Origin of the sequence: Aurantimonas aggregata (genome assembly GCF_010500835.1) — a bacterium.
GTDB lineage: Bacteria > Pseudomonadota > Alphaproteobacteria > Rhizobiales > Rhizobiaceae > Aurantimonas > Aurantimonas aggregata.
Map to the genome: position 1 here is coordinate 1 of NZ_JAAAMJ010000023.1, position 43,846 is coordinate 43,846.

The following is a 43,846-nucleotide window of genomic DNA, read 5'->3' on the forward strand; positions in this document are numbered from 1 at the left end:
CAGAAAATGTCGAAATCGGCGCGAAGTGGAATGGGCATCGCCATGGCAAACCTCCGTTTGCCACCATGATTCAGATCAGAACGGGATTGGGAATCCCCTACGAGTCAAAACCCTCGCTCGTTGGTATCAGCCCGCCCAGCCAAGGGTGGCAAAATGGTAGGTGTATCGGGTGGTGTACAGCGTGGTGTATCGTGCGGTGTATCGTTGGGCGAAGGCGAGGACGGCTCGCCCAGGCGTTCTTCGTCTCGCGGTCCGGGGCCGCATCTCGTGCGCTGCGGCACGAGCTATCTCTTTCAGATCCGGTTGCCGATCGAGCTCGGCGGTGGTCGTGCCGCACCGCCGATCCGGATCGGCATCGGGGCCCGTCCGGCGGGCGGCGCGCGGCGGATGGCCGACATCCTCGCGGCAGCCGCTCGTACCGAGTTCTCGCGAATCAAGGCACGGCGCATGAGCGGCAACGACGACGCTGATAACGAGCCGCAGGAGGGCTTGGTGTTTCCGGGCGACGATCCGCGCGAAGTCGTGGCGGAGATCCGGGGCTACCTGAAGGGCGTGAAGCTTTTCGTCGACAGGGAACCTCCGGAGCCGTGGGCCGAGCAAGCCGCAGCCTTTGCGGGTCTGCGCGGTCTCGTCGGCATCGCCCGCGAGATCGAGAAGGGTCCGGACGGTAACCCGGTGATCGTCGAGAACGTCGACCTTTTGAAGGGCAAGTATGTTGATCAGTTCGCGGGCACCGCGATGACGCCAGTAGCAAGCGCGGCGCCGACCGTGCCCGCGCCCGCAGCAGCAGCGGAGCCTTCGCTTGCCAGCGTACCACCTGCTGCGGCGCCTGCTGTTTCCTCCAGCTACAGGGTCGAGGTCCTTTCGCGGACCGAGCCGCGGCAGTTCGATCAAGATGGAAAGGTGATCCCGGCCTTCCTGCTCGATCGCCGCATCGTGGTACGCCGCGCCTCCGAGATGCCGCCGTTCAGCGAGGTTTCTGACGAATATCTCGCTGCCCGGCTGTCGGCATCGCCGTCGAAACACCGAGACATCAGCACCGCGCGTTTCCGTCGCGACCTGTTCATCCAACTCATCGGTGACCATCCGGTCGACACCTACAACGCCGCCGATCTCCAAGCCTACATCCATCTCCTCAGCCACTGGCCCGCCGAGGAAGGCGATCGCAGGGGCGACTGGACCGCTCGCCAGATCATCGAGAACAATCGGGATCTGCATCTGAAGCCGATCGGTCTCTCCACCTTCCGCGATGGCTATGTCGGCACGATCGGGACGATGATGCGTCACAAGATGGCGACACTCGGCTATTCCGACCCGTTTGCGGGAGCGAAGATCCGCTATCCCGAAACCGCCACGCCTAAACGCAGCGCCGAACCGCTCGCGTCGGAAAAGATTTCCCGGCTGTTTCGCACGGGCGTCGAGGGCGGTCTTCTCGACGAGGCGATGCTGCCGCTTCTCGGCCACCTGACCGGGCGGCGGCTGGGGCTATTGATCCATCTTCAGGGCCGCGACATTCGCGAGAAGTTTCGCAATGTGTATGTCGCCGAAACCTCGGGCATCGTTTTCACGGGCGGGGTGTGGAAGCGCGTTCCCTACAAGACCGCTGCAAGCACGAGCTACTTCGTGCTGCACCCGTTCCTGAAGGAGATCGGCTTCGTCGATTGGGCGATGGAGCAAGAGGAGGATTTCCTGTTCCCCGAGATCATGCGCCTGGTGGATCCCTCCAAAAGCGCCTCCTCGTATATGCAACGCCTGTTTCGCAAGGCGGGTATCGAGAAGAAATCTGGAGAGGTATTTCATTCGCTGCGGGGTGGCAGCATCGATGAGATGCGCGACGAAAAGGTCGACGGCAAAATTCGTCGCATCCAGGTCGGCCACACCGTCGGAAGTGACGAGCACGAAGGGTATGGTCGGCGGTCGCTGAGTGAGAAAGCTTCCCGGCAGCTCAACCTGTTGCCGCTGAACCCCGAGATCGATTTCTCGATGTTCCACGGACTACAGTTCGACGTCATGGCGAAGCGCAAACGGACGCGAGGGCGGCGACCGAAAAGCTGAAGCTCCGAGAGTAGTCGGAACCTGACGGCTAGCCAGATGGCGGGCATTTCTCTGTGCTCAATGTTGGTTTCAGCTCCAGCCACGCGCCGGGCGTCACTTCGGTGCCCTGGTTAGGGGCCGACCTCAACGCGAGGGGAGGCCCTGACTCGTCGACTAGATGCTGCTCTTGGAAATGATTTCTGGCTTCGAGAGCCAAGACGCCGAAGCGTGCTTCCAAAGCTTCGTTTGGTTGAACTCACCGAAGACTGATCGCATGGGGCAAGCTTGAGTGGCCGCGATCAGCGCACTTCGGGGGGATTTCAAGTGTCCGGGCTTGCTCGGCGCGGTGAGGGAGCCCTTCATTAACCATATCGGCGCCGAGTTCCTGCCAGCGCCTTGCGATCGGTGGTTGAAGGGCTCAGTTTCCGTTTTGTGCTCGGGATCACCCTGAGCCGACACGAGACGGCCCCCGCTGGTGTTTGCCGCACCGAACGAGGGCCTGACCCGCAACCTGCTGAGAGGTCTTGGGCTATGACGAGCCATAATCACTTCGTCCCTTCGAGGAAAGCTTCGGAAACGGCGACTGCTGGGCTGATAGGATCGAGCGGACCCTGCCGCGTGATGTCGCGGCTGTCGCAGGCGCCCCGCGCTTAACGAGCGCCGGACGCCAGTCGCTTTCCGTTTCCAATCGAGATGATCACCAACCGCTGACGAACAGGATGGGGCGAATGCCTTGTTCGTGCCGACGGTTCCCGTCCGCCTGACGCGCCTGATCCATCAGAGCGCGGACGGATGCTGACGGCCGCCGCCAACGGTTTGTGCCGATCATCTCCCTGTCCAAGGGACTTTCCATGCTTCGTTCTTCGAAGGGTGTCGCCTCGGCTTTTGCCGAGCGTGCCCGCTATTCCTGCCGCATCCGGTTCTCCGATATCGAGACCGAACTCGACGCGCTGATCGAGAGAGCCGTTGCCGCCATCGTTGCCAGCACCCCGGCGCCGGACGCGATCCTCGGCGACTATGTCGGCCTCGCCTCGCTGATCCGCTCGGTCTCCTTCCACGAGGGCAAGCTGCTCGAACAGGCGATCATCGCCATCGGCCAGCACAACCCGGACCTCATCGTACTCTGGCAGTCGCTGCGGCTGCCGTTGACCCCGGCGGCGCTGGAGGCGATCGCCCTCAACCGCGGCGGCACGCTGAAGGGGCTGAGCTTCGACGCCGATGCCAAGACTCGGGCGAGCTACACGCCGGACCTCGTCGTGGTGAACCGCCGCTATCACAGCGCCACCATCCTCGACGTGAAGCGCTCGATCGCCTCCTATCTCGACACGCACCGCTTGGCCGAACTGAAGACCAAGATGTTGGCCGCGTCGTTGATCCTGCCCGACTGGCTCTACAAGGAGCACAAGCGGCTGATGATCGACACCGTCGGCATCGCCATCGTCGACGGGGCGAGTGCACCCAGCGACCAGGAGAACGGCATCTGGGCGATGACCGAGATCGACGATCTGCTGGAGATCGATGGCGCGGCAGAGGCGATGACGGAACTGCGCCGCCGCTTCGGCGAGAAGATCCGCGCGCTGCTTGCTGCCGAGGCTCATCGGCTGGTCGAGGCGAATGTCGATAAGGCCCAGCGCACGCGTCCAACTTGCCCTGAGAGGAGCGACTCGTTTCTCGGCGCCTTCGGCCAGCCCGCTCCGACGGCGTTCGCTCCGGAGGGCCATGAAGACGACGCCGAGGACGCCGCGCGCTCCAGCCCTGCGTCCGGCGGCGCCATTCCGGCCAGCCGCACCGGAAATAATTTCCGATCCGCCGCACCGCACATACCGCGGACGATCCGCGTCGGCTTCGCCAGAGCACGCCTCGACGGCTGACCTCGCCACGGCCTGATCCCCATCGATCCCCGGCCGCAGCGTCATCCAACCTCAGATCCAATCATCGCCGCAGCCGCCGAGAGCCGGCGCAGCGCACGGGAAAGCTACGTCCATGAACCAGACCACATCGACCTCGACACCGCAGATTGTCCCCCTATCGATGCGCCCGCCGATCCCGACGAAGCTCGCAGGCAGCACTGCCTTGACATCCGTCGTCGCCGTCGGTTCGATGCCGCCGATCCAGGCCATCCAGGCCATCGAGACGATTGCCCCAGCGACTCTGGCGGCGGACGCCATCGCGCCGACCCTCGTGCCGGAGGTCGCCACCTCGCCGGACGATCGCGAGGACACGGCCTTGCTGGTTGGCCTCAGCCTCTGGACCGCCCGCCAGCACGAGCGCTACCTCGCCCGGGCCCAGGCGGCGGACAATAGCGTCGCTCTGCACCGCTACCCGACCGTACTCGTCGACGCGCTGCGCCGTCACGCCGATGCCGGTGACCCCACCTGCCGTTTGGTCCTCGACTGGCTCCTCGCCAAGGGCATCGCCGAGACCGGAAGCACCGCGAGCGAGGGAGCCGTCTGATGGCTCTCCCCAAACGCCCGCGCACCAAGCTCCGACTGGACATCCAGCCGGCAGAGCCGGCACCCGCCATCGACGCCACCAGCGGCGAGCACAAGGTCGCCGAGAGCGTTGCTACCCTGCTGCTCATCGAGCAGGCCCTGCGACGGAACGACATGGATGTCGGACACCTCGTCGACCGCTTCGATCGTCCCGGATCGGTGGTGCTGCTGCTCGCCCGCGTCGAGGGCTTTGCCGCCGCGGCGCTGCGGGTGCTGGAGGCGGGATCGATCCTGCCCGGTCGCACGCAGACGCTGGACGTCGACTACGTGAAGCCCGGCGGCTATGCGCGTTTTGCCGACGATGAGGACATCCGCTGGCGCATCGTCACGATGATCGCCGGAGAGCATGACAGCAGGCCGGACGTCGAAGCCGACCCCCTCATTCGCATTCACATCACCCACGTCGCCCGCACGCCGTATCCGCTGCTGGTCATCGCCGAGGCGCCGCCGATCCCGTCACTGCTGGCGCTTGCCGCCGACGTGGTGCTCGACGGCGGCAGCCTCGACGCCGACATCATCGCGGAGACGGCAGCGCGCGTTGTCGGCCATGATCCCGATGCGGTCCGCTCGGTGCTTGCAGCCGCATTGTTCGACCCACGGCGGCTGTCGGTGGCCGATCTCTCGGTGGCAATCCGCCCCGGCGTGCCGGTCGACCGGATGATCGCCATGCTGACGCACCTGGCATCAGGTCCCGGGGAGGATGACGAAGGCGACGCGTCGGGTTCCTCCTCCACGCCGACATTGTCAGAGTTCCTGCTGCGATCGAAAGGCGACAGCGACTGGGACCGGCGCGTCGAGAGCCTGCCTGCCGACGCCAAGGGTCGCCACCATCGCAAGTCCGGCACCGGGTCTCAGCGACCGGGCAAGTCGGGCAATAAGGAAGCCGCCTCCAAAAGCGGGTCGGAGGTGATCCTGCCGGAGGCGTCGGGCGATCCCTTCCGGCTGAGTGTCGAGACACTGGCAGGCTTCGGTGAGGCGCGCGGCTGGGCGCTCGACCTCAAGGCCGATCTGGCGCTGTGGCGGGCGGGCAGCCTGCCATGGGACCAGATCAGCTCGCGGCTGCTGCTGTCGGGCCCGCCCGGCACGGGCAAGACCACCTATGCCAAGGCGCTCTGCAACAGCCTCGACCTGCCCCTTCACGTCTCGTCGGTGTCTACCTGGCTGGAGGCGAGCTATCTCGGCAACGTCATCGCGCGGATGAACGCCGCCTTCGCGGAAGCCCGGCAGAACGCCCCGTCGATCCTGTTCATCGACGAGTGCGATGGCATCGGCAAGCGACAGCCACAGGACCGGGACTTTGCCGACTACTGGAACGCCCTTGTCAATAAGCTGCTGGAACTGCTGGATGGCGCGGCGAAGGCGGAAGGGGTGATCATCGTCGGCGCGACGAACCGACCGGAGGCGATGGACGAGGCGCTCAAGCGCTCCGGCCGCTGGGAGAAGCAGATCGCCATCCCGATGCCCGACCGAGAGGCGCTCAAGGGGATCCTGGCGCATCACGTCGGACCCGAACTCGCTGGCCTTGTCGCGGCCGCACATCCCGACGCACCGATGCCGCACCAGCGGGAGCCGGTCGCCGCCGTGCTGACACAGCTTGCTCGGCAGGCGAACGGCCGCAGCGGCGCCGATATCGAGCGGCTGGTGCGCGAGGCGCGCGGCAAGGCCCGCCGCGAGGGTCGCGGCCTCACCCATGCCGACCTGACGGCGCGGCTTGCGAATGGTCGTCCGGCCCGGCCGCAGGACCTGCGCTATCGCATGGCCGTCCATGAGGCGGGCCACGCCGTGGTCCGCCGGGCGCTGAATGTCGGCAGCGAGCTCAGCCTGTCGATCGAGGCGGCCGAGGGCGGCTATGCGGAATCGATGCTCGACCTGAATGTCGTCCAGTCCGAGGCGTGGGTCATGGCGATCATCGCCGCCTACCTTGCCGGACGTGCCGCCGAGACGATGGTGTTCGGCAACGTCACTGTCGGCTCGGGCGGCGAACGCACGAGCGATCTCGCCAGTGCCACACGGCTCGCGCTGTCGCTGGAGATCGAGCTCGGCTTCGGAGAGCGACCGCTACTGCACCGTCCGATGCAGCATGCCGAACTCCTGCTGCTGCGCGACGACCCGCTGAGCCATGCCGTTCATGCCCGGCTGGAGGCGGCACTGGCTCTGGCCACCCGCACGCTCGAGGCCGACCGCGCCATGCTGCTGCTGTTGGCCGACGCGCTGTGCGCAGCGGGCAGCATGGATACGGCCGAGGTCGAAGCCGTCCTCGCAGCCGGTGACGGCGGTGCTTCAGCGGATGCCACGGCGGAGGCGAGGTCGGGAGCGAAGGCGAAGGGCGCGGCAACGGCGGTGCCAAAGGTGGACCGTCCGACAGCGTCTGCCGGACGCACGACGTCGAACTGTGCCCCCGCCGATCGCAGGCTCGCCAACGGGGCATCCCAGGCCAAGCCGCCCGAGCCGCCGAGCTGAGGTCGGCACCGACTGGCGTCGACCAACACGCATCCACCTGCCGAGACCCCATCCCACCACAACGCAGCCACCTGCGCCGCGAACGAAGGATCGTGCCCGCATGAGCATCATCATCCTGCCGAACGGCACCGCCTTGCATATGGACAAGGAACTGCACCTGCTGACCGAGCTTCAGCGTGATATTGCCCGCATCGACGACGGCTGGCACCCCAGCGAGAGGGATCTGGCTGACGCGCCGGTCCTCGAGCACTGGTCGCTCGGCATGCGCATGCAGCCCTGCTTGACGGGCGAAGTGTACGGCCACCCGAGGCTCCGCAGCGGCGGAAAGTCCGTTACCTCGCAGCTCCACGTGTTTGCGCCGCATCACGGTTACGCCCGCACCCTCAGCCGCTTCTACCGCCTCGGCCCTCCTGCAACCGACGGCTGAGGTCGGGTGCTGCGCCGACCGATCGGTAGCCTCGGCTACGCCGACCACGGTGGGCTGTCAGCCGAGACCGTCGCGAAGTACCGGACGGCGGCGTCATCTCAATGCGGTGGATCCCGGATGCGTTGTCCTCGCATCGTTGCGCTGCCATCCGAGCCATTGAGCCGCCGTAGGAACGGCCTCAGCGCCGCGATCCTGATCAACGTGCCGTAACCGATCGCACGTCCCCGGCAACGCAATCCAGGTCAGCTCAAATTGCGCATTCCTGTTGCGGAGCTCTGTATCCTCGTTGCGAGCCGCACGGCAGCGTTGCGAATGTCTGGACGTCCGATTCAGCGCTGCCGAGGCCGCCTGGGCCGTGGGCAGCCGAACGCGTTTCCCTTCGACTCAAAGTCCCTAAACGTCAGGGCGACCTGAGATGACGTGAGACAAGTTACGCATTGCCGATTCAAAGCTCTGGACCAGCGTTGCAAGGCTCCAGTTGCGCGTTGCGAACGTCTGGTTAGGCGTGTCGAAGGTGGGGGTTATCGTTGCGAAGCTCGACACGGGGGATTCGCGACCAAACGTCGTTTGCACGTGCCTATGCGGACACGCCGCGGCCAGTCTGTCTGACGCCGACCGCAAAACGTTTTTGAGCGGGCCAGTTGCGGCGGCCGCGCCAATGCATGGCGACGACTTTACTGGGCTGATCACCGACCCAGGACGACTTCCAGCGGCGGCGCACGGCTCGCACCTGCCTGACGTGGACCTCGCGTCAAGGGTGGCGGGCAGCTCACGAAGACCATCAGCTCCAGTTTAACTCGCCGCAAATAAATCTCCGGAAAGTAGAAACGGACCTCTATCATGCGATGCGCGAACTAAATCTCTCTATGGGACGGAATATGCCTGAGTTAATTCACTGTAAAAACAAGTATTGACGAATGAAAGCTCTGACGCCGCCAAATGCAACTCGCTGGATTATGACATAAGAACTGTGCTAATGGTTATGTGTTGCTGCCAATCACGGCTGCGCAACATCAGGAGAGACCATGACGACCAACGACGACATGCCGGAGAGCTTCCGTGGCGGCCAGGCGCCCGAGGAGAACCCCGTCCCCGCGAGCGTGCCCTTGCGCGCGGACGCGGACGACGCGGGCGACGCGGGCGCACAGGAGAAGAAGCCGCGGGGCAAGCCGAAGGCGGCCAAGACCGCCAAGGGCGGGAAGGCGGCGGAGACCGGAAAGGCGACTGTGGCGGCGAAGGCCGAGAGGGTGCGCAGGGAGCCGAAGGAGAAGAAGGAGAGCGGCCGGAGGCAGGCGAAGGAGAAGTTCGACATCACCTCGCTCCCGGTCGAGCGGCAGGCGAAGGTGATGAAGGGCATCGAGCGGGTGAACGTGCTCGGCCGCAAGACCACCGAGAACATGCTCGACCTCGGCGAGACGGTGAACGACCTCGCCGTGGAGGTCGACAACCCCAACCACTGGCGGGACATCATCGAGACCAGCACCAGCTACGACTACAAGACGGCCGAGAACTGGCTGAAGGTGCACAACAAGTTCGCGTCCCGTCGGGCCGAGATCCTCCGGTGCAGCGTGACGCCGACCGTCCTCATCGCCCTGCTCCCGGCGACCGACGAGCAGGTCGACACGGTGCTGGCATCCTTCGACGCGGGCAAGCGCCTCAAGGTGCGCGAGGTCAACGCCCTCGTCCGCGCCGGGTTGGAGAGCGTCGCCGCCTCGACTGCCCGCGGCGGGTCAAAGGGCCTGCGCAGCCTCGGCGCCGCCAGGCTGGGGCGCCAGCAGAAGACCGTCACGGCCGCGCTGAAGGCGATCCGGCAGATGGTCGCCTCGGCGCTCGAGGCCGCCGCAACGAAGCGGCTGGAGAAGGGCAAGCTCGTCAAGGACGTCCTGCCGGTCGCCCGAGTGGCCCACGCCGAGCTGACCGAGATGGTCTGCGACATCGACCCGCGTTCGCTGTCGGGCAGCGCGTCGCTGCGGCACCTGCCGGTGGAGGACGAAGCCTGGGCGGAAGTCCTCGAACTCCTCGACACCATGACGACCGCGGAGGACTGGCCGGAGGCGACCGGGCTGAAGGCGTGGCTCAGCGGCAAGGTCATGAGCTTGCTCGCCTTCGCGCTCGACGGCGTCGAGAGCGGCACGGCCGTCGACGAGGCGATGGTGGAGACCACCGAGACCGAAGCGGCGGCTGAGGGGGCTTCGACCGGTGCGGTCGAGGTTGCCGTGGCCACGGACGTCGTGACAACGGCCGACGGCGGGTCGACGGACACGCCGATGAAGGAGGGGCCGACGTCGGATGTCGCCGAGGGCTCGACCAACGTCACCCCCCTGGCGTCGGCCGACAAGACCGCGGTGCCGAAAACGGCAGCGCAGCCGAACCCGGCCGCAGGGAAGGCCGGGTCGGCGCCCGCGACGATCCACGCGTTCCGCGGCAAGCGGCCCGGCGCGATCATCCCGGGCTTTCTGGCAGCCGAGACGCCCGGCGGCGCACCCGGCAAGCCCGACAACGCGGTCTGATCTTCGTCATTCGACCATCGGGCCTCGCCGTCGCCGCACGGCGGGGCTCCGGACCCCTTCACCGATCCAACCTCGCAAGGCAGTCCTATGACCGATCTGACATCGACACCGTCCCGGAAGCCGAAGCCGCCGAAGCGCGCCAAGGTCGACAGCGTGGCGCCAACGCCGCGTTCAGTGCGGCTTCAGCGCCAGGCCGAGTACCAGCGGGCCTATCGCGCCGAGCAGAAGCGCAGGCGGATCCCTTCGCGCGACGACGCGGCCCGGGTTGCCTTCCACTGGTTCGTCACCCTCATGTCGGACAAGGGCGACGAGGTCGGGCTTGCCAATATCCATCGCGAGATCGTTCGGCGCCTGGTCGAGCTCGGCTTCGACGAGGGAGGCGCCGATCGTCGGGTCAGTGATCTGTTCGAGCGCTATGAGAATGGCTGGACCTTCCAGGCGAAGCCGCATTTGCGCTCGGCGCCCAAGTCGGACCCGCTGTCCTGACCGGGCACGACGGCCACTTCGAAACGGCATCAGCCGCCTGTGGTCCATCCACCCGGTTCACGCCGCCCAGCACGAGGTCAAGCTGTTTATGGATGGCAGTTGCCGAACAACCCCGGATGCCTAGAGGGGCAAACGCCCCCATAACTTCAGCAAACGCCGTTTGCCGTTGCAACGATCATTCAGACGCCGCAGCCGCCGTTCGCTCGGCATCGACCGGATCGCAGAAATCATTTCCAGGGGCTGCCTTCAGACCAGTCGGCGATCCGGGTGAGACCGGCATCGACGCCACCCACACCGGCTCGCACCGGAACGTCCCGACGAAGCCGCGCTCGCCGGCCTGACTGATCCGCAGCGTTCGGCTGGCCGGCACCCGCACGAGCCAGCCGAGCGCGAGCGAGCGGTCGAGGAGTGCAGCGCCGAGTTTGCCGGCCAGATGCGCGCGGCGCTCGCTCCAGTCGAGGCAGGTTCGGCAGAGCGGCCGCTTGCTGGCGTGGAGCGCGCCGACATCGATGCCGAAGTCCGAGAGGAAGCTGCGGCCGTCGTCGGAGACGATGCCGACGCCGTCCTCGATTTGGATGAGGCCTTGCCCCTGGAGCGCGTCGGCGATGGCGACGCCGAGCCGGCCCGCCAGATGATCGTAGCAGGAGCGCGCCAGCCGCATCGCCGCATCGCGAGGGCCGCGCACGCGGGATGATGTGGCACCGCTGGATAGCGCCATCAGCCCTTCCAGCGCCTCGGCGATTTGCGGCGATGCCAAGCGGAAGTATCGGTGCCGTCCCTGCCGCTCGACGGCGACAAGGCCGCCGTCCCGCAGCCTGGAGAGATGGCCGCTGGCCGTCTGCGGCGTCACGCCGGCATAAGCGGCCAGTTCCCCGGCGGTCAGCGCCTCGCCGCCCATCAGCGCCGACAGCATGTTGGCGCGGGCGGGATCGCCCATCAGGAAGGCGTTTGCGGCAATGCCGCTGCCGGTCGGTGGATCGATCATGAAAGGCAGGATAGGTGGCGCGGCGCGGCTTGTCAGGAGGCGACGCTTCGGTGAATACCGAAGCATCGGGACGGGTGACGTTATAGCTTCCGCCATCGTCGACCCTCCTCCTCAAGACCTGAAAGATTCCCCATGGCGGACCATCCCCCGCGCCTTGCCATCAGCCTCGTGATGCTGCTCGCCCTCGCCACGCTCTGGGGCGCGTCCTACACGTTCATCAAGGTGGGCGTCGCCACCATCCCGCCGATCACGCTCATCGCCGTGCGCACGCTGATCGCCGGCCTGTTGTTGCTGCTTATCCTGCGCATGCGCGGGCTTCGGCTGCCGACGGACTCCCGAAATATCCAGCGCTTCCTCGTTCAGGCTTGCCTCAACGCCGTGCTGCCTTTCACGCTGATCGCCTGGGGCGAGCAGTATGTCGATGCCGGGCTGGCCGTGATCCTCAGCTCCCTCAGCCCCGTCTTCGCCTTTCTGATCAATGCCCTGGTGACGCGCCAGGAGGCCGTAACGGGGCCGAAGATGTTCGGCGTCATGGTCGGCCTCCTCGGTATCGCCCTCATCATCGGCCCTTCCGCGCTCGCCGGCTTCGGTACGGCGCTGGCGGCGCAGTTGGCGATCGTCCTGGCGACCCTTGCCTATGGCGGCGCGGCGAACTTCGGGCGGACCTTCCGCGATCTCGATCCGATGATGCCGGCGGCGGGATCGCTGATCTGGGGCGCGGCGATCCTCATCCCGGTCAGCCTCGTCGTCGACCAGCCCTGGACGCTGGCGCCGTCGCAGGAGTCGATCCTCGCGCTGCTGGCCCTGTCGGTGTTCTCAACGGCGCTGGCCTTCGTCATCTACTTCACCCTGCTCCAGCGTCTCGGGTCGGTGGGCACCACGGCGCAGGCCTATCTGCGGGTGCCGATCGGCGTCGGCATCGGCATCGTCTTTCTCGGCGAGGTGCCGCAGCCGAGCGCCTGGCTCGGGCTCGTCTTCGTCGTGGTCAGCGTGGTTGCGATGACGCTGCCGGCGGGGCGGCGGTTGCGTTCGGCGTGATGCGGGCCAAAAACGGCTGCCCCATCAGCGGAAATGATTTCTAAGACAGAGGGAGGTCAGCTTCGCGCCCATCGCAGACGTTCAGGCAATATTTGCCCTCGCCTAACAGCGGACGTTGCGCCCGAGAGCCTGAAACGCAGGTGAACGTTTGCAAGTCGGTTGTGCGTCCATCTCCACTGCTAGAAGCAGCAGTATGGCTTGCCGAGGATATTCGAGCGCCATCTCTCAGAGCCTGAGCGAAAAGGAGTTGAGCGATATCAGCAGATGTGATTCCCATTCGTTGTCGAGACGATGAGGAATCGAGATAGCCTGGGATGATACCGCTCGACTTGAGCATAGCCGCAGGTACGTTCGCTACCCAATCGATTTGACGGTGAGGGAGTGGGCGCTGGTCGCGCCGCTGCTCCCGCCGGCCAAGCTCGGCGGCAGGCCGCGGACGACCTGTCTGAGAGAGGAGCTGAACGCCATCCTCTACATCGCGTCGAGTGGTTGCCAGTGGCGGATGCTTCCTGCCGATTTTCCGCCGGCCTCCACGGTTCGCGGCTATTGCTACGAGTGGCGTGACAGCGCTCTGCTTTCGACGATCAACGGCCTTCTGGTGATCGGTGCTCGTGAACTGGAAGAGCGCCAAGCCAGCCCGACCGCCGGGGTGATCAATAGCCAAAGTGTCAAACCACTGAAAGCGGCGGGGGATCGCGGTTATGATGCTGGCAAGCAAGTCAAAAGGCGCAAGCGCCACATCGTGACTGACACGTTGGGTCTGCTGCTGACGGGCGTCATCCATGCCGCCGACATTCAAGATCGCGACGGCGCCACGATCGTGCTGAAGTCCCTGCGTTATCGCTTTCCGTGGCTGCGCCACATCTTCGCCGATAGCGGCTATGCAGGCGAAAAGCTGCGGCGCTCGCTCCGCGGACACGGAAACTGGACACTCGAGATCATCAAGCGATCAGACACCGCCAAAGGCTTCGAGGTTCTGCCGCGCCGCTGGGTGGTCGAGAGGACCTTCGCCTGGCTCGGCCGATGCCGCCGTCTCGCCAAGGATTGGGAGCGATCAATCGAAAGCGACCGCCTGGCCCCTCGTGGCCAGCATACGCATGCTCACGAGGAGCATCGCAAGATACTGCATCTGCTCGTGAACTTTTGAATCAGGCTCTTAGGCCCCGACCGAGTGATTTTTCTAGTATCGCAGTAGGTCCCCTCATTGCGGCATCAGGTGTCGGAAGCGCTCATTGGCCGCAGGGCCGCATAGGAACGGCATCTGCCGCACCCCGTTCGACGGTCCGAGCGCCCGACCCCTGGGCGGAGGGGATCAATCGATGATGAACACCAGATCAGCCGCTTTCGCGACGGCGCCCGACGAGCGGATGAACCACGTGAAGGCACCGTTTGGATCCCCTCGTTCGCGAAGGGGCCGATCCGTATCGGCCGCCGGACGTCGACTTGCCGGACAGGTCGTCGTCATAACGGGCGCGAGCTCGGGTATCGGGTTGCTGGCGGCCAGGCAGGCGGCGGCGGAGGGAGCGTCGGTCGTCCTTGTGTCCAGGGACGCCGCTGTGCTCGATCGGATAGCCGCCGCGATCGGGAGCGACGGCGGCCGGGCTCTGGCGGTCAAGGCTGATGTTTCCGTGGAGAGCGACGTCGAGGCCGTGGTGGCGGCGTCGGTCGCGCGTTTCGGTCGGATCGACACGTGGGTGAACAATGCCGGAATCGCCGCCTATAGCACGCTCGTCGACCTGCCGATCGAGGTTCACCGCCGCCTGTTCGAGACCAACTACTGGGGCCTCGTGTACGGCTCGCTCGCGGCCGTCCGGCACTTCCGGAGCCGCCCCGGGGGTGGCCGGCTCATCAACATCGGATCGGTGAACTCTGATGTCGCGATCCCCTTCCTGAGCGCCTACTCCGCGACGAAGCACGCGGTAAAGGGTTTCAACGACGCGCTCCGGCGCGAACTGCTTACCTCCGACCGGGACGTGTCTGTAACGCTGATCAAGCCTTCGGGCATCGCGACGTCGTTTCCCCAGCACGCGAGGAATTTCCTCGACGCCGAGCCGCGGGTCGCGCCGCCGCTCTATGCGCCGGAGATCGTCGCCGACGCCATCGTCCACGCTGCCGCGCACGGCCCTCGCGAGATCGTCGTCGGCGCCGTCGGGCCGGCGCTTTCGATACCGCAGGCGTTGTTCCCGAGGCTCGTCGATCGGCTGCTGGCGATCACGGTGCCGCAGCTCTCGAAGTCCAGCCATCCGCGCACGCTCACCGATAACCTGGAGTCGCCGTCAGGCGGTGCGGAAACTCACTATCGGTATTTTCCGGGCTTGCCCGTAAGCCCTTACACGGCCGCCCAGAAGCATCCCGTGATGGCCGCCGCCATTGCGCTGGCCGTCGGAGCGGCGGCGTGGTGGATCGCAGCGGCTCGCAGTCGGCGGTAGCGTCCGCTGCCCCAGAGCCCAGCCGGCGAGGCATGCCGTGCCGGAGACGGCGATTCGCGGCTGCCACGCGCGTCCTCGATCGGTTGTTCGCGCCGGCCTCGTCGGTGCAGTTTCTGGCGAGCGGACTGATCCCGACGAGGCTGCCTAAGAGCAGCCGGGGTCTTATCAGCGGAGGTTCGGCGCGCTCCAACCAGTAGCCTCGTCGAGCCAAACCTTCTGGCTTCGCTTGTCGTAGATGCAGAGCATCTTGCCCTTGGTGCCTTTGAGGGCCCTCTGAGGAAAGACACCGGTGACCAGCGTCGCCACCTTGTTCAGCGTGTCGTCAAAGAGCACCAGCTCGGACACGTGAGCATGTTTCAGTCCGCTTGCCGCAGCGCATTTCTCGGCGACCGCCAGGTTGAGACTTGCCCAGGCATCGTCGGACGACGCATGCGCGGCAGTCGTCGCCAGCAGGAATGGAAGGGCGATTGGGATTAGGCGCATCGGTGAATTCCCTGTCGGCGGTTGGCGCAGCCCCCGCGTCGGCCACGAATTGCACTAAAGTCGTTTGAGCAAACAGCGTGTCGGTCGTATGGCGGAGTTGATGCGGTAGGAGCCACTGCCGACTAAAGGGCACTGGGCGCTTCCAGTCCTTGCTCCCGTTGCTACCTACTCCGGGGAGGAGAGGTGGCATGACGGTCAGGACAGGTGGTTGCAACTGCGGCGCGGTCCGCCTCGAGATACGCGGCGAGCCGATACGCGTCGGCCTTTGCCATTGCAGGGTCTGCCGCAAGGAGACGGGAGGCCCCTATCTAGCTTTCGTCGTCTTCGAGGATGCGGCTGTCACCGCCACTGGCGAGACCCGGAGCTGGGCCGACGACTTCGTACAGCGCCACTTCTGCTCGAGCTGCGGATCGAGGCTCTTCAGCGTCGAGGGCAACGGCGAGGTCGAGGTGCGACTAGGGTGCCTCGACGCCGCGCCCACGGATCTGGCGCCGACCTACGAGAACTGGGTGGTCCATCGGGAGAGCTGGCTTCCGGAGCTGCCGGGAGCCGGACAAAACGAGCGGGATCGAAACGCCTGAGGGAGATCTCGCACTCAATCCCGAGCGCGCGCGACATTGCCTTGTTCTGGGGGGGGGCGACCAAAGTGCTCGCCATAGCCGCACATCCGTCCCCTCGATGCAGTTCGTGGAAGAGCCGAACTGGGAGCCCGTCGTGTAGGCCCCTCTCTATATAGCCACATCGAAACCCTTCGCTCTCACCTGCCGAAGCGGGTCAGACTAACTCTTTGTCTTGGACCGCGGGTATTGCGCGACGAACCGAAATGTCGCCGCCCTCGGAACATTGCTCGGCCGAGTTACCTGGGGGCGACGACAGGCGAAAGACGTCGGCGCTATCCGCCGTCTCCCGCAACCCCTTGAACGAGGCGTGTCGGAGTTTTCGGTCGCCGGTCCAGCCGCGATATTCGATCTCGGCGACCAGCTCGGGGCGCGCGATGACGAGCTTGCGTTCCCTCGGCGCGTAGGGCGGGCGTTCGGTTTTCATCGCATCTAGCTGTTGCTTCAGCTCGCGCACCTGGTCACCTTTGAACCCGGTGCCGACCGAGCCGACATAGACGAGGCCTTCCTCGCTCTGCGCTGCCAGGAGCAGGCTGGCGATCGCCCCGTGGACCTTGGTCGAGGGCTCGTAGCCGAAGACAATGAAGCTGTCGCTCTGGATGCACTTAACTTTCAGCCAGTCGCCGCGGCGACCGCTCCGGTAGGGCGCCTCGCGGTTCTTCGCGATGATCCCTTCAAGCCCGCGCTGGCAGGCACGCCGCAGCAGATCCGCACCCTCAGCCTGAACCTCCTCCGACAGCCGGATGGTACCCGTCTCGTCCTGGAGCAGATCCTCGAGCAGGTGACGCCGTTCGACGAGCGCCATCCCGGAAATGTCGTGCCCGTCGAAATAGAGCAGGTCGAAGGCGTAGAAGATGACCTCCTCGCCGGCGATACGCTTGCCGCCGCGTCCGCCGAGCGACTGCTGAAGTGCGGCGAAGTCCGAGCGCCCTTGGTCGTCCAGGACCACGGCCTCGCCGTCGAGGATGAGGGCAGGGGCGTCGAGTGCGACGGCTGCCCTTGCGATGGCGGGAAAGCGGTGCGACCAGTCATGGCCGCCGCGGGTGAGAATGCGGGCATGCCCGTCGTCGACATGGACCGCCAACCGATAGCCGTCCCATTTGATCTCGTAGGCCCACTCCGGCCCCGCGGGCGGCTTTGCCGCCAGCAGCGCAAGGCAGGGCTCGATCCGATCAGGCATGGGATCGAAGGGGAGCTGCGGCTGACGGGGATCGCGCGGTGTCGGCGCCCGGCCGCGGGCAATGATGTTCGTCTCCTGCTGGAGACCGAGGGATTTTGGGGGCCGGGAGCGCTTTGCCATCCGGTCATTGCGCCAGAAAGTGCTTAAGGGTCGGTGAGGAAGGCGGCTGTGGCGCTCAAGTACGCATGATCGAACGTTAGCCTATGCGATCTCGGACGCCACCACAGCAGTGCCGGAGCATGAGATGCTTCCTCGCCAACATCAGGACGAGCCTCTATGGTGGTGCCTAGGGAGAATGTACGCGCGGCCCTGTTCATGGCCTTTGCTCGTGCTCCAAGGTCCATGTTTCCGTCTGAGGATGACTGCCGCGTGAAAGCGTTGAGGCCGGTCGCCGTCACGCCCACGGCCCGCGACAGAAATGCGTCGTTGATGAGCGGCCGACTGGTGCAGCCTTGAGCGAGCGCGGCTTTACGCCCAGGAGACGTCTGAGGCTATCTCCCACTGGCTGGTCGAGGGTGATTCTGACGACGATCGCCGGTACGGTGTTCTGCGTCGCCGCCGCGCTTTTTGTGGACTCGTTCAACTTCCACAATTTGAGCGACGCTGAGATCCGGCGAGCGGTTCTGGTTGATATCGCACTGCCCACGGGACTCGCGGCACCTCTCCTGTTTCTCCTGAGCTACAAGATGCGGGAACTTGCGATTGCCTATGCAGAGCTACTTGTCGTCGCAACGACCGACGGCTTGACGCAGATCCCGAACCGGGTCGCGTTCACTACCCGGGCGGAGGTATTCCTCGACAGGGAGAGCGAACGTCCCTGTGCCGGTTCACTCCTCATTGTCGACGCCGACGACTTCAAGAGCATCAACGACGAACTCGGCCATCAGCGAGGGGATTTGGCGCTTCGCATGATGGCGGACGTCATGAAGGATAACCTGCGCAGTGGGGACATCCTAGGCCGCATCGGCGGCGAGGAGTTCGGCATCCTGCTGCCCGGGGCGGACATTGCGGAAGCCTCCAGCGCCGCGGAGCGGATGCGAACGGCTATCGGGGATATCGAGTTCACGACGATGGGTATTGCATGGCCGCTTGCGGTGAGCATTGGCGGCGTGACGTTCGAGGAGTGGGCGTCATATGACAAGCTGTTTGCCGCCGCTGACGCCAATCTTTACCTCGCCAAGGCCGGCGGGCGCGACCAGGTCCGGGTGGGAGCCTTCAAAACGCGATCCTCCGGCGATCTTCCCCCATTGCCTTTTCCGAGAAGACGCCGCCAGCGTGACGACGAATTCCCCGTGACCAGCGAGACGCCGTCATAACCGAGTTCGCGGCTGCGACGGCGATCGATTCGTTCACCGGGGGGCACCCCGCCGTTCAGGCGGCGGGGCTCTGAATGCCGGGCGGGGTAATGGCGTCCTTGGCATCCGGATCTTGCCCGCTGAGCCGCTTTAGCATCCCCATGATCGGTATGACCGTCAGCCCGGTTGCTGCTCCGGGAAACTTCTTCGCCAGCAAGCGTTACCCGATCAAACTCGGGAGATGTAGATGGACGCGGCGGTCGGAGCAGCATTCAAGGGAGATGCACCTGCAGCATCACAAGCGGTCGTGCTTCCCGATCGCCGGGAACTGGCCCTGGTCGCCGTTGAGCGGACACGCATGCCGATGGTGGTCAGCGATGCGAGGCAGCCGGACTGCCCGATCGTACTAGCCAACCACGCGTTCCTTGCCTTGACGGGGTACTCGGCTGAAGAGGTGATCGGGCGGAACTGTCGGTTTCTCCAAGGGCCAGACACCGACCCCTCGGACGTCGAAGCCATTCGTCAGGGTTTAAGGGCAAGAACCGAGGATATCGAGGTGGAACTCCTCAACTACCGCAAAGACGGCAGCGCCTTTTGGAACCAACTCGCCATTAGCCCCGTCACCGATGAGATGGGAGAGGTGATCTACTACTTCGCGTCTCAAAAAGACGTCTCCGCCCGCAGACGGGCAGAGCAGATGGAGGCGACAGAACGCCTCCTTCTGATGGAAGTGGACCATCGGGCCATGAATGCGCTTGCCCTCGTTCAGAGCTTCGTCAGCCTCAGCAAGGCCGATACCGCTATTGGCTATGCGACAGCAGTCCGGGAAAGGGTCGAGACGCTCGCTCGTGCGCATCGACTACTTGGCGAGGCGGGATGGTCGGGGGTTGATCTCGGCCGCCTGCTGGCCGCGGAGACGCCGGAGGAACACACGGGATGCGTCTGCGCAAGCGGGACATCCATCCAACTTCCCACCCCGTTGGTCCAGCCAATGGCGGTGGTGCTTCACGAGCTCATGACGAACGCGACACGCCACGGATCCCTTCGGCACCTCAGCGGCGCCGTGGAAGTCGAGTGGCTTCGCCTGTCGCAGTCCCTTCTCATCAAATGGCGCGAGACAGGAGCGCATGACGTCGCTGAGCCGACTGAGGCTGGCGTCGGTATTCGGCTGCTTGAGGGTGTCGTGACGCGCCAGCTTGGCGGGGGCGTAAAGTGGTCATGGCCGTGTAGCGGCCTGTGCCTAGAATTAGAAGTGCCGATGGAAGCTGCCGAATAGACTGGACAGGGAGGGACAGCTTCCCCTTCTCTTGAGCCAGGGTTTTCCGGAACGAACCTCGACGGCGTGTTCTGATTTGTGGGAGATGTTCGGTGGTGCGAGATTCAGCCGCTTTTCGTGATGCTAGGTCTGACATTGCGAACAAGGCAGTGAGGGTGGTTGACGTGGATGCTGCTGAGGCAGCCCTTGTTCCTAAGCTGCTCTCGATCGGCAAATCCATCCGCGCGATGATGGGCCTCAAGCTGGCCGAGCTGGGCCTGCATGTAGGGCAGGACGAACTGCTACTGGCTCTAGTTCCTGAGGCAACGGTATCGGTTTCCCGCCTGGCTGAGACGTTGGCTGTCCGTCCTTCGACAGTTTCGAAGATGCTGGACCGTCTCGTGATTGCGGGACTTGTTGAGCGGGCCGAAGATTCACGCGACGCGCGCCGCACCGTTGTCCGGATGACATCCTCCGGAGTGGAGATGCAGGGCCGCATTCGCGAGCTATGGCAGGGGGTGGAGAATGAACTCGAGGATTTGCCGGATCGACGCGTGGTGACACACAGTCTTCAGGGACTACAGCAAGTACTCAGCGCCAAGCTCAGGCGCTTGCGCTGAAATATCTGGGCATCTCCCCGCGAGATCGCGAGACGATAGTCGTCGCCGCTGGCTGCGAGACGGAAGATGCACCGGCTTGTGAAAGGATCTGCTTCTTACGTGCGGACACGGCGCCATGTATCGAAGAGCACGCGAACGACGTTTTCTGGATCGTTAGGTTTCTGGTAGACTGGCACGTCCTCCAAGTCGTCCGGCATGTGCCAGCCGTCGTATCCGGTCACGAAGATTAATGGGACGCCGCTGGACTTGAGCCTTTGCGCGACAGCGATCGAAATTCCGTCGGTAAGGCGGATATCCAGAATGGCAGCATCAATGGCGCGGCCTGCGCTTATCAGCGCCATCGCCTCCTGGACGCTCGGCACGGGTCCCAAGACGGTCCCGCCTGCCGCTTCGACCGCTTCCTGCATTTCCATCGCAATGAGAGCTTCGTCCTCGATAATCAGGATGGATCGTCCAGAAAAATCAACGGAGGCTTCAACAAGCATGGATGACAAGGATGGTCTTAGCTCAGGAGAGATCGGTCCGAAGCTATCATACACCCATTCCTGCTGACGTGGGCCTTGAAACAGGCCTCGACATAATTGAAAGTCCGTGACTGTGTCAGGTGAAATGGTCGTCGAGTAGTCCGGAAGCGGACAGACCGCTTTCGGCCCCAAGTTCGAGCGCTCTGTGGCTTCGAGAGCCGGACCGAGCCGAACACCTATTCCCGGGCCAACAACCTCTGGGCCCGGCCGCAAGAGCTGCTCGCCAGCATTGGCATCCGCGATGCCATCGCGGAGAAGGCCTACGCGATCACCAAGGTGAACACCTTCCTGAACGGGCGACCGGTCGACCCGATCGCCATCGCAGAGGTCGCGAGCCCCTTTGCTCCCGTCCTCTACAGCGGTCAGGACGTGATCGAGACGACATTGGGCGAGCAGATCGAGGCCAACGGCGGTCGGCTGGAGCGCGGGCGCAAGGTCGTCAGCTTCCAACAGGATGAGGAAGGCGTAACCGTGGATATCGGGTCCGTCGACCGTGACGGGAATGCCTCCGGCGAGCCCGAGCGCCTGCGATGCCGCTATCTCGTCGGCGCAGACGGTGGCGTAGGGTTCGTGCGGCGCGAGCTCGGCCTCGACTTCGAGCCCGGGAAACTTCCTAACTGCATGAACCGTCAGGTCGATGCCAAGCTGAGCTGGCGACGCTCAACCGACTTCGATCATCTCTGGTTCTTCTACTATCCGCGCGGCTTCTGCGGCGTCCTGCCCGTCTGGGGCGGCTACCGTCGCTTGTTCTTCCTCGCCGACGACACCGGCATCCCCGACCGCGACCGTACGCTGGAGGAGATGCAGGCGATCGCCCGAGAGGTGACCGAGGACGAGACCCTGACGCTCACCGATCCGATCTGGCTGACGCATAGCCGCTTCCAGCACGGCGTCTCGCCGCACTACCGCAAAGATCGTGTTTTCTTGGTCGGAGACGCCGGACACCTGACCCTGCCGACGGGCGGACAGGGCGTGAACCGGGGGCTGCACGATGCGGTCGGTCTTGCCTGGCGGCTTGCCACCATCCTTCAGGACCGGGCCGAGCCCATGCTCCTCGAGTCCTACGACACGGAGCGCGGCGGCGAGCACCAGCGCCTCGACGAGCAGCAGGTGCAGGGGTTCCAGAACAGTGTCTACCGCGGCCGGCTCAAGGACGCAGCGGTGAACATCGCCGCAGCCGTCTGACCCGACGTTGGCTCCCTCCTTCAGGGCACGGACGATCTCCAGCAGCTCACCGTCACCTACCCCACGAGTCCGCTCAACGAAGACGGCTTCGGCACGCTGCAAGGGCTCTTGCACCGCGACGCTCCCAAGCCCGGCGAGCGCGCGCCCGACGCCCAGGTTATCGCGGCCGAGGGCGCTTCGACGATGCTCTTCCAGCACATCTACAATTCGGACGGCCGGACCTTCGGCTGGGCGCTCCTGGTCTTCGACGGGCGGCAGCGCAATGCGCTCCCCGATCTCCGGCGGGCTGTCGATGAGGTCGGGGGATGGGGCTTGGTGCGCCCGAGGCTGGTCCTTGGTGCGGCGGTCGCCGAGGTGGCGGATACGCTCGCCCTCTCGGACCTCGACGGGGAAGCCCATGCCGCCTACGAAGTCGGGTAGTCGCCCGCGCTGGTCCTCATTCAACCCGATGGGCACATCGCGTTCCGGGGCCCGGCCGATCGGTCCGAAGCGCTCGGCGGCTATTGCGAAAAGGTCTTCGGCCCGGCCGCCGGCTGAAGGAGAGGCGGGCGACTGGCGGATTGTTCCTGGCCGAGGACGAAACGGACACGCTGGTGCTCGGCGCATTCTTAATTCGCGAAATGGCCGATCCAGTGCTCGCCGCGGCGACGCACGCGGCGCGGCCAAGATCATAGCCGGCTTGCCTCACGGGCGCAGGCCCTGGGCAAGGCGCTGCACTTGATGACGGTCGCGCCGACCGACGCCCCTGCCGCCGCCGCATCCGTGGCGTTCCCGTCAGGCCGTTTGGAAGCAGGGTATGATCGTCTTCGACTACCGCTATGCCGAAGGCCGCGAGTACCGTCGTTCCCGGTGGCTCACCGCAATCGCCTATATCGAGGATGCCGCATCCTTGCGGCCTAGTACGAGACGCGCGCCGACTTCCGCCTCGACCGGCTGTCCGGCATCCCGCTGGTGGACGAGGGATATATCAAACGCTGCCCCGGTTCCTGAAGCGCTGGCAGGAGCCGGACGCGATGACCGGCCGACGCTCTAACGCTTTCTGACAACGGCAGCTTTTATCCCTAAGTGTGCAGGAAGCTGACGGTCCGCTACCGGCCGTAAGGCGCCGGAATTCGCGTTGAAGGACTCTGCAAAGTCGGTGGTAGTCGGATCGAAAACCCCCGCAGAAACGGAAGTTCACGCTTTGCGCCTGCCGTGTCGATTACAGGGACTGCAAGTTGACGGCCTTGTCGCCCTTGCCGCGGGTGTCGGGCTCGGTGTCGAACGAAACCTTCTGGTTCTCGCTCAAAGAAGACATGCCCGAACGCTCCAGAGCGGAGACATGGACGAAAACATCCTTCCCGCCATCATCTGGTGTGATGAACCCGAAGCCCTTATCGGCATTGAAGAATTTTACGGTACCAGTAGCCATTGAAGCCTGTCGCATGAGATCATGGGCGACGTTGCCCACGGCGAGCATGGGCCATGCACTACCGGTTGGCAAACTCTGTACCGTCGCGACATTCGCCTGAACCCTCGACGTCATTGCCATCAGGAACATCGGCAAGCTCCGTAGCAATCAACTGGTGTCGAGATGCAACATGAACGCCACCTCATCCTCAGAAAAGCTTGCTTCGCGGCCGCATCCTGCCGAGCGTGGGAGTCGATCTTGCCTCCCATGTTCTGACAGTTTCGGCACGACGGCTCGCAGCTACTTCGCTTCGCGGACGCCTTCTACGTCCCTCGCCAACCGCGCGGCCTTGAGGCGAGCGGACTTGTCGCTGTCAGTCTTCATACGCTCTTCGTTGATCCGCTTTGAAGCTGTGGTTGTCTTCGCATCTCGCACCGTCTTGAAGTGTGCGTCAGCCTGGGATCTTGCGTTTATGTCCATGGTCGATCGTAGCTCCTAAAGGGCCTTACGAACGGACCGTATCACAGAGCTAGCTCTCTGCTTCCACTCATGCGGATGGGCCAGCGCGTCGAAGCCAGCCTCGAGCGAAGATCGGCGAGGTGCGCATCCGGTACCGCGATCGTGAATGCCTGGCGTCCCTGGCTTACTCCCGTTCGGGCGATCATCTCCGGTTTTTCACCCGCTCAGTCACCAGCAGGACCAGGTTGGCTGAGACCGCGCTGGGCTTTAAGATGGGATTTGCCGGATCTGCAGCGTTGCCAATGAAGGCGGGCAGCGAGCACAGCCATGATGGACAACATCATGGTGACATGTGCTGCCACGCCGCCGGGGGAGAGGGACGGAACAGCCGCCAGGACGAGACCGTCATTGCCGCCGGGGATGGTGCCGACGCCGAACCCCATCAGGCCGCCGCCGAGCAGTGTCTTTCCGATGTCCGCAAGTGTTCCCCGCCGCAGGCGCCACGTGCGCCGACGACAGGCTGCAGCGATTGCACCGGCTACCGTGGCGGTAACGGTCAAGGCGGCGGTTTCGTCAGCCACCGCCATCGGCAAAGGAAGGCTGCGCTGAACAAAATCGGCATAGGTCCATCCGGGCGCCATCGCGTAGATCGCCCCGCCGGACAGGCCAAGGACGATCATGGCGGTGCCAGGAGACCATTGGCCGGAGGAAGGCTTCGATTGCCTTCTGCCCGACAGGAACCACAGCGCCAAGACAAGAATGAGGGCGAAGCCGAGCAGCGCCAAGCCTGCCACGACACCGGGCGCAGCGAGGATGCTGACCCCGACAGGATGTTGCTCGAACCCCACCGCAGCGACCGCAAGAAAGCCGCCGGCCAGCCCTACCGGCAGTGCCGCGAACCTGATCTCTCCGTTGCCGAGGCGGCCGAGCGAACCGAGCAGGCAAGCGTCGTTGATGATGGCGCCGATCGCGAACACGACCGCGCCGGAGATCACGGTGACGCCGATGCCGACTGTGGCGGCCAGATTCGCGTCTGCGAAACCGGACCAAGCGAGTGGCGCTGCGACCAGACCTGCCGCGGCCGAGGCTGCCATGAGTCCGACCAGGCGCCCGCAGCGACGGCGGTGAAGGACTTCGTGGACCGCGGCGACCGCGCAGGTGCCGCCCTGATTGATGGAGTAGCCCATCAAGAAGGCGAGTGTGCAGACGATCGCCATCGTGGCGACCAGCTCATCCATCTTCGCGGCGCTCAGTTCGACCGCAACGCGCACAGAAGGGACCGAAGTCTGGCGGGCGTCCCGTCATTGCCTTCTACGAGTATCGCCATGTCTGTGTCGTCAAGGACGGCGCGGCTGCGCAGGCCTGCCACCACGCCGGGCCGGTCGCCCGGCGAGTCCCCATCACTCAGCTTCGCCGTCAGGTCGAAGCTGTCGATCTCGATCCGATATAACCGGATCGTTCGGCGCCACGCCTCCCAAAGCCTTGGGTCCAGCTCTTCGATGCGCCAGCCAAAGTCGGGTTCGTGCGCCCGGACGAGATCCTTGATCTGCGTCTGCAACGCCTCGTCCGGCATGTGCAACAGGCGACCGCGCATATGGAGGCTGAGGTAGTTGTATGTTGGTGCTGTCTGGCTGCGGTCGGGCGTAGGCCCGCCGTAGCTCGCGGTGAACCAATTCGGCGAAATCGCGGCGCCCGGCCCTTGGACTGAAACGAGGACGGGAATATTCGGCGTCATCGCTTCAGTAATCGGGTTGATCAGCGCGAGGTGGAATTCAACGGCTCCGGCGGGGTTACGGCCCGTCCGGAAGGTGAGCGGCGCCTGCGCGACCAGCGGTCCGGCGTTTCCACTCACGAGGATCATCGCGAACGGGAAAGTCTCAACCATGTCGCGCACGAGCGAGGGGTCGGCGTGCTTGTATTGCGCGTAGTGCATCTGTGTTGCCTTGGATCTTTCGAGTCAGAGCTGGGCGTTCGCTGCCCTTGGTTTCGACGATAACTATTGTGTGCGTGCGTTCATGGGTTCGACGAATTCGCAGTGGTCAGCGACGCTGAGGCGTACTCCAAGCTGCTCGGCAGGGAGCGTCAGCCAAGATGATGCGGCGCGGGTTTCGGTCCGGGCGCGCGCCACTACCCACCATACCGTTCCGTCCAGATCGTCTGCGAGTTCAGGCCACCATCGAGTAGATGACCCGTAACGGTTTCGACGAACGGATTCGACCCACACACGAACGTCCAGCGCGGCGGATCTTTGAGCTTTGCCAGCACAGTCCGGACCAGCTCGGCATCGACCCTGCGGCCAGCATCCTGGGGCCGCCGTGCGTGATCCCGGGACAGGCTCAGGATCAGATCGAAATTCGCTTCGGCCAGATCACGCGCGAGCAATTCGTCGCGGAAGATGACGTCGTCGAAGGTGCGTGCTGCCTGCAGAAGCACGCCGCGCACATCGCCGGCGGCGGCTGCGCGGTGGCGCACGATCGACATCAGCGGCGCGATCCCCGACCCGCCGCCGATGAGGAGCAGGGGCCCACCGTCCTTCGCATTCCACGCGAAGTGGCCGCCGAACGGGCCGCGGACTTCGAAAGTCGTGCCAAGTTCCGCGACGTCGTGGAAGAACGGCGAGACCTCGCCGTCCTCGAGGTGCTCGACAACGATTTCGTAGACTCCCGCCAGTTCGGGCGCCGACGCGATCGAATAGCTCCGCTGCGCCTGGTAACCGTCCGGCGCGGTGAGACGAATGTCGAGATGCTGGCCTGCCCGGAAGGAACGCCATTGCAGCGGGCGGAGGCGGAAGCTCTTCACCGTCGGCGTCTGGCCGTCCACGCGCTCGACGACAGCCGTCTGCCAAGGATAGGCCGCTTCGCCAGCCGTCGTCGTCACGACTCGCTCACGAGAAGCGCTGCTCACGCCACGGATCGCCATAGATGTGGTAGCCGCGCAGTTCCCAGAATCCGGCTTCGTCGCGCTCGGTGAACTGAAGGCCGTTGACCCACTTCGCCGACTTCCAAAAATAGAGGTGCGGCACCAGAAGCCTCGCCGGGCCGCCATGCTGCGGGCTGAGCGGCTGGCCGTCGAAGTGCGTCGCGACCAAAGCCTTGCCGTCGATCAGGTCCGCCACGGGCACGTTGGTCGAATAGCCGTCGGTGGAGTGTGCCAGCGTGAAGGACGTCGGCGGCGCCAACCCGGCATCGGCCAGGAGATCGTCGACGAGGACGCCGCTCCACGCCGTGTTCAGCTTCGACTACTTAGTGACGCAGTGAATGTCCCGGGTCATCCGCGTCTGCGGCAGGGCGGCCAACTCCGCGAACGTCCACCGCTTCACCTGGCGGGGGCCCACCTTCAGCGTGAACATCCAGTCGGCTGGCGTGATGCGCGGCGTGGGCCCGGCGGACAGCACCGGAAACCCGTCGGTGACGTATTGTCCCGGCGGGATGCGATCAGCGAGTTCGGGAGGAGGCCGCCGGCCGGTGAAGCCCTTCGTCGCCATGATGATGCTCCTTACTGATGCGGTACAATCGTCGTAAATTTAACGCCTCGGCACACTTTCGCGGACACGATGAGCGCATTTCTTCGGGCAGCCTTCTGGCCTAAAGCAGATCGCTGTGTCCGCCTCCCGGCGCTTTCCGAAGCCTGTCAAGGCTCCAGCCGAGAATGGTGAGGCTCACGCCGAGCAGCGCCACGTCCTTGATCAGGAATGAGCCAAGAGCGTTCAGCCACGGAAAGCCACCCGATCCCTGCTCCCAGATCGGCAGGGCGAGCATGGTCGAGCAGGTCGTTGCGAAGATAGCCGAGCCCACGGCGCCCGCGACGACACCGGCACGGGCCGACCAAGGAGAGGCGACAAGGAGTAAGGCGGTGACGACTTCAACTACCCCCAGAAGATAGGACGTGCCCGCTTCACCGAGAACCGGGTAGAGCCACGCAAGCCACGGCGTTCCGCCGATGATCGGCTTCAGAGCCTCGACCTCGATCTGCGTGAATTTGAGAGCGCCGATCATCAGAAGCGGCAGGACGACACCAGCCAGCGCGATGACCCGCCCGGCGTTCGTGAGCGTCGCTATGGGATCGGGAGCCGACACGAAGGTGTCGACGCGATGAGAAGGTCTTTCCACAGTTGCTCCATCAAAATCGACGCGAAAACGCACATTTTCAGCCGGAGGACGAAATTCATCGGGAGCATCCGGCAGCGCCTGATCAATTTGCGGATGCGAGATCCACTCCATGAAGTGATATTGTGCCGCAAGGACTGGTCGACGGGGATTGGCGCATTCGACATAGTACGTGCTGAAAACGACAAGATGCGAAGGAACGCCAACTGGTCGGGGGGGGAGTCCATTGGCGCGCATTCGGGATCTCACATGCCACATGCGGAGGTTGGGCTCCTCACCTACACACGTTGCCATATGGCAATGGTCCATGGGATGACCGACCTGCGACATGCCTCCCGGACATTCTCCAGCCGGGCGGTCCGGAAGCGGGAGGCACGTCAAAGTCAACAATGCATTAGACGTGAGCCGATCTATCTGAGGCGGGCGGATAAGATCCTGTTAGGGAACCGCTAACCGTTTTGCGCCTTCTTAAATGCAGGCCAAAAGCCCGCGAATGGGCGCCTGGTTTCGAAGAGAACGCCCAAAGCCACAACGGTCGCCCAAAAAGGCGGCTTTGGCGAAGAGTCCTTCGAGTGAGGCCACCACGCCCTCCCATTTCAAGCCGCGTGCACGAGGGCGAGGAGTGTGGCGGCTGGGACAAGATACGCTCTCCCGGAGATAAGGAGTCTATCTCTCTGGCCCTACTTTTGCGCTGCCACAAGCCGGCCCACCCGCGGTAAAAACTCGGTCACCGCCCCTCAGTAGCTGGCACGATAGACCAATGGGACCCAGTCGTAGTTTGTCTCGTCACGGCGGACATGGCCGATACCAGGGAAGGCGTGGTGGGCTCCGGCTATCAAATACTTTTCGTCTGCTGCTTCTGCAAAGGCTATCGCGCGAGTTGCCGCAGCCGTTTCTTGGTCCACGTCAAAATCGACAGTCACCTCCGGGCGATCATATTGAAGCACGTCGCCATGAGCGATGTCGCCCCAGAAGACGATCTTCTCTCCACCGCTTTCGACAATGATGCCGCTATGCCCAGGCGTATGGCCGGGCCGTAGAACCGATCCGAAGCCGGGTATCGGCGCCGCATTGTCATCGAACGTTTCGAACATTTGCGCTTCGACATAAGGACCGACGCATTTTTCGGCCTGAGCAATCTGTGGCCCCAGAACGTCGTCTGCCCTCGCCTCAGCGCTTGGCTTCAGCCAGAAGTCTGCCTCGCGATAATTGACGTGAAGCATCGCGTTTTCAAACAGGCGGCGGTTGTCGGCGACAAGACCGCCAGAATGGTCAGCATGGATGTGGGTTAGGATCACGTGGTCGATCTGTGATGGCTTGTAACCCGCTGCCTGGATATTGGAGATAAGCTTCCCGAGTGAAGGCCCCAGCAAATCGCCAGTGCCTGCGTCAATGAGGACGAGACGTTCGCCCGTGTTGACCAGGAACGCGTTGACGGAAATTTCTGCCGAGCCGGCCTGGAAATGCCCTTGAAGGTAGGCTTCCGCTTCGTCTTCCGCGATGTTCTTGTAGATTTTCGACATCGGTAGTTGCGCCGTGCCGTCTGATAGCGCGGTGATTTCGTAATCGCCCAGCTTCAGCCGGTAGAAGCTGGGCGCCTGGGTTCCGACGATGGCTGCTTTTGCGAAAGCGGCTGACGGCGCAGCGCTGATAGCACCTGCGGCAAGAGCCATGCCTGCGGTGTTAATAAAAAACGAACGGCGGGTTTGCATGGTTAATTCCAGTCTGGGGTTTGTTGGGCAAACACTGCCATGACTACTCCGCCAGGCCAGCTTCGAGGTTGAGCTTCACGTTGTCGCCGTCCCGGCGGAAGCCAGGTTGGTTCAACTTCACGGACCAGACATAGTCGTCCTTGGGTCCGACGTGGTCGATGTGACACTGGGCGCACTGGGCGCGGTCGCGTGCGGGAGAGAACTTCTCATAGGGAGGCGCCTGATGACCGAAGCTGAAATAGACCCAGCCGCCCGCCTCCTCAGCATATCGCTCGTTGTCCTTCAGCATGACGGCAACCCCGGTACGCTCTTGGGGAAAGATGACCGTGTCGGTCCCCAGCTTGCAGGTGTAAGCCGGAGGGCCGCTGCATTCATTCGGGTCGGTGTTGGTTGTGCTGAATTCCTTGACCATCAGCGAACCTTCCGGCCACTCCCCCGTCGTCATGAAAATCCGATAGGTGTTAGGCTCGACGTAGACGCTGTGTAGCTCAGGCGTCTTTGTCACCTTGCCGTCGAGAAAGCTGGTCGCGATGGTCTCCCACGCGGTGTAGGTGTGCACCCAGCTTCGGTATCCTTTTGGAAGCGCGGCTTGGCCCTCCTCGTTGAAGACGAGGCTCACCCCCGGCGCCGGCAGTCCGGAGCGGACAGTTTCCCCGTTATCCTCCGCAGCGGCGTAACCAGCAACCAGTGCGGTTGCAGCGATCAGGCAAGCATAGGAAATCAAGCGGGCCATAGATCCTCCGAGGGTTGCGCCGAGGCACAGACGTTCGTCCTGTTGCTCGACAGTCAGTCGCGCACGGTTACAGCGCGCCCTGCACCAAGCCGCCGAGGAAATTCGCACGGTATATTCTACTTTAACGCCAGATCTTAGGTGACTACTCAGTACCGGGCCCGAGATTCCTATGAATTTCGAGTTGGGATGCAGACTGTGCCACAAAGTTGCGTCAACGGGGATTGGCGCATTCGACAAAGTACGTGCTGAAAACGACACAACGCGGTATAACGGATCAACTCGTCGGGAAGGTGGTACATTGGCGCATTCGGGATCTCACACGCCGCGCGCGGAGGTCGGGCTCCTCCTCTATCCGCAGTGCCATATGGCGATGGTCCACGGGTTGACCGACCTGCTGCAGGTCGCCAGTCGCTTTTCGATCGCCCGAGGGGGGCAGCCGCTTCGAATCACCCACTGGCGCATGGATAGGGACGGCGCGATCGTCCGCTGCCATGACACGCACCCGGGCGACGAGCGTCTGCCCGACGTCGTGATTGCTCCCGCTTTCGCTCTGGACCAGCCGCCAGGACCGGTCGACGCAAGCGAGGCGGCGCCTTTCGCTGCGTGGCTGGCGGAACGGCACTCAAGCGGCGCGACTCTGGCCTCCACCGGCTGCGGCGTGTTCATGTTGGCAGCGACCGGGCTGCTTTCGGGGCGGACTGCGACTACCCACTGGCTGCACGCCGACAGGCTCCGAGCAAACTTTCCCGACGTGAAGATCGACGTGAGCAAGGTCGTCATTGAGGACGGCGAGATCCTCACCGCGGGCGGTATGATGGCCTGGACGGACCTCGGCATGCGTCTGATCGACCGGCTCCTCGGCCCGACGGTCATGTTAGAAGCCGCACAGTTCTGGCTCATCGATCCGGCGGGTCGCGAGCAGCGTCACTACAGCATCTTCGCCCCGCGTCTCACGCATGGCGACGAGGCGATCCTGAGGGTGCAGCACTGGCTACAAGCCAATCCCACGGATCCGGTCACGGTGTCGGACATGGCTCGCCAAGCCGTGATGGAGAAGCGAACCTTCCTGCGCCGCTTCAAGGCGGCCACTGCCATAACCCCCACAGGCTATCTCCAGCAGTTACGGATCGGCAAAGCCCGGGAGCTTCTTCAGTTCACCAGACGGCCTGTTGTCGAGGTCGCGTGGGCGGTAGGCTACAGCGACGCGGCCTCATTCAGCCGCCTCTTTCAGCGGCTTGTCGGTCTCTCCCCGATCGAATATCGGCGACGATTCGAGGCAAGCCGAGACGCTGTCGCGGCATAGAGCCTCGGGCAGATGACGATCCGGAGCCATCCAGACACATCACTGTCCGCGCCATCAGCAGTCGAGGTCAGTCAATGATCGTGCGTCCGCTCCTGAGGCGGATTCCCCGAAAGCGGCCGGTCCGCTATCGGCCCATAGTTACAACTGCGGGAAGGCTCTGATGGGTGAGACGCGTGACGGCTCGGCGTTTTCGCTCAGACAACGCCTTCAACGTAGAGCAGGATTGCGCAGACAATTACGGCACAGAAAATCAGAAACCATTTGCCAGCGCCCTTCCCGAAATGAACTCGCTTGTCGGCAATAGGCATACCATTGGGGAGGCTCGACGGAGCCGTCGGACCAGTCGTGGTGACGGTCTCTGTCTTGCTCTTGTTTGTCATTCAATTTCCTCTTGGTCGGGCTGGTTCAGCCCTTCGACCCCATTAGATCTAATGCCGGTCTTTTTGACAGCGATGTTCTTCATTGATCGTTTCCGGAATGGCATCTGTGGACGCCCCCTGGGATGCAAGTGGTTTTTGTCGGGTTGGCACGATGTCGGATGCTGCCATCTGTCCGGCCTCCTGATGCAGCCATCAGGCTGCGGGCCCGTATGATAGTTCGCGGACTGGATCCAAAACAGCTTTTCGCGCTCGGGCACGCTCTGCCATTCCCTGGTTCTTCCAGCCCCGTCTCGCCGACTGTTGCGCCATACCCCTCCTTCGACCGACCTCGCGTCCCGACGGCCTCTGACGACGACCTCGGCCTTAAGCCGCAATCGCCATCGGAGCTCGGTAAGTTCCGCCCTTCGCCAGAAGGGCCCAGACGATCCTCGCCATCTTATTGGCGAGCGCCACCGTCACCAGCATGCGCGGCTTGCGCGCCAGCATCTGTTCGAGCCACGATCCCTTCACCGGTCCGCGTCGGGCGACTTGCTTCATCACGGCGCTTGCTCCGATGATCAGAAGGCGCCGTAGCGTTCGCTCGCCCATCTTCGAGGTCGCGCCGAGCTTCTGCTTGCCGCCCGTCGAATGTTGCAATGGGGTCAGTCCCAGCCAGGCGGCAAAATCCCGGCCCTTGGCGAATGTCTCGGCGGCCGGCGCAAGGGCCGTCAGAGCCGTGGCGGTGATCGGTCCGATCCCGGGAATGGTCGTCAGCCTGCGCGCCGTCTCGTCCTCGCGGGCGCGGCGCTCGACCTCACGGTCAAGATAAGCGATCCGCTCGTCGAGATCGGCCATGAGGTCCAGCATCACCTTGAACATCGCGACTGCCGCCGGCGGCAGCGAGGCGGCCATCTCCTCCTCAAGCATGTCGCCGAGCATCGAGACGTAGGACACGCCTTTGGGCGCAACCCAACCATATTCTGTCAGATGCCCGCGAATGGCATTGATGAGCTGGGTGCGCTGGCGAACGAGGAGGTCCCTGGTCCGGAACACGAGCGCCGACGCCTGCTGCTCCTCACTCTTCACAGCCACAAAGCGCATGGTCGGACGCTGGGCTGCCTCGCAGATCGCCTCGGCATCCACCGCGTCGTTCTTGTGACGCTTCACGAACGGCTTCACGTAGGCTGGCGGGATCAGCCGAACCTCATGGCCCAGCGCTGTCAGCTCGCGAGCCCAGTGATGGGCTCCCCCCGCACGCCTCCAACGCCACAGTGCAGCGTGGCTGCGCGGCGAAAAAGGTCAACAGCTTGGCCCGCGTCAGGCGCTTTGAGAACACACCCCGGCCGCGCTCGTCGGCGCCATGGGCGTGGAACACGGTCTTCGCGATATCCAGGCCGATCGTGGTAACCTCGGACACGGACGCCTCCTGTGGATGGTTGTAAACACCCATTCTGGCACAATGATGCCGTCGGGGGCGTCCACCCCATCAGCTTTCCGCTAGCTTTGCCTTAAAGCTGCTGGTCTCCTTTCGGCCCTGACGATAATCAGAGATCATCACCGCGAAAGCCGCGAGCCCGCATTTAACTCTTCCCTTCTGGGAGCCCGCTATAAGGAAAGCCGCTGCGAGCAGCTAGCGGATCCCGCGGCGCGGTTCCGGATGCTCGTCAGGAGCCTGTCTTCCTCGGGGGACGGTGTGCGCGATGTCTCGTGAGCTGAACCGGGCGGCGCGAACGAAGGCTTCATCGTCGTCGCCCCGGAAGGAGATAACGCGGTCGAAGACGAACCTGTTCTCCGCCACGTCGAGCACCACAACGCGGCCGCCTCCCACAAGCGTGCTCATCTTGTGGACGCCCCCGAACACCAGGAAGTCCACGCCAGCCGCTCGGCTCTCTTCGAGCAGATCGTCGGCGCGCATTGTCGAGACGGTGCACCCGTTTGCCATGCAGGGAATCGTGGCAGTGGCGAGTGAGGGCTCTTTTCCGAGTTCTGCTTCTAGCGTCTGACGAAAAAGCACGAGACGCGCAGCATGCTCCGCCGTTTGGTCTTCCGGTTCTCCGGAGGAGTCGGAGTACTCGAAATCGATAACCGCCACCGTTTCTAGTTCGCTCGCTGCGGCAACGCTGCTTGCTGCGACGATCGAAACCATTACGGCTGCGAACGCGAGCGTGGCTCTGAAATGCTTGGCTGATTCCACTGTTTCCTCCCAGTGTGATGAAGTTCGTTATCCTGTCGGCAGGTGATCGCTTCCGCTTCAGGATCCGCGGGGCGGATACAGCGTCACGCGTGCGGGCCGATCAAGACGTCTCCTGCTGAATCCTGAATCCGGATGTTGGTGTAGTCGCAGATGCCGGTTCCCCGTTGGAACGGACTTAGTGCAATCAGCCAGACGCCGACGATTCGTGCGGGGGCCTCTCCGCCGACAGCCTTGCGGTAGTCGGAGAGAATAGGACGGCTCTCCTCGATCCAGCGATGAAGATCCTTGGTTCCCGAACGGACGACGATGTGCGTCTCGTGCTTGTCCCACCAGGGAAGCGGGCACGGGAAGGAGGTTTCCACCGGAAGGCACGAGCTCCAGAGGTAGGTGAGGTCCCGTCCGTTATCGAACTCGACGGCGATGGAAAGGTAGTCGTGCGTGATCGCCTGATCTTCGGCCACAACGGAGGGGAGTGCCTCGACAAGCCAGGACCACACGAGTTCGGTGTCCGCGTTCAGAGCGACGTCGGTCGGGTACTTGAGGATGCCGGCATCGGCCCGACACCGGCAGGTGATCCGGGGCGGCCCATCGGTGCTTTCCTCGCAAAACATGGACGTTCTTCCAACTCGCCATAAGGGAGACCATCCTGTCGGCATTGGCCTTTCCGTTGCCAGGCGATCCTGCTCGGCAGAGACGAGCGCGGTCGTGTCGTGCTCCGAGAGCGCTGCAAGTCCTTCGGCGCCGCTGCCATTCCAGACGATCACGGCAACCGAAAGGGCACCTTCGGGAAGAACCGATGCAGGGTCGAAGGCGCCATTTTCGTCCAGCCACTGGCCGGACAGATGGTTGATGAGGAAGAGCGGCCCGCTGCGCTCCGCCATGAAGCTGAACGTGGCAGCGGCGACCTTGGCAATCGGCCCGTCGCCGATCCTGTACCACAGGGCTAGGTTCGGCTTGACTCCGATGTTAGCCTCTCGCGCAATCCAGAGAACGCCATGTGACAGTAGAGAAACCTCCTGCCCCTCGAGCAAATCGATGCCGGTCGCCCGCCACTCGCCTTCGGAAGCAAGAAGCCGCACGATGGCGGACGCGCTGAAGGCGTCAGGAGCGGTCTCCAGCATGAGGGTCAGCCGCGCTTCGACATCCTCATGGTCTTCCGCTTGCCTTGCCGGGTCCATGCACCTTCCTCCCGTACCCTCGAGGTGGCCTTGGCTCCACCGTCTTCTGGTCCTGGCGCAGACTGAGGTCGGAGCGGCCTTGCTTCTTGCCATTTCGTGCCAAATGCGGCGTTTCCGCCGTGACATCGCAAGATGACGCTGCCGGGCCTGACGAAGGCGCGATCCATGGGACCGGTGGCGGATGCGGTGGAGCAGGCGGGAGGCAATGTTGCACGCGTCTTTTCCAGTGCTGATCTGTCGCTCAAGCTCATCGACCAGCCGGAGCGCCTGATTCCGCTACGGGACCAGTTGACATTGCTGGAGTGCGCGGCGCGCGAAATCGCGGATCCCGCGCTGCCGGCCCGTCTGTCGCTCCAGGCTGGCGTCTCCGGTCTTGGCGCCTATGGCGACTACATCTTGGCCGCCACTCATCTCGAAGCCGCCATCGGGCGTGCCAGCCTCACCATGGGCTCTCTGCTTCAATCCTCTACCAGCATGCAGTTCTATGTGCGGGACGGCATGGCTCACTGGTGCTACGTCGTGACCGAGCGCTGTGATGTCGGGCGTCAGAAGAACGAGATCCTGGCGCTCGGCTACATGATGGACCTCACGCGCCGGTTCCTGGGCCGGACGTGGGTCCCGCAGCAAGCCACCCTGTCAGGTTCTGAGTTGCAATCGAGGACGCAAGTCGAGACCGCACTCTCGACGGATGTGTCACTTGGAGCCATTGCGGGGCTCGTCTTTCCGGAAGAGGAACTTGCCGCGGCCAATCCGAAACGATCGGCCTGTTCTGCACGAGAATGTCCGCAGGAGCCGATCGTCGACGATCTCGTCGTTTGCGTGGAGCACTTGATCGCGTTGGCATTGCTTGAGGGCCGCCCGTCGATAGACTGGGTTGCAGCGCGCGTGGGCATGTCGCGGCGTTCGTTCCAGCGTCGCCTGTCCGAACGCGGCCTGACCTTCGAGATGGTACTGAGGACGGTGCTCGAGCGCGAAGCCGAGTACCTCCTTGCGGACCCGAGATGCTCGATCTCACAAGCGGCATACGAGCTGGGGTATGCGGATGCCGCGCATTTCAGCCGGGCGTTCGTCGGATGGAAAGGCATGTCGCCTCGCACCTGGCGGGCCGCTGCTTATGAGCTAAAGAACGGTAGCTACTCGCGAAGGCATCCCGGACGCTGACGTTCTGCTTTCGGCCCGTTCCGGCGCTCGGTCATCAGTTTTGATCTGGCGGATTTGCGAATGGTCCGGTTCCGCCATCATCGCCGCCGGAGCCGATACTCACGCACGACCGTCCTTGGCCGTGCCAGATTGAAGCTGAAGCCAACAGATTGAGCTCCGTCTGCTAGTTGACGCTCTTCGGGTCATCCGGCTTTCGCTGCGGCCTCTATCGTCGCGAGGTTGATTTTCCCCATCGTCATCATGGCATCGAAAACACGTTTTGCCTTGCCGCGGTCGGAGCTCGTCGTCAGCTCGAGCAGCAGCCTCGGCGTGATTTGCCACGAATGACCCCAGCGGTCCTTGCACCAGCCACACGCACTTTCCTGCCCGCCGTTGCCGACGATAGGATCCCAGTACCGATCGGTTTCCTCCTGGTCTTCGGTGACAACCATGAATGAGATCGACTCGTTCGGCGTGAAGGTCGGGCCCCCGTTGAGGCCGACGAACTTGCGGCCGAGCACGGTGAACTCGACGGTCAGATCGTCGCCCTCCTTGCCGCCGGGGTAATCGGAAGCTGCCGCGTTAACCCGCTCGACCTGGCTGTCGGGAAAGATCGATGCATAGAACGTAGCGGCTTGTTCCGCTTCACCGTGATCAAACCACAGGCAAGTGATGAGTTCGGTCATAACCAATCTCCTCGTTTTGACTTAGTTGCGGTGGTCTTCGAGACCTATCGACTGACGACGTCGAAGCCGCCGAAGATCATCCGCTTGCCGTCGAAGGGCATTGGGTTGTCTGTCATGGCCCCCTCCATATCCGCGAAGACGGCCTTCTGCCCGGCATCGCGCGTCGCTTTGTCCGGCCACTCGATCCAGGAGAAGCAGACCGTCTCGTCGGGACCGGCCTTCACGGCCCGAGCGAAATCGGTGACCTTGCCCGCAGGAACATCGAGCCCCCAGCACTCCACATGGCGTGTCGCCCCGTTGCGCAGGAACAGGGGCGCTGCAGCTCGGCAATGCTGCACGAAGACGTCTTGATTGGCCGTAGGAACAGCGAGGACGAACCCGTCGACATAGCCGAAAGCGCCGCCCGGACCCTCATCGACCACCGGCTCGAATCCGCCGAAGATCATGCGTTGGCCGTCGAACGCCATGTCGGACATGTCCATGCGCGGATCGGCCATCATTGCCGTCTCCGCGGCGTCTTTGGTCGCCTTGTCCGGCCAGGCGATCCAGCCGAATGCAACGAGCTCGTCGTCCCTTGCGGCGACGGAGCGATGGAAGTCGGTCACTTCGCCCTTCGGTACGTCGTCGCCGACCGCGTCGATGACGCCCGTAGCGCCGAACTCGCGAAAGAAGGGGGCAGCCTTCTCCGCCTGTTCCACAAAGCGCTCGCGGTTCGATCCCTCGACGGGGATCACGCATCCCATGACGTATGACATCGGCGTCTCCTTTGTTCGGACAGTGGGGGCTTGGACGGGTTGCTCAGTGCAGACTTTTTCGAGGCCCGCACGACGATGAGGGCCGCCGACACTGAGCCCGCGGGTCGTACCTGGCGGTCTGCCCGAAGGGGCGCGCGAAGCTCTCAGGATTGACGTGTTCGGCAAGCGGAACGAGGTCTGCGTCGCGGGAGAGCTTGCCTGCTCCGACGCCCAGCGAGCCTGAAGTCGCGCACCAAGCCTGCTACAGCGGCGGCCGCCAGTCATCGGCGGTAACGCGAGCAGGGCCGCGCGGAGATCCCGGGCTTCGTCATCCTGACTCCGCCTCGGCGTTCGCCCCGGGCATGTCGTTTATGTGGAGGATGTTGCCGTCAGGATCCTTGAACCAAACCATCTTCATGCCGTCGGCATGGTGGATACCGTCGCGATAGATGGTGCCGTCCATCTCGTAGCGCTCGAAGGCGACGCCCTTCTGGGCCATATCCGCGACGATGGCCTCGATGTCGCTGGCAGCGTCGAACACCACTGCATTGGCCCGGTTCGTTCCCGCCTCCTCCGAGCGATAGACGACGAGATGCGTCGGCCCTGTGCGGTAGACGACGACGTCGCCGCCATCCTCCACCGCGGAAAGGCCAAGGGTGGCGCCATAGAAGGCGCGGGCCCGGTCAATGTCGGACACCGCAAGGATGGCGGACGAGGTCTTGTGCGAAAGCATAGCAGGTCTCTCTTCCGGCCGATTCCCTGTGCCTCTTTATTCAGTTGAAATCAACATAAGATGATGTTTGTCAAATTGCATGGCGGCTCCTCCTTCAGAGGGGCTAGAAGCAGACGGTCTGCATCGGCCCATCCAAGACGAAAGCCGAACGCCCGCCGAATGGCTGATGGAGATTCGCAGAGGCAATTCTGAAGCGACGGAGAAAACGTCTTGACCTCGTAAGAGGACTTCCCAATGGTTCGCCATGCCTCTGCCCAGCGACCTCGCCGACTGTCTCGTCCTGAACACCGTGGCGAGCTCGCGTTCGCTGCTCAAACGGTGGGATGCCAAGCTCAAGCCATACGGCGTGACGGTCCAGCAGTTCTTTCTCCTGGCGGCTATCCGGTTCCTGCCGGAGCAGCCGGTTATGACTTTGGCCGAGAGCATTGCTCTCGACCGGACCAGCCTGACGCGCAACCTCGATCTCCTTGAGAAGAAGGGGCTTGTCCAACGCATTCCGGGTTTGGCCAGGAGCCGGCGGGTCTGTGAACTGACATCAGCGGGCGGCCTCCTTCTCAACCAGCTTCTGGCGGCATGGCCGGAAGCACGCATGAGCTCCTTGGAAGGCATCTCGGAAGAGGAGGCGGAGATTTATCTGCGCGTCGTGCGGCGCCTGGCTACGCAGTGACGAAAGCGACCTTATTGCGCCCAATTCAGAGTGTGTATATGCACGCTTAGAGTTTGGAACGGGATGCCAGTCATGTCGATACCCATCGTTGTAACAGGCCTCGGGGCTGTGTCCCCGTTGGGTGCCAGAGTTGACACGAACTGGCGCCGGCTAATCGCGGGGCGAAGTGGGATCGTCATCAACAACCGTTTCGACACCACAGATTGGAGGTGTCGGGTCGCCGGGCTCGTTCCGGCGATCACGGAGGATGCAGAAGGCTTCGACCCGGAGCGGAGCATGGACGCTCGCGACAGACGCCGGAGCGACCTCTTCATCCAATACGCCATGGCAGCGGCCGTCGAGGCGTTGGATCAAGCCGGCTGGCGGCCGACCAAGCCTGAGGATCAGGCTCGCACGGCGACCCTTATCGGCACGGGGGTAGGAGGCGTACCCGCGATCACCGACGCGAGCGAGATGGTGCGGGCGGGTGGCGTTCGCCGGCTTTCCCCCTTCGTTGTTCCCTCGTTCCTCCCCAATCTTGCGGCCGGTCAAGTGTCGATCCGATTCGGCTTCAACGGACCTGCGGGCTCGCCGACGACGGCCTGCGCCGCCTCCGCCCAGGCGATCGGTGATGCAATGCGCCTGATCCGATCAGGCGAGGCCGATATCGCGCTATGCGGTGGCACGGAAGGTTGTGTCGATCCGGTAGCGATCGGCGGGTTCACGGCGGCCAAGGCGCTGTCCTTCGGCTTCAACGACGAGCCGCAACGCGCGTCTCGCCCCTTCGATGCGGACCATGAGGGGTTCGTCTTGTCGGAAGGCGCGGCAATGCTGGTGATCGAACGGCTCGACCATGCCGAGCGGCGGGGCGCTCGGCCCCTGGCGTTCCTGTCGGGCTACGGCACCACGACCGACGCCCACCATGTGACGGCCGGGTGGCCGGATGGCCGCGAGGCAGCCCGTGCGATGGAGATCGCAATCGGGATGGCGGGGCTGACGGCCGAGGACATTGGTTACGTCAACGCCCATGCCACATCGACGCCTGTAGGCGATGCGGCGGAACTGGCCGCGCTGCGTCGCGTCTTCGGGCCCGCTGGGGGCGGTACGCCGATCGGTTCCACCAAGTCGGCGACGGGTCACATGCTGGGCGCAGCGGGGGCGATCGAAGCCGTGTTCTCGGTTCTTGCGGTCCAAAACGGGACCTTGCCGCCGAGCCTGAACATCGATCGCCCTATGCCGGAAGCCGAAGGGTTCGACCTGCTTTCGGATGGCGCCCGATGCTCGGCAGTCGATCATGTCCTTTCCAACGCCTTCGGCTTCGGTGGTGTGAACGCCGCGTTGGTGTTCAGTCGGTTCCACTAAGGCCGCGAAGAAAAGAGGGATGAACGCCATCTCACCCGCGTGAGCTCCCGGACTTGATGTCCGCTCTCAAACGACGTGCAATGATGGGTGGTCGGTCGCGAAGGGTCGGGAGCAGACAGGTGCCGACGGCCGTATCGGGGGTTAACCCGATGGCGCGCAAACGGATGAATTTTAAGTATCCGACTGCTCATGGGGCGACCTAGGCGCCGCTCTTAGTCTTTCTGTCTATCAGCACCGCCTGTTGCCATCGGCTTGGCGCCTTGTCCGTTCGATGAATGCAGCCTGCCCAGCAGCAGGGCCGCTTCCTTCCCTCGGACAATTCTTCGCAGGTGCGTTGAATGCGACGTCGGCGCGTCACGAGCTGCTTTGCATCCTCGACCCAGCAGATGAACTCGTTACGCCCGAGCGGCGTAAGCCCCTTCCACAGTTCGAGCAGCTTAGGATCTGATCGTACAGCCGCTTCGAGATCGCGGCCTGCCCCATGAACGGTACCTTGGGGAAAAGAGTCCACATGACCTCCCGGCAAGTCTTCCGGCATACGTTCCGCCATTTTCAATGAACGACTGCTCTCGCAGTTTGGCCGTCGGATCCCTGAATGTCTAGGATAGGTCGTGAGCGACTCGACAATTTATGCTGGCGCGGCGAGCCGTTTCTCCAGCCCGATCTTCTCCAACTCGGTTTCGAGCACTGTGTCCGATTCGACTTTCCGCCAGACCTCTCGATAGCCAAGGTGCTTGGCAGTCCACCAGTCTTAGGAAGACACACTAAGGCGGTGGGCCGCGGGACCATTGCCCGGACGGTCCCCGGCAACCGGTCAGAACGTCCAGTCTTGTAGTTGGCAATGGAACCCTCAAGGGTTGTGTCCATTGACCCTCTACATCAACACGACCGGAGGACTGACCGATGCGTAAGACTCTTCTCCCCATCCTCCTTGCTGGCGTCGTCATGCCGTTCGCCGCTTTCGCCCAGGATACGCAGGCGCCGGCCACTGGCACGGCCCCCGCCGCCACAGAGGATTCGGCACCGGCCGGCTCCATGGAGCCTGCGGCTTCCCCGACCGGCGGTGACGCCGCCACGGCGACCACGACTGCTCCCGCCGGCACGGCCGGCACGGCTGCGACCACGGACATGGAGTCCGACACCGATAGCGCCGCGACGACCGACATGGATGCCGACACCGACACCGCGGTGACGACCGACACGGATACCGACGACAGTGTGACGGTGACCACGACCACGCCGAGCGCGGATATGGGCACCGATTTGGCGTCGTCCAGCGCCGTCGAGGGTCCGTTCGTGACCGTGCCGCCGAGCGGCGCATGGCGTGCGTCCGACCTCGAAGGCAAGGATGTCTACGACACTACCGGCGAGAACATCGGTTCGATCGGCGACGTGCTCCTGTCGGAGAACGGCGAGGTGATCGCCGTCTTGGTCGGCGTGGGCGGTTTCCTCGGCATCGGCCGGAAAGATGTGGCGGTTGCGATGGACGCACTGGAGTTCGGACCGACAAAGACCGAGGGCTTGCCGACCGCGGCCGAGGCTCAGGCGTCGGCTGAGACCGCTGCGCCCGCCTCTGGCGGGATGGCCGCCGATCCGGCGGCTCCGGCCGGCGGCGACATGACCGCCTCCACCACCGAGACGGTGACCCCGGTCGTGGGCGAGGACAACCTGCCGGACCGCATCGTGCTCAACGTGACGCGCGAGGAACTCGAGAACGCTGCTGCCTATGGCGAGGCGGAAGATGCCGACGACATGGGCATGACCGGAGCGGCACCGGCCGAGCCCGCCGGCAGCACCGGCATGGCGCCGGCCAGCGAGACCCCGGTCCAGCAGTAAGTTCTTGGTTTTCCCGCCGGCTCGCAAGTGCCGGCGGATGCCCGGGAAACGACAGAGCCCGTTCCGCCTCGGTGGAGCGGGCTCTGTCGTTATTAGACCGCCAGAGGCGACTGCCTGTTTGAACGGCGGCTTTCGCCGTCTGCCTTTCCGGAAGCGACGGACGGCTTTCGGCCCAGCCTCGCCGAGCGGCGAATGGCTCGACCGGGTGGTAAGCGGACGGGCAGCTCTTGGGCAGTGTGCAGCGTGAAGCGGACGCCGCTTGGTGGAACGATCAAGCCGCACTTTTTTGTTCGTGAACTTATCGAGTGAGAGTTTCAGGAGTGGCCCTAAAAGATCCGAACAGGTTCGCGTTACCGCACCTCGGTGGGCGCTAGCCACCCACGGCAGGCTCACTTGAGGGCTAAAAGTCGCTGCCTTTGCAGAAGTTCGTACGAAAGTATTTCATGGCGTCGTCGACACGAGAACGATCGGTGAATGCGCTGAAATGGGCAGGACAGCCTTTAACCATATATGAGTGACCGGAAACCGTGCAGTCGCTCAACTTCGCAAGGTCACTTTTCATTGAAACACGAGCGGAGTGATGATCGTCTAAATACCGGATGCCGGAGGTTTCAGAAAAATCAGCGGTATATTGCAGGGTTCTGACGGCAGTGGAGAATTTTACTCTATATCGGCAAAGATTGACAGGAAAGACGGCAAACTCCGCAACATACCTTTTGCCGTGCCGGGTAGCGACGATGTTGAACGACGCGGCTGACTCTTCAGTCCGCTCGAACGTGTAGGAACTTTCGGGCGTCTCCATCGTCACGCCTTCTCTCGCGCCGCTCAGGATGAACGCCACAGTTTCCTCGGCTGTCTGCGCATGGGCTACGCCTGAAAACGACGAGAGGGTCGCAACGAGGAGGAAGCCAGATCCGTTCACCTTAGCGGTCCTAATTCAGCTGGTTCGCGACGAAGCTCCCTACCTGAGAGCACCCTCGAGGCGAAGCATTATCGGAAGGGCAGTATGAGTAACACATCCGGTGCTGGCTGTAGAAATAAATTTCAGGAAGCTAGGTTTGGCGGTTCGGATAAAAAAAGGTCTCAGTCGTCCTTGAGACAGTCTTCCGGCGGCATGGCCCAGCGGCATAATACCAACGTGCGCGATAGCTGACTCTGTAGGGGTTCCCAAGGCGGGCGAAGTCTGAATCGATGGAGGCAAACGGAGGTTTGCCATGGCTTCAGCGATCCCGCTTCGTTCCGATTTCAACGGACC

At 63.7% G+C, this 43,846-nt stretch carries 40 protein-coding genes and 3 pseudogenes; 21 read left to right on the top strand and 22 right to left on the bottom strand.

The annotated features are described in order from the left end of the window. The first annotated feature begins 204 nt into the window (after positions 1–204). From GTW51_RS19810 to GTW51_RS19840, 7 genes are all read left to right on the top strand, one after another. Positions 205–2,055 (top strand): site-specific integrase, encoded by a 1,851-nt coding sequence (locus GTW51_RS19810; protein ID WP_163045787.1) that lies wholly within the window; start codon positions 205–207, stop codon positions 2,053–2,055. A gap of 830 nt (positions 2,056–2,885) precedes the next feature. Further along, a complete protein-coding gene (locus GTW51_RS19815) occupies positions 2,886–3,905 on the top strand; it encodes a hypothetical protein (RefSeq protein ID WP_163045788.1) in 1,020 nt (339 codons plus the stop codon). A 112-nt stretch (positions 3,906–4,017) separates the two neighbouring features. Further along, complete coding sequence (locus GTW51_RS19820) at positions 4,018–4,488, top strand: hypothetical protein (protein WP_163045789.1); 471 nt, start codon at positions 4,018–4,020, stop codon at positions 4,486–4,488. Beyond that, positions 4,488–6,986, top strand: coding sequence for an AAA family ATPase (locus GTW51_RS19825; RefSeq protein ID WP_163045790.1), 2,499 nt, complete (start codon positions 4,488–4,490; stop codon positions 6,984–6,986). Before GTW51_RS19820 ends, GTW51_RS19825 begins: the two co-directional genes overlap by 1 nt. 100 nt (positions 6,987–7,086) lie before the next feature. Further along, positions 7,087–7,413 carry a DUF6634 family protein gene (locus GTW51_RS19830; RefSeq protein WP_163045791.1) on the top strand — a complete coding sequence of 109 codons (327 nt, stop codon included), beginning with the start codon at positions 7,087–7,089 and terminating at the stop codon, positions 7,411–7,413. Between the two features lie 1,025 nt (positions 7,414–8,438). Continuing rightward, entirely contained in the window at positions 8,439–9,923 is a 1,485-nt protein-coding gene (locus GTW51_RS19835; RefSeq protein WP_163045792.1) for a hypothetical protein, read from the top strand. An 87-nt stretch (positions 9,924–10,010) separates the two neighbouring features. Continuing rightward, entirely contained in the window at positions 10,011–10,409 is a 399-nt protein-coding gene (locus GTW51_RS19840; RefSeq protein WP_163045793.1) for a hypothetical protein, read from the top strand. Between the two features lie 175 nt (positions 10,410–10,584). On the opposite strand, the gene GTW51_RS19845 is transcribed toward GTW51_RS19840, so the two are convergent. Continuing rightward, positions 10,585–11,394, bottom strand: a complete 810-nt coding sequence (locus GTW51_RS19845) for an ArsR/SmtB family transcription factor (protein ID WP_163045794.1) — start codon at positions 11,392–11,394, stop codon at positions 10,585–10,587. Between the two features lie 132 nt (positions 11,395–11,526). On the opposite strand from GTW51_RS19845, the gene GTW51_RS19850 reads away from it, so the two are divergent. From GTW51_RS19850 to GTW51_RS19860, 3 genes are all read left to right on the top strand, one after another. Next, positions 11,527–12,432 (top strand): DMT family transporter, encoded by a 906-nt coding sequence (locus GTW51_RS19850; RefSeq protein ID WP_163045795.1) that lies wholly within the window; start codon positions 11,527–11,529, stop codon positions 12,430–12,432. Between the two features lie 304 nt (positions 12,433–12,736). Beyond that, positions 12,737–13,571 (top strand): IS5 family transposase gene (locus GTW51_RS19855; protein WP_425483292.1). Its coding sequence is split into 2 segments (ribosomal slippage): positions 12,737–13,500 and positions 13,499–13,571, totalling 837 coding nucleotides; the frame shifts between segments, so codons are not numbered across the junction. Positions 13,572–13,751: 180 nt separating this feature from the next. After that, on the top strand, positions 13,752–14,861 hold the full coding sequence (locus tag GTW51_RS19860; RefSeq protein WP_246233291.1) for an SDR family oxidoreductase: 1,110 nt from the start codon (positions 13,752–13,754) through the stop codon (positions 14,859–14,861). 165 nt (positions 14,862–15,026) lie between these two features. Here GTW51_RS19860 and GTW51_RS19865 read toward each other — a convergent pair whose 3' ends face one another. Next, on the bottom strand, positions 15,027–15,344 hold the full coding sequence (locus tag GTW51_RS19865) for a hypothetical protein (protein ID WP_163045796.1): 318 nt from the start codon (positions 15,342–15,344) through the stop codon (positions 15,027–15,029). A gap of 188 nt (positions 15,345–15,532) precedes the next feature. Between GTW51_RS19865 and GTW51_RS19870 the strand changes: the two genes are divergently transcribed. Continuing rightward, the gene (locus GTW51_RS19870; protein WP_163045797.1) at positions 15,533–15,925 is read left to right on the top strand and encodes a GFA family protein; all 393 of its coding nucleotides are present in this window, start codon (positions 15,533–15,535) and stop codon (positions 15,923–15,925) included. Positions 15,926–16,118: 193 nt separating this feature from the next. Here the strand turns inward: GTW51_RS19870 and ligD are convergent, their stop codons facing one another. Continuing rightward, entirely contained in the window at positions 16,119–17,261 is a 1,143-nt protein-coding gene (gene ligD, locus GTW51_RS19875; RefSeq protein WP_163045798.1) for a non-homologous end-joining DNA ligase, read from the bottom strand. 395 nt (positions 17,262–17,656) lie between these two features. On the opposite strand from ligD, the gene GTW51_RS19880 reads away from it, so the two are divergent. Then, positions 17,657–18,457, top strand: a complete 801-nt coding sequence (locus tag GTW51_RS19880) for a GGDEF domain-containing protein (RefSeq protein ID WP_343034071.1) — start codon at positions 17,657–17,659, stop codon at positions 18,455–18,457. A gap of 55 nt (positions 18,458–18,512) precedes the next feature. Here the strand turns inward: GTW51_RS19880 and GTW51_RS19885 are convergent, their stop codons facing one another. After that, entirely contained in the window at positions 18,513–18,653 is a 141-nt protein-coding gene (locus tag GTW51_RS19885; protein WP_163045800.1) for a hypothetical protein, read from the bottom strand. A 30-nt stretch (positions 18,654–18,683) separates the two neighbouring features. Here GTW51_RS19885 and lov point away from each other — a divergent pair, with 30 nt between their 5' ends. Together lov and GTW51_RS19895 are read left to right on the top strand one after the other, a co-directional pair. Next, positions 18,684–19,712: a blue-light-activated histidine kinase gene (gene lov, locus GTW51_RS19890; RefSeq protein WP_163045801.1), complete on the top strand. Its 1,029-nt coding sequence runs from the start codon at positions 18,684–18,686 to the stop codon at positions 19,710–19,712. Between the two features lie 164 nt (positions 19,713–19,876). Continuing rightward, entirely contained in the window at positions 19,877–20,311 is a 435-nt protein-coding gene (locus tag GTW51_RS19895; RefSeq protein ID WP_343034072.1) for a MarR family winged helix-turn-helix transcriptional regulator, read from the top strand. Positions 20,312–20,406: 95 nt separating this feature from the next. Here the strand turns inward: GTW51_RS19895 and GTW51_RS19900 are convergent, their stop codons facing one another. Further along, positions 20,407–20,805 (bottom strand): response regulator, encoded by a 399-nt coding sequence (locus tag GTW51_RS19900; protein WP_163045802.1) that lies wholly within the window; start codon positions 20,803–20,805, stop codon positions 20,407–20,409. A 195-nt stretch (positions 20,806–21,000) separates the two neighbouring features. On the opposite strand from GTW51_RS19900, the pseudogene GTW51_RS24075 reads away from it, so the two are divergent. Both GTW51_RS24075 and GTW51_RS24080 read left to right on the top strand, forming a co-directional pair. Beyond that, a pseudogene (locus GTW51_RS24075) lies at positions 21,001–22,020 on the top strand (FAD-dependent monooxygenase); the annotation flags it as partial. Positions 22,021–22,128: 108 nt separating this feature from the next. Continuing rightward, positions 22,129–22,440 carry a hypothetical protein gene (locus GTW51_RS24080; protein WP_246233292.1) on the top strand — a complete coding sequence of 104 codons (312 nt, stop codon included), beginning with the start codon at positions 22,129–22,131 and terminating at the stop codon, positions 22,438–22,440. Positions 22,441–23,221: 781 nt separating this feature from the next. Here the strand turns inward: GTW51_RS24080 and GTW51_RS19910 are convergent. The 8 genes and pseudogenes from GTW51_RS19910 to GTW51_RS19945 all read right to left on the bottom strand — a co-directional run bounded on the left by GTW51_RS19910 (position 23,222) and on the right by GTW51_RS19945 (position 30,420). Further along, complete coding sequence (locus GTW51_RS19910) at positions 23,222–23,431, bottom strand: cold-shock protein (RefSeq protein ID WP_163045822.1); 210 nt, start codon at positions 23,429–23,431, stop codon at positions 23,222–23,224. Positions 23,432–24,093: 662 nt separating this feature from the next. Next, positions 24,094–25,107 (bottom strand): YeeE/YedE thiosulfate transporter family protein, encoded by a 1,014-nt coding sequence (locus GTW51_RS19915; RefSeq protein ID WP_163045803.1) that lies wholly within the window; start codon positions 25,105–25,107, stop codon positions 24,094–24,096. A gap of 11 nt (positions 25,108–25,118) precedes the next feature. After that, on the bottom strand, positions 25,119–25,802 hold the full coding sequence (locus GTW51_RS19920; RefSeq protein WP_163045804.1) for an FMN-binding negative transcriptional regulator: 684 nt from the start codon (positions 25,800–25,802) through the stop codon (positions 25,119–25,121). Positions 25,803–25,996: 194 nt separating this feature from the next. Next, on the bottom strand, positions 25,997–26,746 hold the full coding sequence (locus GTW51_RS19925; protein ID WP_343034073.1) for an FAD-binding oxidoreductase: 750 nt from the start codon (positions 26,744–26,746) through the stop codon (positions 25,997–25,999). Between the two features lie 7 nt (positions 26,747–26,753). Further along, positions 26,754–27,353, bottom strand: a pseudogene (locus tag GTW51_RS19930) (sulfite oxidase-like oxidoreductase). Between the two features lie 100 nt (positions 27,354–27,453). Then, complete coding sequence (locus GTW51_RS19935; protein ID WP_163045806.1) at positions 27,454–28,089, bottom strand: YkgB family protein; 636 nt, start codon at positions 28,087–28,089, stop codon at positions 27,454–27,456. Between the two features lie 623 nt (positions 28,090–28,712). Beyond that, positions 28,713–29,687 (bottom strand): MBL fold metallo-hydrolase, encoded by a 975-nt coding sequence (locus GTW51_RS19940; protein WP_163045807.1) that lies wholly within the window; start codon positions 29,685–29,687, stop codon positions 28,713–28,715. A gap of 43 nt (positions 29,688–29,730) precedes the next feature. Then, a complete protein-coding gene (locus GTW51_RS19945) occupies positions 29,731–30,420 on the bottom strand; it encodes a cytochrome P460 family protein (protein WP_163045808.1) in 690 nt (229 codons plus the stop codon). 364 nt (positions 30,421–30,784) lie between these two features. Between GTW51_RS19945 and GTW51_RS19950 the strand changes: the two genes are divergently transcribed. Continuing rightward, entirely contained in the window at positions 30,785–31,723 is a 939-nt protein-coding gene (locus GTW51_RS19950; RefSeq protein WP_163045809.1) for a GlxA family transcriptional regulator, read from the top strand. A gap of 194 nt (positions 31,724–31,917) precedes the next feature. Here GTW51_RS19950 and GTW51_RS19955 read toward each other — a convergent pair whose 3' ends face one another. From GTW51_RS19955 to GTW51_RS19970, 4 genes and pseudogenes are all read right to left on the bottom strand, one after another. After that, positions 31,918–32,103, bottom strand: coding sequence for a hypothetical protein (locus GTW51_RS19955; protein WP_163045810.1), 186 nt, complete (start codon positions 32,101–32,103; stop codon positions 31,918–31,920). Positions 32,104–32,466: 363 nt separating this feature from the next. After that, positions 32,467–33,499, bottom strand: a pseudogene (locus GTW51_RS19960) (IS110 family RNA-guided transposase). A gap of 213 nt (positions 33,500–33,712) precedes the next feature. Further along, positions 33,713–34,276, bottom strand: coding sequence for a DUF2380 domain-containing protein (locus GTW51_RS19965; protein ID WP_163045811.1), 564 nt, complete (start codon positions 34,274–34,276; stop codon positions 33,713–33,715). 83 nt (positions 34,277–34,359) lie between these two features. Next, positions 34,360–35,454: a DUF3047 domain-containing protein gene (locus GTW51_RS19970; protein WP_246233293.1), complete on the bottom strand. Its 1,095-nt coding sequence runs from the start codon at positions 35,452–35,454 to the stop codon at positions 34,360–34,362. Between the two features lie 132 nt (positions 35,455–35,586). Here GTW51_RS19970 and GTW51_RS19975 point away from each other — a divergent pair, with 132 nt between their 5' ends. Continuing rightward, positions 35,587–36,615, top strand: coding sequence for an AraC family transcriptional regulator (locus GTW51_RS19975; RefSeq protein ID WP_163045812.1), 1,029 nt, complete (start codon positions 35,587–35,589; stop codon positions 36,613–36,615). Positions 36,616–36,797: 182 nt separating this feature from the next. On the opposite strand, the gene GTW51_RS19980 is transcribed toward GTW51_RS19975, so the two are convergent. The 3 genes from GTW51_RS19980 to GTW51_RS19990 all read right to left on the bottom strand — a co-directional run bounded on the left by GTW51_RS19980 (position 36,798) and on the right by GTW51_RS19990 (position 38,747). Then, a complete protein-coding gene (locus tag GTW51_RS19980; protein ID WP_163045813.1) occupies positions 36,798–37,280 on the bottom strand; it encodes a VOC family protein in 483 nt (160 codons plus the stop codon). Positions 37,281–37,324: 44 nt separating this feature from the next. Next, positions 37,325–38,035, bottom strand: coding sequence for a DUF1428 family protein (locus GTW51_RS24555; protein ID WP_163045814.1), 711 nt, complete (start codon positions 38,033–38,035; stop codon positions 37,325–37,327). A gap of 307 nt (positions 38,036–38,342) precedes the next feature. Next, positions 38,343–38,747 (bottom strand): VOC family protein, encoded by a 405-nt coding sequence (locus tag GTW51_RS19990; protein WP_163045815.1) that lies wholly within the window; start codon positions 38,745–38,747, stop codon positions 38,343–38,345. 244 nt (positions 38,748–38,991) lie between these two features. On the opposite strand from GTW51_RS19990, the gene GTW51_RS19995 reads away from it, so the two are divergent. Together GTW51_RS19995 and fabF are read left to right on the top strand one after the other, a co-directional pair. Beyond that, the gene (locus tag GTW51_RS19995) at positions 38,992–39,414 is read left to right on the top strand and encodes a MarR family winged helix-turn-helix transcriptional regulator (RefSeq protein ID WP_163045816.1); all 423 of its coding nucleotides are present in this window, start codon (positions 38,992–38,994) and stop codon (positions 39,412–39,414) included. A 72-nt stretch (positions 39,415–39,486) separates the two neighbouring features. Next, the gene (gene fabF, locus GTW51_RS20000; protein WP_203566202.1) at positions 39,487–40,755 is read left to right on the top strand and encodes a beta-ketoacyl-ACP synthase II; all 1,269 of its coding nucleotides are present in this window, start codon (positions 39,487–39,489) and stop codon (positions 40,753–40,755) included. Positions 40,756–40,954: 199 nt separating this feature from the next. Here fabF and GTW51_RS20005 read toward each other — a convergent pair whose 3' ends face one another. Further along, on the bottom strand, positions 40,955–41,305 hold the full coding sequence (locus GTW51_RS20005) for a YdeI/OmpD-associated family protein (protein ID WP_343034074.1): 351 nt from the start codon (positions 41,303–41,305) through the stop codon (positions 40,955–40,957). Between the two features lie 353 nt (positions 41,306–41,658). Here GTW51_RS20005 and GTW51_RS20010 point away from each other — a divergent pair, with 353 nt between their 5' ends. Beyond that, a complete protein-coding gene (locus tag GTW51_RS20010) occupies positions 41,659–42,591 on the top strand; it encodes a PRC-barrel domain-containing protein (protein WP_163045817.1) in 933 nt (310 codons plus the stop codon). Between the two features lie 400 nt (positions 42,592–42,991). Here GTW51_RS20010 and GTW51_RS20015 read toward each other — a convergent pair whose 3' ends face one another. After that, entirely contained in the window at positions 42,992–43,513 is a 522-nt protein-coding gene (locus tag GTW51_RS20015; RefSeq protein ID WP_163045818.1) for a hypothetical protein, read from the bottom strand. Positions 43,514–43,846: the final 333 nt, after the last annotated feature.

Excerpts from the sequence above, each read along its gene's own strand:
- GTW51_RS19815 (WP_163045788.1), top strand. The coding sequence starts at position 2,886 with ATGCTTCGTTCTTCGAAGGGTGTCGCCTCGGCTTTTGCCGAGCGTGCC.
- GTW51_RS19820 (WP_163045789.1), top strand. The coding sequence starts at position 4,018 with ATGAACCAGACCACATCGACCTCGACACCGCAGATTGTCCCCCTATCG.
- GTW51_RS19825 (WP_163045790.1), top strand. The coding sequence starts at position 4,488 with ATGGCTCTCCCCAAACGCCCGCGCACCAAGCTCCGACTGGACATCCAG.
- GTW51_RS19830 (WP_163045791.1), top strand. The coding sequence starts at position 7,087 with ATGAGCATCATCATCCTGCCGAACGGCACCGCCTTGCATATGGACAAG.
- GTW51_RS19835 (WP_163045792.1), top strand. The coding sequence starts at position 8,439 with ATGACGACCAACGACGACATGCCGGAGAGCTTCCGTGGCGGCCAGGCG.
- GTW51_RS19840 (WP_163045793.1), top strand. The coding sequence starts at position 10,011 with ATGACCGATCTGACATCGACACCGTCCCGGAAGCCGAAGCCGCCGAAG.
- GTW51_RS19845 (WP_163045794.1), bottom strand. The coding sequence starts at position 11,394 with ATGATCGATCCACCGACCGGCAGCGGCATTGCCGCAAACGCCTTCCTG.
- GTW51_RS19850 (WP_163045795.1), top strand. The coding sequence starts at position 11,527 with ATGGCGGACCATCCCCCGCGCCTTGCCATCAGCCTCGTGATGCTGCTC.
- GTW51_RS19860 (WP_246233291.1), top strand. The coding sequence starts at position 13,752 with ATGATGAACACCAGATCAGCCGCTTTCGCGACGGCGCCCGACGAGCGG.
- GTW51_RS19865 (WP_163045796.1), bottom strand. The coding sequence starts at position 15,344 with ATGCGCCTAATCCCAATCGCCCTTCCATTCCTGCTGGCGACGACTGCC.
- GTW51_RS19870 (WP_163045797.1), top strand. The coding sequence starts at position 15,533 with ATGACGGTCAGGACAGGTGGTTGCAACTGCGGCGCGGTCCGCCTCGAG.
- ligD (WP_163045798.1), bottom strand. The coding sequence starts at position 17,261 with ATGGCAAAGCGCTCCCGGCCCCCAAAATCCCTCGGTCTCCAGCAGGAG.
- lov (WP_163045801.1), top strand. The coding sequence starts at position 18,684 with ATGGACGCGGCGGTCGGAGCAGCATTCAAGGGAGATGCACCTGCAGCA.
- GTW51_RS19910 (WP_163045822.1), bottom strand. The coding sequence starts at position 23,431 with ATGGCTACTGGTACCGTAAAATTCTTCAATGCCGATAAGGGCTTCGGG.
- GTW51_RS19915 (WP_163045803.1), bottom strand. The coding sequence starts at position 25,107 with ATGGATGAGCTGGTCGCCACGATGGCGATCGTCTGCACACTCGCCTTC.
- GTW51_RS19920 (WP_163045804.1), bottom strand. The coding sequence starts at position 25,802 with ATGCACTACGCGCAATACAAGCACGCCGACCCCTCGCTCGTGCGCGAC.
- GTW51_RS19935 (WP_163045806.1), bottom strand. The coding sequence starts at position 28,089 with ATGGAGTGGATCTCGCATCCGCAAATTGATCAGGCGCTGCCGGATGCT.
- GTW51_RS19940 (WP_163045807.1), bottom strand. The coding sequence starts at position 29,687 with ATGCAAACCCGCCGTTCGTTTTTTATTAACACCGCAGGCATGGCTCTT.
- GTW51_RS19945 (WP_163045808.1), bottom strand. The coding sequence starts at position 30,420 with ATGGCCCGCTTGATTTCCTATGCTTGCCTGATCGCTGCAACCGCACTG.
- GTW51_RS19950 (WP_163045809.1), top strand. The coding sequence starts at position 30,785 with ATGGCGATGGTCCACGGGTTGACCGACCTGCTGCAGGTCGCCAGTCGC.
- GTW51_RS19955 (WP_163045810.1), bottom strand. The coding sequence starts at position 32,103 with ATGACAAACAAGAGCAAGACAGAGACCGTCACCACGACTGGTCCGACG.
- GTW51_RS19970 (WP_246233293.1), bottom strand. The coding sequence starts at position 35,454 with ATGGACCCGGCAAGGCAAGCGGAAGACCATGAGGATGTCGAAGCGCGG.
- GTW51_RS19975 (WP_163045812.1), top strand. The coding sequence starts at position 35,587 with ATGACGCTGCCGGGCCTGACGAAGGCGCGATCCATGGGACCGGTGGCG.
- GTW51_RS19980 (WP_163045813.1), bottom strand. The coding sequence starts at position 37,280 with ATGACCGAACTCATCACTTGCCTGTGGTTTGATCACGGTGAAGCGGAA.
- GTW51_RS24555 (WP_163045814.1), bottom strand. The coding sequence starts at position 38,035 with ATGTCATACGTCATGGGATGCGTGATCCCCGTCGAGGGATCGAACCGC.
- GTW51_RS19990 (WP_163045815.1), bottom strand. The coding sequence starts at position 38,747 with ATGCTTTCGCACAAGACCTCGTCCGCCATCCTTGCGGTGTCCGACATT.
- GTW51_RS19995 (WP_163045816.1), top strand. The coding sequence starts at position 38,992 with ATGCCTCTGCCCAGCGACCTCGCCGACTGTCTCGTCCTGAACACCGTG.
- fabF (WP_203566202.1), top strand. The coding sequence starts at position 39,487 with ATGTCGATACCCATCGTTGTAACAGGCCTCGGGGCTGTGTCCCCGTTG.
- GTW51_RS20005 (WP_343034074.1), bottom strand. The coding sequence starts at position 41,305 with ATGGCGGAACGTATGCCGGAAGACTTGCCGGGAGGTCATGTGGACTCT.
- GTW51_RS20010 (WP_163045817.1), top strand. The coding sequence starts at position 41,659 with ATGCGTAAGACTCTTCTCCCCATCCTCCTTGCTGGCGTCGTCATGCCG.